This window comes from Streptomyces wedmorensis, from assembly GCF_000716445.1.
Lineage (GTDB): Bacteria > Actinomycetota > Actinomycetes > Streptomycetales > Streptomycetaceae > Streptomyces > Streptomyces wedmorensis.
The window spans coordinates 1-55339 of the sequence record NZ_JNWK01000037.1 but is presented as its reverse complement, the minus strand read 5'-3'; the positions used below and the strand labels follow the sequence as shown (position 1 = coordinate 55339).

The window sequence follows — 55339 nt, the reverse complement described above, 5'->3', positions numbered from 1 at the left end:
GTCGGGGTCGGTGGCGTCGAACCCCTCGGGGAGCCCTTCGGGGAGATGGGGGCAGGGCATCGGCAACACTCTCCATATCTGATGGGCCATCAGAAGTTGCTGGGAAAGTTAGTAACGAGTTCTACAAGTAGCAAGGGTCGGGGCGGGAACTGTTGCGTCCCGGACCCTTGCGTACCGGCGGTAGCAGTCATAAGACTGCACTCAGAACTAGAACGCGTACTAGTTCCCCCGTGACGCCGACCGACCGGGGTGCCGGGACACCCCGTCCGGTCGAGGAGAGGACGAGCTCATGGCCGCGGAACCCGTCATCGTCGAAGCCGTACGCACCCCCATCGGCAAGCGCGGAGGCGCGCTCGCCAACCTGCACCCCGCCTACCTCCTGGGAGAGACCTACCGCGAACTCCTCGGCCGCACCGGCATCCACGCCGACTGCGTCGAGCAGATCGTCGGCGGTACGGTCACCCACGCCGGCGAGCAGTCCATGAACCCGGCGCGCACCGCCTGGCTCACCATGGGCCTGCCCTACGAGACGGCCGCCACCACCGTCGACTGCCAGTGCGGCTCCTCCCAGCAGGCGAGCCACATGGTCGCCAACATGGTCGCGGCCGGCGTCATCGACATCGGGATCAGCTGCGGCGTCGAGGCCATGTCCCGCGTCCCGCTCGGCTCCGGCTCCAAGCACGGCCCCGGCAAACCGTTCCCCGACGAGTGGAACGTCGACCTGCCCAACCAGTTCGAGGCCGCCGAACGCATCGCCCGCCGCCGCGGCCTCACCCGCGAACGCGTCGACTCGCTCGGCCTGCTCTCCCAGGAACGCGCCGCGACCGCCTGGTCCGAGGAGCGCTTCAAGCGCGAGACCTTCGCCGTCCAGGTCCCCACCACCGAGGCGGAACAGGCCGCCGGACAGGGCATGTGGCGGCTCGTCGACCGGGACGAGGGCCTCCGCGACACCACCATGGAGGGCCTCGGCCGACTCAAGCCGGTCATGCCCGCCGCGATCCACACCGCGGGCAACTCCTCGCAGATCTCCGACGGCGCCTCCGCGATCATGTGGGCCTCCAAGCGGATGGCCCGCGCCCTCAAACTCCGCCCCCGCGCCCGGATCGTCGCCCAGGCCCTCGTCGGAGCCGACCCGCACTACCACCTCGACGGGCCGGTCGACGCGACCCGTGCCGTCCTCGGCAAGGCCGGGATGAGCCTCAAGGACATCGACCTCGTCGAGATCAACGAGGCCTTCGCGTCCGTGGTGTTGAGCTGGGCGCAGGTCTTCGACCAGGACCTGGAGAAGGTCAACGTCAACGGCGGCGCCATCGCACTCGGCCACCCCGTCGGCGCCACCGGCGCCCGGCTCATCGCCACCGCCCTGCACGAACTGGAGCGCTCCGACAAGGAGTTCGCGCTCATCACGATGTGCGCGGGCGGGGCGCTCGCCACCGGGACGATCATCCAGCGGCTCTGACCCGTCCGCCGCCGGGCGTCCGCCCGGCGAGCGTCATCCGGTGGCCTTGACCGTCTGCTCCACGAGTGCGGAGAGGTAAGCGGCGGCCGAGGGCGACTCGTGGGCGAGCGCGGCGGCCTGGCCGGCCCAGAGGTTCACGTACTCGGGCCGGCCCTGTTCGGCGGCGGCCCGGCGGATCGGCTGCATCAGCGCGTTCTGCACGGGGTACGGGGGCACGTGCTCCTCGTGGGCCGCCATGTCCCGGACGAAGCCGTTCGGGATGCCCCGCGCCGTACGCCCCGAGAACAGCCGGGTCAGCACGGTCGTACGGGACCGAGGGGTGCCGAGGGCCCGGCGGTGGACGTCGCTCGCCCCCGACTCGCGCGCGGCGAGGAAGCCGGTGCCGATCTGGACGGCGTCCGCGCCCAGCGCGAGCGCGGCGGCGACCCCGCGCCCGTCGGCGATCCCGCCCGCCGCGACCACCGGGACGGACACCGCGTCCGCCACCTGCGGGACGAGCGAGAAGGTGCCGACCAGGGACTCCCGTACCGGCCGCAGGAAGGCGCCCCGGTGACCGCCCGCGTCGCTGCCGGAGGCGACGACCGCGTCCACCCCCGCCTGTTCCAGGGCCACCGCCTCGTCGACCGTGGTCGCCGTGCCGACCACCACGATCCCGCGCCGCCGGGCCTCCGTGACCAGGCGGCGCGGCGGCGGGCCCATGACCAGGCTGATCACGGGCGGGGCCGCGGCGAGCACGGCGTCGAGCTGCTCGTCGAAGTCCGGCCGGGCCCGTACGTCCCCCGCTTCCGGGGCCCGTACGCCCAGCTCCTCGTAGTACGGCCGCAGGCGCTCGACGTGCTCGGCGAGCGCGGCCGCCGGCAGCCCGCGCCCCTCGCCTTCCTGCGGCACCCAGAGGTTCACGGCGAACGGGCGGCCGGTGGCCGCGCGGAGCCGGGCCACCAGCGCGGTGATCTCCTCGGGGGTGTGGATGTGCGCCCCGTACGAGCCGAGGCCGCCGCCCTCGGACACCGTCGCGGCGAGCTCGACGGAGGACAGGCCGCCGCCGAAGGGGCCCTGGACGATCGGCAGCGGGACCCCGACGAGCTCACCGAAGCGGCCGGGCGGGAGGGTGGGGTGCGCGGACACGGGCAGCCTCCGAAGTGGGTCGCGGCGGGACCGTTCGGTGGGGTCCGCCGCCGATGTCAGGAACCCTAGACGAAGCTAGACGACCGGTCTACTAAATGTAGCGCGCGAAAAACGCCGCAGGCCCCGCCCCTCCGAGCGGAGGGCGGGGCCTTGCGGATGCGCTGTGCGGCGGCAGGGACTCTTAGTACCAGCCGTTGGCCTGCCAGAACGCCCAGGCGGCGTTCGGGGAGCCGTAGCGCTCGTTCATGTAGTTCAGGCCCCACTTGATCTGGGTGGCCGGGTTGGTCTTCCAGTCGGAACCGGCCGAGGCCATCTTCGAGGCCGGCAGGGCCTGGACCAGACCGTAGGCGCCGCTGGACGAGTTGGTCGCGGTGTGGTTCCAGTGCGACTCGTGCTCGACGATCTTGCTGAAGGACGCGTACTGCGAGGCGGGGACGATCTCACGAGCGAGGTCCTGCGGGCTGGCGGCCGAAGCCGAGCCCGTCGTGCCGAGCACCGCACCCGACGCGCCCAGCAGCACGGCTGCGGTGGCGGCGAAGGTCTTCTTGCGGGCAACGACGCGAGTGGTGAGCGAGCGGATCAACGTATCTGCCTAACGTCGGGAACAAGGGCTGCGCCAGGCGATTTCGGCAAGCCGGAACCAGAGCCCGGGAGACCCGGGAACTGGAGGGAACCGGCCGTCCGAGGCGTTGCGGTGAGCACCGGCTGCCTGGCGACGTCCACCAGACAAGCAGGGCCGCCGGGGCCGGGGCAAGGGCCCCATGTACGAGGCAGGTTCGGACCCGGGCGCATGGTCCCCGGGGTGGGTGTGGGGCGTTTGCGCAGGTCGTGGCCCGGTGTGGGGCGGTTTGTATGGGTACCACCGGTCTACTATTCCGGCTCGTACGTGACGTAGGTCCTGTGGGGCGCCTCACCCGCGGCAGGCCCTCACGGGCCCTCGAATGTGACCTGGGCCTCGAAGTTCGCCCGCCGCGTGGCCCGCCGCAGCGCCCGGAGCAGCGTGCCGCCGACGGTGACGGTCAGGACGACGGTGAGGGCGGCGCGGCCCAGGTCCCAGCCGAGAGAGGTGGCCAGCACGTACGCGAGGAACCGGACCAGGTTCTCGTGCAGCGGGGCACCCGGCTGGAAGGACACCCCGGAGCTCAGGCCCTGGAGCAGGACCCAGCCCTGCAGGTTCATGACCGTGCCGTACGCGAACGCCGCCACGAAGCCGTACGCGGAGAGCATCAGCAGCTCGCCCCGGCCCCGAAGACCCCGCGCGCCCGGCAGCAGGCCCGCCCCCATCGTGAACCAGCCCATCGACAGCATCTGGAACGGCATCCACGGCCCCACCCCGCCCGTGAGCAGGGCCGACGCGAACATCGTCACCGCCCCCAGGACGAAACCGAACCCCGGGCCCAGGACCCGGCCGCTCAGCACCATCAGGAAGAACATCGGCTCCAGACCGGCCGTCCCCGCCCCCAGCGGGCGCAGCGCGGCCCCCACGGCGGCGAGCACGCCCAGCATCGCCACCGCCTTCGCGTCCATCCCGCAGTCGGCGATCGTCGCGACCACCACCGCGACCAGCAGCGGCAGCAGCGCCGCGAACAGCCACGGCGCGTCCCCGGCGTGTGACGTGACCGCCGAGCCGGCGTCCGCGAACAGCGGCCAGCAGAACGCGATGACCCCGACCACGGACACCAGGACGAGCGCCGTCACCGAACGCGGCCCGAGCCGCACCGGGCGCGAGCCCGCCGCCCGCACGTCCGCGGGCCGGCTTTCCACGGGCCCCGTGCTCACAGCGCCGCCTCCACCTGTTCGACCGTGAGCCAGTGCTGCGGGGCCAGGATCTTCGCCACCTGCGGGGAGAAAGCGGGTGAGGACACGACCACCTCGGCCGTCGGGCCGTCCGCCACCACCTCCCCGTCCGCGATGATCACCACCCGGTGCGCCAGCTCCGCCGCCAGCTCCACGTCGTGCGTGGCCAGCACGATCGCGTGCCCGTCCGCCGCCAGCGTCCGCAGGTGCGCGACCAGCCGCGCCTTCGCCGCGTAGTCCAGACCCCGGGTCGGCTCGTCGAGCAGGAGGAGGGGAGGCCGGCCGGTCAGCACCACGGCGAGCGCGAGGGCGAGGCGCTGCCCCTCGGAGAGGTCACGGGGATGGGTGTCGTCCGCGACCCCCGGCAGCAGTTCCTCCACCAGGGCCCGGCAGGTGCCGGGCTCGGCGTTCGCGTCCCCGTCCGCCGCCGCGCACTCGGCCGCGACCGTGTCCGCGTACAGCAGGTCCCGCGGTTCCTGCGGGACAAGGCCGACCTGCCGGATCAGCTCACGGGGATCCGTGGTGTGCGGGGTCCTGCCCGCGACACGGACGGTGCCGGTGGTCGGGGCGATCATCCCCACGAGGGAAGAGAGCAGGGTGGATTTGCCCGCGCCGTTGCGGCCCATGAGCGCGACGGTCTCGCCCTGCGCGACATGGAGGTCGATGCGGCGGAGGGCCTCCACGCGGCCGCGACGGACACCGAGGCCTTCGGCGAGTACCAGGGGGCCGGTGGGGGTGAGGCCGGTGGGGGTGGGTTCGGTGGCTCGGGTGCGGCGCCGCCGGAACAGGGAGAATCCCCCGCCCCACCCCTTCCCGGATCCGGGGACGCCGCCCGCGGACCCCGGCGTCTCGAACGCCGGCGGGGCCGGGTTGCGCCGAGCGTCCGCCACGAGGAGCGGACGAGGCCCGTCCGGAAGCCCCGCGGGGCTGCGCCCCGCCAGTCGCTCCCTCAGCTCGCCCGACCTCCGGCGCGCGTCCCGCACCGTCAGGGGCAGGGGGGCCCATCCCGCCAGGCGGCCGAGTGCCACCACCGGCGGATGCACCGGTGAGAAGGCCATGATGTCGGCGGGCGGGCCCATGACGCCGTCCGGGAGGAGGAGGACCTGGTCCGCGTACTGGACGACCCGTTCCAGGCGGTGTTCCGCGAGGAGGACCGTCGTGCCCAGGTCGTGGACGAGGCGCTGGAGGACGGCGAGGACGTCCTCCGCGGCTGACGGGTCGAGCGCGGAGGTGGGCTCGTCGAGGACGAGGACCTTGGGATGCGGGGTGAGGACGGAGCCGATGGCGACGCGCTGGCGCTGGCCGCCGGAGAGGGTCGCGAGCGGGCGGTCGCGGAGTTCGGCGAGACCGAGGAGGTCGAGGGTCTCCTCGACGCGGCGGCGCATGACGGCCGGGGGAAGCCCGAGCGACTCCATGCCGTAGGCGAGCTCGTCCTCGACGGTGTCGGTGACGAAGTGGGCGGACGGGTCCTGCCCGACCGTGCCGACGAGGTCGGCGAGCTCGCGCGGCGGGTGCGTGCGGGTGTCGCGGCCGTCGACGGTGACCCGGCCGGTGAGGATGCCGCCGGTGAAGTGGGGGACGAGGCCCGAGACGGCGCCGAGCAGGGTGGACTTGCCGACGCCGGAGGGGCCGACGAGGAGGACGAGTTCGCCTTCGGGGACGGTGAGGTCCACGTCACGGAGGGTGGGTTCGGCGGCGTCCTCGTACGTCACGGAGACCTTGTCGAAACGGATCACGTGCTCTCCTTGGGGACGGGCGCGACGAAGGCCGGGAGGAGGCCGACGAGGATCGACGCGGCCGGCCAGAGCGGCAGCTCGGGCGCTTCCAGGGGGACGACGCCGGGGTGCAGGGCGTCGGGCGCGTACGAGTTCGCCCAGATCATGAGGACGGCGACGGCCACGCCGGAACCGGAGACCAGCCAGGCGCGGGCGCCCCAGCGGTCGGGCCGGTAACGGGTGCGGAGGGTGCGGCGACCGCCGAGACGGAGGCCGGCCAGGGCGGCGAGGAGTCCGGCGCCGAGGAGCGGCAGCCCGTATCCGGCGCCTTCCGCGGCGAGGAGCCCGTACGAGCCGGCGCAGACGCCGAGCAGGCCGCCGAGGGTGAGGACGTTCGTGGTGCGGCGGACGGAGGCGGGGACGCGGGCCGTCCGGCCGTAGCCGCGGGCGTCCATGGAGGCCGCGACGGCGATCGACCGCTCCAGGGCGCCTTCGAGGACGGGCAGTCCGATCCGGAGGACGGCCCGCACCCCGCCCGTGGTGCGGCCGCGGAGACGACGGGCGGTGCGCAGCCGGGCGACGTCGGCGACCATGTTCGGCGCGAAGGTCATCGCCACGACGACGGCGACCCCGGCCTCGTACAGCGCCCCCGGCAGCGACTTGAGCAGGCGCGCCGGGCTGGCCAGGGCGTTCGCGGCACCCACGCAGATCAGCAGGGTCGCCAGCTTGGCGCCGTCGTACAACGCGAACACCAGCTGCTCGGCCGTCACCCGGCCGCCGATCCGGACGCCCTGCGCCCAGTCGGGCAGCGGCACCTCGGGCAGCGTGAACAGCATGTGCGTGCCGGGGATGGGGGAGCCGAGCAGCAGCGAGAAGACCACCCGCAAGGCGACGACGAACAGGCCGAGCTTCACGAACGCGCCGTACGAGCGGGCCCAGGGCGCGTCCGTGCGGCGGGCCGCGACGACGTATCCGGCGACCCCGACGAGCAGGCCGAGGAGGAGCGGGTTGGTGGTGCGGGAAGCGGCCACGGCCAGGCCGAGTGCCCACACCCACCAGGCTCCGGCGTGCAGGGCGTTCGCCCGGCTCGCCTCGGGCGCCGCGAACCGGGCACGCGGGGAGAGCCGGGACGTGTCAGTGGAGCGGGCCGTGGAAGTCGACCGGGCCGTGGCCGTGGACCCGGCCGTCGCCGTGGAGCGGGCCGTGCGAGTCGACCGGGCCGAGGGGGTCGAGCGGCTGCGGGCGGGGCTCATCCGCGACGGCGGGCCTTCCAGATCGCGGCGCCGCCGAGGGCCAGGACGGCCGCCCCGCCGGCCAGCACGCCGAAGGACGGACCGCCGCCGTGCCCGGGGGCCGCCGCGGGTGCCGGGCCGGTGGGGGCGGCGGACGCCGGAGCCCGCTCGTCGACCTGCTCGCCGCAGCCCCGTGCCGGATAGCCGGCGATCCCGCACAGCATGGCCGCGCTGTCGTACCGCAGCGGCTTCGCCACCGCGGCCAGCGCCTCCGCGCCCGTCGCGTCGTCGCGGACCTCCGCGCAGCCGACCTTGATCGGCTTCGCCGGCGGGGTCTCGCCGGGCGGGGCGTCCAGCGGTCCGCCGAAGTCGACGACGACCGCGATCCGCTTGCTGCCGTCCTTCTTCTCCACACCCCCGCAGATCCCCGCGAAGTCGGCGGCTGCGGACGGCTGCGACGTGTCGCTCGTGCCCTGGCTGAGCGCGAAGCGGAAGCCGATCGCGTCGCCGTCGGCGGGCCGGGCGGTCGCGGGGCCCTGGGTGGCGTACGCCCAGGGCTTCCCGCCGGAGCTCTCCCAGAACGACCAGTAGCGGTACCCGGCGGCCTGCGCCGGGGCGGCCGCGACGGCGGTGAGGGTCAGCAGCGCCCCGGCCGCGGCGCCCGCGACCCGGACACCCGTGGTGCGGGTGCCCGTTCTGGCGGTGGCGGTCACTTCTTGCGGCCGCTCACGAGGAAGCCGATGCCGACGCCGACGACCATGCCGATGCCGATGATCCACCAGATGTCGAAGCCGGAGTCCTCGTCGTCGCTGGTGGAGGACGCGGAGGTGTCCGGGGTCTTGGGCGCGGGGCCCGTGGCGTTGAGCTGCTCGACCAGGTCCGCCGTGCCGAACTCGCGCGGGTCGGTGTCCGTGGCACGGGCGGCCAGGATCAGCTGCGCGTACGCGGCGGGTCCGCTCTGCTTCGCCCAGGCGGCGGAGTTCTTCTCCAGCCACTCGAGGGCGGGCTTCGCCTCCTTGGCGGCGCCGGCCGCGGCGAGGGCCACGACCGCGTCGGCCGTGTTGCCGACGTCCGGCTTCTCGGACGTGTCGGTGGCGCCCGGCATCGGCGGGGTGGTCAGGTGGCCGGTCTTGGCGAGGGCCTTCGCGAGGTAGGAGGCGCCGTTGAGGGCGGCCCGCTCGGCGGTCGGCTTCGTCAGGTCGGTGCAGGCCGGCGGCTGCTCGGGGGAGGCCTTGGTGGCGGTGACGCCCTTGCCGAGCCCGGCGAGGGTGGCCGCGGCGGTGGCGTCGGCGTTCGCGAGGAGCTTGCCCGCCTTGTCCGGCTGGTACGCGAACGCGCCGGCGCCGTCCTTGTCGGAGCACGGCAGGGCGAAGGAGAGCAGCGCGTCGTACGGGGTGCGGCCGTCGGCGGAGGCGTACGAGCCGGGCTTCACACCGGTCGCGGCGAGCGCGCCGACCACGATCGAGGTGGAGTTGGCGTCGCTGGCGCCGCCGACGCCGTAACCCCAGCCGCCGTCCTTGTTCTGCACGGTCCGCAGCCAGTCGGTGCCGGCCTTCACGGCCTGGTCGACCTTCTCGGGCGCGGCGGCCTGGCGGCGCACGGCGCCGAGGGCCTGGACGGCGACGGCGGTGGCGTTGGTGTCCCGCATCGTCTTCGCGTCGCAGGGCGTCGCGGCGGCCGCGCGGTAGGAGGCGAACGAGCCGTCCGCGCACTGCTGGCCGAGCAGCCAGTCCACGGCCTGGTCGGCGGGCTGGTAGCCGGTGGCGCGCTGGGCGAGGAAGGCGAGCGACTGGCGCCAGACGCCGTCGTACGTCGGGTCCGTCGTGCCGTACAGGCCCGCCGGGAGGGTGCCCGTCGAGGGGGTCGGGGAGGGCGCGGCGGCGGCCGGGAGGGCTGCGGCGGTGCCGAGTACGACTGCGGCGGCGGCGAACGCGGCGGCGCCGCGGCGGACGGTGTTCATGGGGCCCTCTCCTGCGGCCGGGCACCGGCACGCCTCGGGGGCACCAGGCTCCGGCTCCGTATTCCTCGACGGTGCCGGCGGTCACGTCCCGGGCGGGGCATTCCGACTCGCCGTCCCCGTAGGGGCGGCTCACGGTTGCGGGTCAGTGCCGGTTTCGCACCGGTCTTCCCCCCGTACGGGCATGATGACGACCCGCTCACTCTACCGGCCCGTACGCCGCAGGGCCGGGGGTGCGAGGCGCCTCACACCCCCGGTGACCGGCTACACCGCGATGTACGTCACCGGTTCCGTGCCGGGCACCGCTTCCGCCCGGCCGAGCTTCACCAGGCGGCGGAGATGGGCCTCGGCCTCGCTGACGGCGATGTTGCGGGAGCCGTACGGGATCCGGTCCCAGGGGCGGTTCCACTCCATCCGTTCGGCGAGCTGCCAGGGGGTGAGCGGAGCGGCGAGGAGGCCGAGGAGGCCGGTGAGGCGTTCCTCGTGGTGGTCGAGGAGTTCGCGGACCCGGCCGGCGGCGTCCGCGAAGGCGTACTGGTGGGCGGGGAGGACCTCGGCGACGCCGAGCCGGCCGATCCGTTCGAGGGAGTTGAGGTAGTCGCCGAGAGGGTCCGTCGCGGTGGCGTCGTCGGGATCCTCGTAGAGGCCGATGTGCGGCGAGATCCCGGGCAGCAGGTGGTCACCGGAGAACAGCCGGCCGTGGCCGGGCAACCCGGCCGGGTGCTCCTCCTCCAGGTGGAGGCAGACGTGCCCCGGGGTGTGGCCGGGCGTCCAGACGGCGCGCAGCCGCCGGCCTGCCAGGTCGAGGAGCTCGCCGGGGACGATCTCGCGGTCGGGGAGGGCCGAGCGCAGGCCGGGCAGGGTCCGCATGCGGCCGGCGGCGCGGGCGGCCCGCAGCGGGGCGATGTGGTCCTCGGGCGCGCCGACCGCGGCCAGTTTGCGGGCGAGGTAGTCGAACCAGGTGCCCGGTTCGGCCTCGCGGGTCCGGCGGACGACCGCCGTGTCGGCGGCGTGCATGGCGATCCACGCCCCCGACTCCTCCCGGACCCGACCGGAGAGTCCGTGGTGGTCGGGGTGGTGGTGGGTGATGACCACCCCGTGGATCTCCCGGACGTCGAGGCCCAGCGCACCCAGGCCGCCGGTGAGTTCGGCCCAGGAGGCGGGGTCGTCCCACCCGGTGTCGACGAGCACCGCACCGCGGTCGGTGTCGAGGACGTGGACCAGCGTGTGGCCCAGCGGGTTGTCCGGGATGGGCACCCGCAGCGACCAGACGCCTCCGCCGTGCTCGGTCACCTGGGTCATGAGCGTCCTCGTCTCTGTGTACCGGTACGACCATTGCCCACCATAACTAGAACTGGTATCAGTTCTGAAGCATCGTCAGGAACTCAGGGGCAATTCCATCTCCTCGGGAGGCAGCGGTCATGACCGAGCTTGTGGAGCACGGAAGGCTGTTCATCGGCGGGGAGTTGACCGAACCGCTCGGCAGTGGCGTGATCGAGGTGATCTCGCCGCACACCGAGGAGGTCATCGGACGGGTCCCGCACGCCTGCGAGGCCGACGTCGACCGGGCCGTCGCGGCAGCGCGCCGGGCGTTCGACGAGGGGCCGTGGCCGCGGATGACGGTCGAGGAGCGGATCGCCGTCGTCACCCGCATCAAGGACGCGATCGCCGTGCGGTACGAGGAGATCGGCCGCGTCATCAGCGCGCAGAACGGCTCCCCGTACTCCTGGTCCGTCCTCGCCCAGGCGCTCGGCGCGATGATGGTCTGGGACGCGGCGATCACCGTCGCCCGGGACTTCCCGTACGAGGAGCGGCGGAGTGGCGTCCTCGGGCCGCTGCTCGTCCGGCGGGAGCCGGTCGGCGTCGTCGCGGCCGTCATCCCGTGGAACGTGCCGCAGTTCACCGCCGCCGCCAAGCTGGGGCCCGCGCTGCTCGCCGGCTGCACGGTGGTCCTCAAGCCGTCGCCGGAGGCGCCGCTCGACTCCTACCTCCTGGCGGAGATCGCCACCGAGGCCGGACTGCCCGAGGGCGTCCTCAGCATCCTGCCCGCCGACCGCGAGGTCAGCGAGTACCTCGTCGGTCACCCCGGTGTCGACAAGGTCTCCTTCACCGGCTCGGTCGCCGCCGGCCGGAGGGTCATGGAGGTCGCCTCGCGCAACCTCACCCGCGTCACCCTCGAACTCGGCGGGAAGTCCGCCGCGGTGATCCTGCCCGACGCGGACACGGCGACCGCCGTCGCCGGGATCGTCCCGGCCGCCTGGATGAACAACGGGCAGGCGTGCGTGGCCCAGACCCGCATCCTCGCCCCGCGCTCGCGGTACGAGGAGATCTCGGAGGCGTTCGCCGCCGCGGCCGGCGCGCTCGTCGTCGGCGATCCGCTCGACCCGGCCACCCAGGTCGGTCCGCTCGTCGCCGAGCGCCAGCGGCAGCGCTCCCTCGACTACATCGCCATCGGCCAGCAGGAGGGAGCCAAGATCCTCGCGGGCGGCGGCCGTCCGGCCGGCCTCGAACGCGGCTGGTACGTCGAGCCGACCCTCTTCGGCGGCGTCGACAACTCCATGCGGATCGCCCGCGAGGAGATCTTCGGTCCGGTCATCTGCCTCCTGCCGTACGAGGACGAGGCCGAGGCCCTCCGCATCGCCGACGACTCCGAGTTCGGGCTCAGCGGCAGCGTCTGGACCGGTGACGTGGAGCGCGGCATCGACTTCGCCCGCCGGGTCCGCACCGGCACCTTCAACGTCAACACCTTCAGCCTCGACATGCTCGGCCCCTTCGGCGGCTACAAGAACTCCGGCCTGGGCCGGGAGTTCGGCCCCGAGGGCTTCGGCGAGTACCTGGAGCACAAGATGATCCACCTGCCCGCCGGCTACGGGGACGCGTGATGGGCGACCGCTGGCGCGTCGAGGTCGACCGGAGCGTCTGCATCGGCTCCGGCATGTGCGTCAACCACGCCCCGGACGGCTTCCGCCTCGACACCGCCCGCCAGTCCCACCCGCGGGAGCCGGAAGCGGACGCGGGCGAACGCCTCCTCGCGGCCGCCGAGGGCTGCCCGGTCGAAGCCATCCTGATCACCCTCGCGGACGGCGGCGAACCGGTCTATCCCCCGGAGGAGTAGCCGCTCCGGCCCGTGGCACACTGCTCCCTCGATCACGGGGCGTCCAGCCCCGTGACCTGGGAGGGGACGAGCTGTGTACGGGAAGAGGGGGGCCGCCGTCGCGGTCCTGGCCATGGTCGTGGCCGTCGGCGCCACGGGCTGCGACGGGAACGCGAGCGGGACGGGAGCGGCGGGCCCGGCGCCCGTCGCACCCCGTACGGAGGGGGCGGGCCAGGCGCCCGTCGCCCCCCGCCCGGCGGGGACCGGCCCGCTCACCAAGGCCGCGGTGCAGGCGGACATCGACACTTCGGTCGCGGACGCGGGCAGCCCGCCGGCCGACCCGGACTGGGCCGGCATGGCGGACCGCGGCCCCGGCAAGGGCTGCATGGTCACCTACAAGGGCTACGGCACGGAGGACGCCCCCGTGGGCGTCCCCCAGTACGAGGCGCTGGTGCGCGAGTTGAAGGAGCGGGGCTGGGAGCAGTACGGGGAGCGGATGGAGCGCAGGGCCGAGGATCCGGCCCAGACGGTCATCGACGTCCAGACGGTCCTGGATCAGCGCGGCTGGAGAGTGACGACCGAGTACCGGGCCGGAAACGACCACGGCGATGTCAAGGCGATGGCCTACGACGTCGCCTGCGCGAAGAAGACCGGCTTCATCAAGAACCCGATGGGCTGATCATGCGTACGAGAAACATGGCGGCGGTCGCGGGTGTGCTGGCGGCGGTGCTGCTCGGTGCCGGGTGCGGGATCGTCGGGGGAGGGACGGGCGCGGACTCCGGGGCGTTCGACCGGGAGGCCGCGCAGGCCGAGATCCGCACGGCCGTGGCCGGAGCGGGGCTGCCGAAGTCCGAGCTGCCGGAGCCCGGGACGGCGACCGCCACGGCGACGCCCGCGGACGAACGGGAGCGGATCGCGCAGCGGGCCGCCGCCTGCACGGCGGCCTGGCAGTACATCGGGCCCTTGGTGGACGGGGTGCGGGGGAAGTTCGACCGGACGGTCGCCGCACTCGTACAGGAGGGCTGGACGGCCGGGAACCGGCAGGTGGAGAAGCTCGACGACAAGGGTGGGACCACCGCCAGTGTCACGCTCAAGAAGAGCGGCTGGACGCTGATGGCCCGTCATCACGCCCCCAGGACGGTGGTGATGGACATGGTCTCCTTCCAGGCGACGGAGGACGCGTGCATGGGTCGGTTCACCGAACGGGAGAGGGGCCTGCTGGCCGGGGAGGACGGGGGAGCGGAGGGCTGACGGCGGTCCGCTTCATGCCGCGCCGTCGTTCCCACGTGCAAAACTGTGCCCCTGTGAACGGGGGCAAGAGGCCTTCGTGCGTGCGTATTCGGGAGTGTTGTGCGCAAGGCGAAGTGGGCGGCCGCGGCCGCCGGTGTGGTGCTGCTGGTCGCGGGGTGCGGGAGCGAGGGCGGCTCGGACAAGGGCGGTTCGGCGTCCGGTGGTTCGTCCTCGGCCGGTTCGTCCGCGACGGGCGGCTCGGGTGGTTCGGGCGGCGAGAAGCTGGACGGGGCCGCGGTCACGAAGGAGCTGACGGACGCGGCGACGGGGGCCGGCTTCACGCAGGACGCCTCGGGCGAGCAGATTCCGGCCGAGGCCAAGGACTGCATGGTCAGCTGGACGGCCGACGCCGAGAAGGCGGCGGACCCGGCGAAGTCGTACACGGACACGGTCGCGACCCTGACCAAGGGCGGCTGGAGCGAGGAGCGCAGCTCCGGCGCGGGCGGCTCGGTCATCAAGTCGCTGAAGAAGAGCAGCTGGCAGCTCCAGGCCAGCAACCACTCGGCGGGCCCGCTGAAGCTGGTGATGTTCGTGGCCGTCGACAGCAGCCCGGAGTGCGCGGCGGTCATCGCCGCGAACAACGCCAAGCCCCAGGGCTGACCCGGCGCCGCCCGCCTCCCCGGTGGACGGACCGCCGGGGGTGCGGGCGGGAGCGCTCAGGCCGCGCCCGGCCGGGGGGCCGTGAGGTCGATCAGCCGGCAGACGGTCTCGATGTCGATCTTCACCTGTGCGATCGAGGCCCGCCCGGACAGCCAGGTGATCAGCGCGGAGTGCCAGGTGTGCTCGATCACCCGGACCGCGGAGAGCTGCGAGGGGGTGGGGTTCTCCGCACCCATCGCGTCCAGGATGATCGCGGTCGTCAGCCGCGAGACCGTGTCGACCTCGGGGCTCACGCTGCGGTCGGCGAAGGTCAGCGCCCGCACCATCGCGTCGGCCAGCTGCGGTTCCCGCTGGAGGGCGCGGAAGGCCCGCATCAGGGTCTCCGCGACCCGTTCGGCCGGATCCGCGCCGGCCGGCGGCCGCTTCCGCAGGGTGGTGTGCATGTGCTGGAGCTGGTCCTGCATGGTCGCGACCAGCAGGTGGATCTTGGAGGGGAAGTAGCGGTACAGCGTCCCCAGGGCCACCCCGGCGGCCTCGGCGACCTCCCGCATCTGCACGGCGTCGAAGCCGCCCCGCGCCGCGAGCTGGGCGCTGGCGTTCAGGATGCGGCGCCGCCGCGCCTCCTGGCGCTCCGTGAGGGGCGGCGACGCGGGTCTGTGGTCCGCTCTGTTCTCTGCGGTCATGAGGTCCCGTTCCGTGCGGTGGGGAGCGACAGTAGCGGTGCCGCCGCCGTGGCGCGAATCACCTGTTCCGGCTCTCGCGGCGGAGCTACCTGCCGGTAGATTCTGCCTCCTCGAAGGATCAAGAAGACCGGCCGGGCGACGGGCGAGAAGATCCCGAACGATCAAGTCTGTAACTTGTTCTAGATTAGCGCGAGCGGTTACGCTCCGGCGAAACGCACGCTCGAAGGGGGTCGCGCATGACCGCTGAGGCCATAGAGGCAAGCCCCCGACAGGGCGTCACCGTCGCCGGTGACGCACCGTTGCGGATCGCTCTCCTCACGTACAAGGGGAACCCCTTCTGCGGGGGCCAGGGCGTCTACGTCCGGCACCTCTCCCGCGAACTCGCCCGCCTCGGCCACACCGTCGAGGTCATCGGCTCCCAGCCCTACCCCACGCTCGACGAGGGCGTCCCGCTCACCGAGATCGCCAGCCTCGACCTCTACCGCTCGCCGGACCCCTTCCGGACCCCGAAGCGCGAGGAGTACCGGGACTGGATCGACGGCCTCGAGGTCGCCACCATGTGGACCGGCGGCTTCCCCGAACCGCTCACCTTCTCCCTGCGGGCCCGCCGCATGCTCGCCGCCCGCCGCGGCGACTTCGACGTCGTCCACGACAACCAGACCCTCGGTTACGGCCTCCTCGGCGGCCCCCGGGCCCTGGGCGCGCCGCTCGTCGCCACGATCCACCACCCCATCACCGTCGACCGGCAGCTCGAACTCGACGCCGCCGCCGACTGGAAGCGCCGCGCCTCCGTCCGCCGCTGGTACGCCTTCACCCGCATGCAGAAGCGCGTCGCCCGCCGCATGGAGTCCGTGCTCACCGTCTCCGGCACCTCCCGCCAGGAGATCGTCGAGCACCTCGGCGTCCGCGAGGACCGCATCGAGGTCGTCCACATCGGCGCCGACACCACCCTCTGGTCACCCGACCCGGCCGTCGCCGAGGTCCCCGGCCGGATCGTCACCACCTCCAGCGCCGACGTCCCCCTCAAGGGCCTGATCCACCTGATCGAGGCGCTCGCCAAGCTCCGCACCGAGAACCCCGACGCCCACCTCGTCGTCGTCGGCAAGCGCGCCGAGGACGGCCCCGTCGCCGCGGCCATCGAGCGGTACGGGCTGGAGGGCGCCGTCGAGTTCGTCAAGGGCATCAGCGACGCCGAGCTCGTCGACCTGGTGCGCTCCGCCCAGGTGTCCTGCGTGCCCTCGCTGTACGAGGGCTTCTCGCTGCCCGCCGCCGAGGCCATGGCCACGGGGACGCCGCTGGTGGCCACCACCGGCGGGGCCATCCCCGAGGTCGCCGGGCCCGACGGCGAGACGTGCCTGGCGGTGCCGCCGGGCGACGCCGGGGCGCTGGCCGCGGCGCTCGGGCGGGTGCTCGGTGACCGTGAGCTGCGGGCGCGGCTCGGTGCCGCCGGTCGTGCTCGGGTGCTGTCCCGCTTCACCTGGGCGCGTGCGGCCCAGGGGACGGCCGAGCTGTACCGCGAGGCAGTCGCCCGTCAGGGAACCGGAGTCCGCCGGTGATCTCCCGCCGTCGTCGCCGGGTGCGGCCCGGTGATGGGGCTGCGCCCACCCGTTCCGTCCTGCGGAACGCCTGCCCACAGCCCGGCGGCGCCTGCCCAGCAACACCCTCCAACCCCGAAAGCAGGATCTCGTGCTGACCGTCGATTTCACCCGATTCCCGCTCGCCGCCGGCGACCGTGTGCTCGATCTGGGCTGCGGTGCGGGTCGGCACGCGTTCGAGTGCTACCGGCGCGGGGCGCAGGTGGTGGCGCTCGACCAGAACGGCGAGGAGATCCGCGAGGTCGCGAAGTGGTTCGCGGCGATGAAGGAGGCGGGGGAGGCGCCCGCCGGGGCGACGGCGACCGCCATGGAGGGCGACGCGCTCAACCTGCCGTTCCCCGACGAGTCCTTCGACGTCGTCATCATCTCCGAGGTCATGGAGCACATCCCGGACGACAAGGGCGTGCTCGCCGAGATGGTCCGCGTCCTCAAGCCCGGCGGCCGGATCGCGATCACCGTGCCGCGCTACGGCCCGGAGAAGGTCTGCTGGGCGCTCTCCGACGCCTACCACGAGGTCGAGGGCGGCCACATCCGCATCTACAAGGCGGACGAGCTCCTCGGCAAGATCCGGCAGGCAGGCCTGCGGCCGTACGGCACCCACCACGCGCACGCGCTGCACTCGCCGTACTGGTGGCTGAAGTGCGCCTTCGGCGTCGACAACGACAAGGCGCTGCCGGTCCGCGCGTACCACAAGCTGCTGGTCTGGGACATCATGAAGAAGCCCGCCCTGACCCGGGTCGCCGAGCAGCTGCTCAACCCGGTGGTCGGCAAGAGCTTCGTGGCGTACGCGACCAAGCCCCACCTCCCCAAGGCCGACGCGAAGTGACCCCTCCCGAGCGGATCGCGGAGCACCTCGTCCTGCCGGGGGTGCTCACCGCGGAGCAGGCCGCCGAGACCGTCGCGGGGATACTCGCCGGGCAGCGCGAGGACGGCGCCATCCCGTGGTTCCGGGGCCACCACCTCGACCCGTGGGACCACACCGAGGCCGCCATGGCCCTGGACACGGCCGGCGAGCACGAGGCCGCCGCCCGCGCCTACGAGTGGCTCGCCAGGCACCAGAACGCCGACGGCTCCTGGTACGCGGCCTACCACGACGGCGAGGCGGACCGGGTCACCGACCGGAACAGGGAGTCGAACTTCGTCGCGTACATCGCGGTCGGCGTCTGGCACCACTACCTGTCCACCGGCGACGACGCCTTCCTCGACCGGATGTGGCCCTCCGTCTACGCGGCCGTCGAGTTCGTCCTCGGACTCCAGCAGCCCGGCGGCCAGATCGGCTGGAAGCGCGAGCCCGACGGCACGCCGGTGAACGACGCGCTCCTCACCGGTAGTTCGTCGATCCACCAGGCCCTCCGCTGCGCCCTCGCCATCGCCGAGGTCCGCGAGGAGGCGCAGCCCGACTGGGAGCTGGCGGCGGGGGCGCTCGGCCACGCGATCCGCCGGCACCCCGAGCGTTTCCTCGACAAGTCCCGCTACTCGATGGACTGGTACTACCCCGTCCTCGGCGGCGCGGTCACCGGACCCGAGGCGCAGGCCCGCATCGACGCCGACTGGGACACGTTCGTCGTGCCCGGCCTCGGGGTGCGGTGCGTCGTCCCGAACCCGTGGGTCACGGGCGGCGAGTCCTGCGAGCTGGCGCTCACCCTGTGGGCGATGGGCGAGTCCGACCGGGCCCTCGAGATCCTCCAGGACATCCGGCACCTGCGCGCCGAGAACGGCATGTACTGGACGGGGTACGTCTTCGAGGGCGCCGAGGAGGCCGACAAGGCCGTCTGGCCCGAGGAACAGACCACCTGGACCGCCGGTTCCCTGCTGCTCGCGGTCGCCGCCCTCGGCGGCGAGGAGGCCACGGTCGCCGTCTTCGGCGGCGAACGCCTCCCGACGGGCCTCGAACCGGACTGCTGCCCCTGACGGATCCCTGGGCCGTTGCCCCGTTCGGCGTCACCCGGGTGGCCGGTCGGCGGGGGCGGGGTGAGGCTGGCGCCACAGTCCCCAGGGAGGTTCCGTCGTGTCCGTCGTGCCCAGAACCGTCTCGCGTGGCGTCGTGGCGCTGTTCCTGTCCTGCACCCTGCTCCTGACGACCGCCGCGTGCAACGGCGACGACGAGGCCCAGGGGGCGGGCGCCGCCGTGACCCCGACGAGTACGAGCACCTTCGAGCAGCAGAAGCTGGCGAAGACCCGTTTCGTGGCCAACGCGGGCCTGGCGGCGGGCGCCGCGTACCAGTGGATCGTGAAGCCGTACCGCGCGGGCAAGTTCCAGAAGGGCGCCGACGGCCGCACCCTCGCGCTGGTGAAGGCGGGCCTCGCGGGCGCGTTCACGTACAACCGGCTCAAGGCGGCGGTGAACAACGCCAAGGGCGACCCGCTGCTCTCGAAGGCGGTCGCGCCGCTCTCGGCGGGGATCGAGTCGCTGAAGGAGCTCGGGACCAAGCTCCGCAAGGGCGAGGCGGGCGCCGCGGACGTCGGCGCCTTCGAGAGCGTCATCAACAGCGTCAAGGACGCCGGCAAGAGCGCCGGCGCCGAGGTCGTCGACAAGGTGCCCAGCGCCTCCCAACTGGGCGGGTAGGGGCCGTCCCCCAGGCGTTCAGGCGTTGAGCTCCGCGAGGGCGCGGAGCGTGGCGGGGTCCGGTGACGTGACGAGGAGGTCCGTCACCGGGCCCCGCCGCCACGAGTCGAGCCGTTCGGCGATCCGGGCGCGCGGGCCGACGAGGGAGATCTCGTCCGCGAAGGCGTCCGGCACGGCGAGCACGGCCTCCTCGCGCCGCCCCGCCGCGAAGAGCTCCTGGACGCGCCGGGCCTCCTTCTCGTACCCCATCCGCCCCATCAGGTCGGCGTGGAAGTTGCGGGCCGCGTGCCCCATGCCGCCGATGTAGAAGCCGAGCATCGCCTTCACGGGCAGCAGGCCGGCCGCCACGTCGTCGCAGAGGTGGGCCCGGACCATGGGTGCCACCAGGAAGCCCTCCGGCGGGCGTTCGGGGAGCGCGTACACCTCGGCCCAGCGGTCGGGCGTCCAGTAGAGGGGCAGCCAGCCGTCCGCGATGGCGAGGGTCTGCGCGACGTTCTTGGGGCCCTCTGCGCCGAGCAGGACGGGGACGTCGGCCCGCAGCGGGTGGGTGATCGGCTTGAGCGCCTTGCCGAGGCCGGTGCCGTCCTCGCCCGCGTACGGGTGGGAGTGGTGCCGCCCGTCGAGCCGGACGGGCCCTTCCCGGCGCAGGACCTGCCGGACCACGTCCACGTACTCGCGGGTCGCGGTCAGCGGGGAGCGGGGGAAGGGGCGGCCGTACCAGCCCTCGACGACCTGCGGCCCGGACAGGCCGAGCCCGAGGAGGAGGCGCCCGCCCGACAGGTGGTCCAGGGTGAGCGCGTGCATCGCGGTGGTCGTCGGGGCGCGCGCGGCCATCTGCGCGACGGCCGTGCCCAGCCTGATCCGGCTGGTGTGGGCGGCGATCCAGGTCAGGGCCGTGAAGGCGTCGGAGCCCCAGGCCTCCGCCGTCCACACGGAGTCGTAGCCCAGTCGCTCGGCCTCGCGGGCGAGGTCGAGGTGGGCGGGCGAGGGGCCGCGGCCCCAGTAGCCGAGGGCGAGTCCGAGTCGCATGCCCCGCAACCTTTCTGACGAACCGTCAGGTAGTGCGGGCACTGTACGGCAACGGCCCCCCGCCCGGAAGGGATTCCGGGCGAGGGGCCGTCTGCGAGGGTCCGCGCGGGAACTAGCCGCGCTGGATGCCCGTGGTGTCCTGGAGGACGCCGCGGCGACCGTCCTGCGTCTGGGCCACCAGGGCCGGACCGCGCTGCTCGACCGCCAGGTACCAGGTACCGGGCGCCAGTTCGGCGATCGGCGCCTGCGAGCCGTCCTCCGCGTACAGCGGACGGGCGACCGGCACGGCGAACCAGAACGGCGCGAAGTCGGCGGCGGGCCCCGCCGGCTGCGGGGCCTGGGCCTGCGGCTCCGGCTGCTGCGGGGCCTGCGGCTGCGGAGCGGCGGCCTGCGCGCCGAACGGCTGGCCCGCACCCTGCGACGGGTCCTGCGGCCCGCCGTACTGCGGGTGCTGCGCGCCCGGGTAGCCGTAGCCGCCGGGAACGCCCGGCTGACCCGGCTGGCCCTGCTGCATGCCGTACGGGTGCGGGGTCTGCGGGCTCGGCGCGCCGACCAGCGGGGCCTTCAGCGCGGGAACCAGCGGACCGGCCACCGCGGCACCGGCCGCGATCAGGGCGGCGATCAGGCCGAGGATCAGGCCCGCGCCCGCGTTCGTCGCCTCGAAGACCCACATCAGCAGGGTCCACGCGGAGGCGACGGTGAACGCGGCACCGACCTGGTTCAGCTCCAGGCCGACGACCTTGCGCTGCTGCGGCAGGCCGTGGGAGAGGACCACCAGGGCGACGCCGGCGATGCCGAGGAGGAACGAGCCCCAGCCGAGGGGCGACACCTCCCAGGAGTTCGGGGTGTCGATCTGGTCGCAGATGGAGGCCGGGCCGTCGCAGCTGGCGTAGCCGAGGAACGAGGCGATGAACAGCACCACCGCTGCACCGATCAGCACGCCATCGCCTCGGGTGAGGGAGCGGATATTCACGTAAGAGTCCTTCGTCGTTCGTCGGTCGTCGCGTCGGGGGTGGCACTCGGGGTCCCATGGCACGGGGGCGGCCCCATCGTACGGAGCGAATCTATCGCCCGCCGGTTCTACCCCTCGAGGTAGGTCGCGATGCCGTCCGCGATCCCCTGTGCCGCCTTCTGCCGCCACGCCGATGACGTGAGCAGCCGCGCATCCTTCGGATCACGCATATTGCCGCATTCGACGAAGACCTTGGGCACGGTTGACAGATTGAGGCCGCCGAGATCGTCGCGCACGTCCAACCCCGTACCGCCGGCGAGGTAATTGGCAGGGGACGTTCCGGTCGCGCGGGCGAACCGGTCCGCGATCCGCTCGCCCAGCGCCCGGGACGGCCCGACGATCGCGGCGGTGTCCGCCGATCCGCCGCGCACCCGTGCGGGCAGGATCACATGGAAGCCGCGGTGGCCGACCGCCGAACCGTCCGCGTGGACGGAGACCACGGCGTCGGCGCGGGCCGCGTTGCCGATGCGGGCCCGCTCGTCGATGCACGGGCCCCACGGCCGGTCGGCGTCGTGGGTGAGGACCACCTTCGCGCCGCGCGCCGTGAGGAGGTCCCGCAACCGGTGCGAGACGTCGAGCGTGAACGACGCCTCCGTGTACCCCGCGTCCGTGGAGGTGCCGGTGGTGTCGCACTCCTTGCGGGTCGTCCCGATGTCCACCTTCTGGTTGATTTCCGTGGAATGACGGAAATTGCCGGAGTTGTGACCCGGATCGATGACGACGGTCCGGCCGGCGAGGGATCCGTCCCCCCCGGCGGCCGGGAGGGGCGACCGGGTCGGCGTCGGGTCGGCGGAGGCGAGCGGGGGACGGGACTCGGCGCCCTGTGCCTGCCGGGTCTCCTGAGCCCGCTGGGTCTCCTGGGCCTTTCCGGAGGACGGCGAGGCCTGCGAGGCCCCGCATCCGGCGAGTACGGCGCAGCAGCCCGTGGCGGCGAGGGCGAGGGCGAGAGCACGGCGGGCGGTGTTCCGGTGGTCGTACGGCACCCAGCGACTCTAGGCCCTGGGCGGCGCGAATTCCCGCAGGGCGAAGGTCGCAGGTTTGTCACCGCTTCCCGGAACGGCGGACGCGTGTGCGCGGACGGTGAAGGGTAGGTGAGAAGAGCGGCGGTGGGGTGTCACCGCGCATGGACCACGAGGGGGAACCGTGGTGGGGGAAGAGCCGAACGACGCACGTCCCGAACCGTCCGACCGCATCCCGGACGACAGAACCTTAGATCCGACAGATCCGACAGACCCGCCGTACCCGGTAGCCCCGGCAGACCCGCGGACTCCGGCACCTGCCGCGCCGCCTGCGCCCGAGGGCCCGCCACGAGCCGCCGAGCCGCCGTGGACCGCTCCGAACCCGACGAAGCCCACGACCCCGGCACCGACCTCGGCCGCTCCCGCGACCCCGGCCGCCCCCGCACCCGCGGCACCGGCCACGGTTCCGGCCGCTCCCGGGACGCCCACGCTCGCGTTCGGCGCGCCGTCCGGCGGTGGGGGCGAGGTCCCGCCCGGCCACGGCGAGGGGGCCGGGCCCGCGTCCGCACCCGGCTGGTCGGGCGGTGGGGTCGCGGCGCCGCCGCCCGGGGCGCCGCCCGGGTACGGGCCGCCGCCGGGGTACGGGCCGCCCGGATACGGTCCGCCGCCCGGGTACGGGCCGCAGCCGCCCGCGCAGCCGCGCGGGGAGGCGAACGCGGCGCAGGCGGCGATGATCGGCCTGCTCAACCTCTCCTGCCTCGGGCTCGGTTACGTGCTGCTCCGCAACTGGGTCGGTGCCGCGCTCTGCTGGCTGGCGACGGCCGCGCTACTGGTGTTCGCGCTTCCGGCCGACGTCGACGGCGTGCCCGTGGGCGTGCTCGTCGGCTACGGCGTGTTCCTGCTCGCCGCCGCCGCGGACGGAGCACGGCGCGGACTGCGGGCCACGCTCCGGGTCGGGGCGTCGTTCCGGCGCCTCGCGCTGCCGCTCGCCCTCGTGCTCCTGGCCGTGCCCGCGGGCGGTTCGCTCGCGTACGGCGCGGCGCGGGACGAGGCGAAGGAGCAGGCGCTGCTCGAACTGCTCGCGGAGGCGGACGCCCTCGTGAAGTCCGCCGACGGGCTCGCCTTCGACAAGGCCGAGCCGACCTTGCGCACGGCACTCACCGCGTACGAGGACCTCGGCACGCGGCACGCGGGGTCGCGGGCCGGAAAGCTGGTTCCCGAGCGGCTCGACGCCTACTACGCGACCGTCTCCGCCCCGTACGGGAAGAAGCAGTACTGCGAGGCCGTTCCGCCGCTGAAGTACCTGCGGGAGCTGCCCGGCACCGTCGACAAGCAGCTCCTCGGCTCCCGGCCCGCCAAGACGGACGATCCGCTCGCCGAGTCCCTCTACGAGTGCGGGACCGCCGCGCTCGGCGTGCGGACGGCCGACCCGACGGCCAGCGAGAGCCTCAACGAACTCCTGAAGACGTTCCCGAAGTCGAGCCACGCGACCCGCGTCGAGCCGGCCGTCCGCGCGGCGATCAAGACCAGGACGACCGCGCTGACCGGGGGCTCCGCGCCCTGCGACACCACCGAGGAGCTGCGCGCGCTCCGCTCCTCCCTGGACAACATGTCGGACCCGTCCCTCCAGGGCGCCGCGAAGGAGGCGGCCGACGCGGTCCAGACGGGCGAGTTCACCTGCGGGACCGACCAGTTCAAGAAGAAGGACTACACCGGAGCCGTCACGACCATGACCGAGTACGCCAAGGCGTACCCGAGCAGCCCGCGGGCGGCGCACGCCCGCTCGATCGCCATCGCCGCCGAGATCGCCGACGAGGAGCCGGCGGCCGGCCGGAGCCTGCCCCCGGCGGACGTCCCCGAGGGCACCCGGATGGTCATGGTGGTCAGCAACGACGGCCCCGGAGAGGTCGAGCTGCTCTACACCGGCCCGATGACCGGCAAGGTCACCCTCAAGGCGTGCGGGACCTGCACCAAGTACCCGGGGCCGATCTTCTCGAACGGCAAGAAGATCAAGGCCTGCACCGGGCCGTCCTCGAAGTACCCGAAGGCGACCCTGCTGCTGCCCGCCGGCGACTACCACTTCCTCCAGAAGCGGGCGTCCACCGGGAGCTCGACCGCCGGCGACACCAAGTCCAGCAAGGCGAAGATCGAACCCGGCTACAGCTACACCAACTGCCTCTACGTGACCTCCGGGTACTGACCCGGCGCGACCGGACGAGGCGCGACCGGACGAGGCCGATCGGACGCGGCCCGATCGGACGAGGTACGACCGAAGGACGGTGGCGGCCGGCCGTCAGCCCGCGGGGGCGGCCGGCCGCTGGACCCATGGGGCGGCCGGCCGCCGGACCCACGGAGTGATCGGCCCTCAGCCCACGCGGCGGAGCACCCGCAGCGAGTCGGTGACCGAGACCTCCTCGAAGTCGCCCGACTCCAGGGCGCGGAGGTAGATCCGGTACGGGGCCTGGCCGCCGTCCTCCGGGTTCGGGAAGACGTCGTGGATGACGAGCAGGCCCCCGGGGGCGACCTTGGGGGCCCAGCCCTCGTAGTCGTTCGTGGCGTGCTCGTCGGTGTGCCCGCCGTCGATGAACACCAGGCCGAGCTGCCCGCCCCACACCTTCGCGACCTGCGGCGAACGACCGACCACCGCCACGACGTGCTCCTCCAGGCCCGCCTTGTGCAGGGTCCGGCGGAAGGTGGGCAGCGTGTCCATGCGCCCCACCTCGGAGTCGACGACGGTCTCGTCGTGGTACTCCCAGCCGGGCTGCTGCTCCTCGCTGCCCCGGTGGTGGTCCACGGTCACCGCGACCGTCCCCGCCTGCCGCGCCACGTCGGCCAGCAGGATCGTCGACCGGCCGCAGTACGTCCCGACCTCCAGGAGCGGCAGGCCGAGCTTCGCGGCGCCGGTGGCGGCGTCGTACAGCGCGAGCCCCTCCACCACGGGCATGAAGCCCTTCGCCGCCTCGAAGGCGGCAAGGATCTCGGGGGTGGGCTCGGCGGCCATGGGCGGGTCCTCCTACTGGCGGGTACGCGGGTACGCGCGCCCATCGTGCCCTACGCGCCGCCCTCGAACCACACCCGTCCTCCCCCTCTCGGTCACGCCCCCGCCAGGACCGCCCGCAGCTTCCGGACCTCTGCCTTCCACTCCTCGCCGTCCGACTCCTCCCAGAGTTCGAGCAGCTCGGAGGGCTCGGTGAGGATCCGGTCCAGCGCCGCCACGGCCTCCGGGCGCAGGTCGCCCGGGAGGGGCGGCAGGGGGTCCTTCGGGCCGTACGAGGTCGTGACCGGCTCGCCGCCCGGGCACTGGGCCGCGAGCAGCGCCGCCGAGGCGATCGCCTCGTCCGCCAGGTCCGCGTCCAGGTACTCGTCGCCGGTCTCGATCACCTCGCGGAAGGCCGTGCGCAGCACCTCCGCCTTCTTCTCCACCGGTGCCTCGTCCACCCGGTACGAGAAGTCGGCGGCGGTGTCGTTGTCGAAGGGGCCGATGTCCCAGGTGCCCATGGCGTGCTCGCTCTCACTGTGTCTGCCCGGCTGTACGGACAGCGTGTCAGGCACCACTGACAACGGGTCGGGCTCAGTCGTCGACGCCCAGGTCGGTGCGCATCGACTTCTTCATCGCCCCCAGGTAGGGCCAGACCTCCTGGTGGAGCCGTGCCTCCATGGCCGCGAGCTCCTCCGCGTGCGCGGAGGGGTCCGTCTCGTACACCCTGATCTCGCTGTACGCGCTGTTCAGACGTCTCTTGACCGCGCTGGAGGCTCGCGACACCGAGTCCGGGACGATCATCTGGGCCTCCGCGTAGATGTCCCGGTAGGACAGTCGGCCCGTCTCCAGCTGCTCCAGGGACACGGCGGCGTCCGCGCCCCGGCGGAGTGCGTGGAGATGGTTGTTCATCGCCGTCAGGTACTGGCGGGTGGCGGTGTTCAGCGCGATGTAGCAGGCGCGCCGACGCTCCAGGCTCTCGCGCTGCGCCTGTCGGGCGTGCTCCACCCTGAGCAGTTCCTCGGCGTGACCGCGTTCCTCGCGCCGCTGCTCGGCGGCGGCCTGGAGCTCCATGCGCTTGGTGCGGTCCGCGCGGTTCTGTGTCAGCAGCGCGGCTCCCAGCGTTCCCGCCACGCCCACCACGGCTATCAGTAATGCGGTCCAACTCGCGCCCATCTCGCCCCCTGTGTGCGGCTGCTCGGTCTCCGCGGGGATGCTGTCACAGTGCCGGGGTCAGGGGCGCGGCCCTTCCAGGTTCTCGATCATGCGCTCCAGGACGCGGACGGCGGTGCGGTACTCGTCCGTCGTGATGCCGTCGACGGACCGGGTGCGGAACGCGGCGACGTGCGACGCGACCTCGGCCAGGCGGCGGCTGCCGTCGGGGGTGAGGGCGAGCCGGCCCGGGGCGGGGCGGGTGGCCCAGCCGTCCGCGAGGACGGTGTCGACGGCGGCGGTCAGGGTGGGGGTGTCCGCGTTGGCGGAGAGGACCGAGAGGACCTCGGTGTCCGTGGTCCCGTCGCCTTCGGTCCCGTCGCCTTCTCCGACGAGGTTGAGGACCTGCCAGGCGACGCGGGTGAGGCCGAACTCCGCGAGCGTGCCGTCCATGACGCGGGTGAGGGCCTCGTCGGTGCGGTTGAGCAGGTAGCCGATGGGCTTGGCCTTGGGGTCCATGCGGGATCCTCCGGTGGGTGTCGGTGGTGCCGGTGGTGCCAGTGGTGTCAGTGGTGAGCGGCCTCGGGCCTGGGTCCTGGCGTGAGTATGGCCGTCCAGTCCTGGGCGTGGGCCCAGTCGGGGAAGCTGTGCCAGCCGACCTCGGGGAAGTCGCGGTGGAGTGCGGCGACGTCGACGTCGAGGCCGGACGTGGTGAAGTACGCGAACATCGCGGCCAGGTCGGTGGACCGGGTGCGGACGTAGGCGAGAGGGACCTCCTCGTAGGAGACCGGGCGCCCGAGGGCGGCGGCGAGGATGCCGGTCATGTCGCCGGGGGTGCGCTCGTCGGCGGCGATGTCGACGCGCAGGCCCGCGAAGTCCTCGCGGCGCTGGAGGGCGAGGGCGGCGAAGGCGCCGATGTCCCGGGAGGAGATGAGGGCGAGCGGCCGGCCGGCCGGCATCGGCCAGGCGAAGGTGCCCCCGCGCAGGCCGTCGGCGGTCCAGCCGCCGGCGTAGTTGTCCATGAACGCGGCGGGGCCGATCACCGTCCAGGGCGTGCCGGAGGCGCGGAGGTGCCGTTCGATCGTCCGCTTGCTCTCGTAGTGCGGGACGCCGGTGTCGCGGTCGGCGTGGGCGACGGAGGTGAGGACGACATGGCCGAGACGGGCGCCCGCCGCCGCGTCGACGAGGGCCGTGCCCTGCCGGACCTCGACCTCGCCGCCCGCCTCGATGGCGGTGACGGCGAAGAGGGAGTCGGCGCCCGCGAGGGCGGTGTCGAGCGAGGAGCGGTCGTCGAAGTCCGCGAACCGCACCTCGGCGCCGAGGGCGCGCAGGGTGCCGGCGGCGGGGGAGTCGGGGTGGCGGGTGAGGGCGCGCACCCGGTGGCCGGCGGCGAGCAGGCTGCGGGCGGTGGCTCCGCCCTGGGCTCCGGTGGCCCCGGTGACGGCGACGGTGAGCATGGGATTCCCCCTTCAATAGTGGCTGCGCAGCACATTCTCTGTGCCACGCAGAAGACTCTACCGCGATTTCCCCTGCGTCATGCAGGCTTTTCCCATCTCGTTTCTGACCTTCCGTCAGAATGGAACGTGTTCTAGTCTGCGCCGCATGGGCATCGCCATCACGCACGAACAGCGGGAGCTCGCCCGATCCGTCCGGGGCTGGCTCACCCGCGCCGTACCACCCGAAGAGGTCCGCAAGCACCTGGACGTCCCCGACACCGCCACCGGCCGGCCCGCCTACTGGGACGCCGCCGCCGGACAGGGGCTCCTCGGGCTGCACCTGCCCGAGGAGTCCGGAGGCGGAGGCGGCGGCCTCGGGGACCTCGTCGTCGTCGTGGAGGAAGCGGCGCGGGCCCTGCTGCCCGGCCCGTACCTGCCCTCCGTGCTCGCCGCCGAGATCCTGCACAGGGCCGGGCGCCCGGAGCAGGCCGGGGAGATCGCCCGCGGGGAGCGGATCGCGGCCGTCGCGCTCGGCGGGACCGGAACCCTGACCGCCGTACGGACCGCGAGCGGACACCTCCTCGACGGCACCGCGCCGCCCGTCCTCGGCGGCGCCCAGGCGGACCTGGTGATCCTGCGGGCGACCACCGCGGACGGCGGCGTCTGGCTCGCCGTCGACACCGACGGCCTCGCCGTCCGCCCGCAGGAGAGCGCCGACCCGACCCGGCCCACCGCCGAGGTCACCGCCCGCGCCACCCATGTCCCCGCCGCCCGCGAACTCGTCCTCGACGAGGGACCCGAGACCCTCGCCGGTCTCGTACGGGACCTCGCGGCCGTCCTGTTCGCCGCCGACGCCTGCGGCACCGCCGCCCGCGCCGTCGAGACCGCCGCCGAACACGCCCGCACCCGCGAGCAGTTCGGGCAGCCCATCGGGCGGTTCCAGGGCGTCAAGCACCTCTGCGCCGACATGCTCGTGCGGCTCGAACAGGCCCGCGCGCTCACCTGGGACGCCGCCCGCGCCGCCGCCGGACACGACGAGGGGCGCTCGCTCACCGCCTCGCTCGCCGCGGCCACCGCCCTCGACGCGGCGTACGGCTGCGCCAAGGACTGCATCCAGATCCTCGGCGGCACCGGCTTCACCTGGGAGCACGACGCCCACCTCCTGCTCCGGCGGGCAGTCGTCGCCCGCCAGCTCCTCGGCACGGGGGACCACCACCGGCTCGCCGCCCTGCGCCACGCGGCCGACGGCGTCCGGCGGGGCCTGCGACTCGACCTGCCGCCGGAAGCCGACGCGTACCGGACGGCGGCCCGCGCGGCCCTCGCACCCGCCGCCGGACTCGACCCGGCCGCCGCCCGGCGCACCCTCGCGCCCACCGGCTACGCGGCTCCGCACCTCCCGGAGCCGTACGGACTGGGGGCGGGGCCCCTCCAGCAGCTCGCGGTCCAGCGGGAGCTGGACGAGGCGGGGATCACCGTCTCCGGGCTCGGGATCGCCACCTGGGTCGTACCGTCGCTCCTCGCCCACGGCACCCCCGCGCAGCAGGCCGAGCACCTCGGACCGACCCTCCGCGGCGAGCGCCTCTGGTGCCAGCTGTTCTCCGAGCCCGGCGCCGGCTCGGACCTCGCCTCCCTCCGTACCCGCGCCGAGCGCACGGAGGACGGGCGCTGGCGGATCAACGGGCAGAAGGTGTGGACGAGCGCGGCCCAATGGGCCCACCACGGCATCCTGCTCGCCCGCACCGACCCCGCCGCCCCCAAGCACCAGGGGCTCACCTACTTCCTCGTCGACATGCGGAACACCCCCGGGATCGACGTCCGGCCGCTGAAGGAGATCACCGGGGAGTCCCTCTTCAACGAGGTCTGGTTCGACGACGCGGTCCTCCCGGCCGACGCCGTCGTCGGCGAGGTGAACGACGGCTGGCGGGTCGCCCGCAACACCCTGGGCAACGAACGCGTCCACATGGCCGACCAGGTCGCCTTCGACACCGGCCTCGAAGCGCTCATCGAACGGGCCGCGGGGGAGGACGACTCCGTACGCGTACGGGTCGGAGGCCTCCTCGCCGAAGCGCACGCGCTCGCGTGCATCGGCCTGCGCACCACCCTGCTCCAGGTGTCCGGCCTCGAACCGGGCGCCGGCGCCAGCGTCCGCAAACTCGTCCAGACCCTCCACCAGCAGAAGCTCGCCGAACTCACCCTCGAACTCCTCGGCCCCGAAGGCGCCGTGCGCGAGGGCCCCGGCGAACGGGCCGTCCACGGCCTGCTGATGTCCCGCTGCCTCACCATCGCGGGCGGCACCACACAAGTACAGCTCAATGTCGTCGCCGAGCGCCTGCTCGGCCTGCCGAGAGACTGAACGAGGGGGAGAGACAGATGACCAAGGCGTACGTGGTCGGTGTCGGCATGACCAAGTTCGAGAAGCCCGAAACCCGGGACTGGCAGTACTGGGACATGGCCCGGGAAGCCGGCACGGCGGCCCTCGTCGACGCCGGCATCCCCTACGCGCGCGTGGAACAGGCCGCCGTCGGCTACTGCTTCCAGGCCTCCACCGCCGGACAGCGCGCCGTCTACGAACTCGGCCTCACCGGCATCCCCGTCTACAACCTCAACAACAACTGCGCGACCGGCTCCACCGCCCTCATGACCGCCCGCCAGTTCGTCGAGGGCGGCATCGCCGACTGCGTCCTCGCCCTCGGCTTCGAGAAGATGACCAGGGGCGCCCTCGGCGGCGGGTCCGGCGCGGGAGACTTCGCGACCTCCCCCGTCGCCCGGCACTACGGCGTCATGGCCGCCGCCCACGGCTTCGAGACGTCCCCGCCCACCGCCCAGATCTTCGGCAACGCCGCCCGCGAGCACATGGAGCGGTACGGGACGACCGAGGTGCAGCTCGCGGCCGTCGGCGCCAAGAACCACCAGCACTCGGCGAACAACCCGAACGCCCAGTTCCAGGACGTCTACACCGTCGACGAGATCCTCGCCGCGAAGACCGTCCACCGCCCCCTCACCAAACTCCAGTGCTCGCCCACCTCCGACGGCGCCGCCGCCGTCGTCGTCGTCTCCGAACGCTTCGTCGACGAACACGGGCTGCGGGGGCGCGCGGTGGAGATCGCCGGCCAGGCGATGACCACCGACACCGACGACTCCTTCGCCTCGGGCTCCTGCATCGACGCCGTCGGCCGCCCCATGTCCCGGGCCGCCGCCCGTCAGGCGTACGAACGCTCCGGGCTCGGCATCGAGGACGTCGACGTCGTCGAACTCCACGACTGCTTCTCCATCAACGAGCTCCTCACCTACGAGGCGCTCGGCATGTGCGAGGAAGGCGCCTCCGGCAAGCTCGTCGAGTCCGGCGCCACCACGTACGGCGGCCGCTGGGTCGTGAACCCCTCCGGCGGCCTCATCTCCAAAGGCCACCCGCTCGGCGCGACCGGGCTCGCCCAGACCGCCGAACTCGTCTGGCAGCTGCGGGGTGAGGCGGGGGGCCGGCAGGTGGCCGGTGCGCGCGTCGGACTCGCCCACAACATCGGTCTCGGCGGCGCCGCCCTGGTCACCCTCCTACGCAAGGCCTGACCCCCCCCCGCCTTCCGGGCCCCGCCCCTCCCGCTGCGGGCTGCCCCGCCCGCCCGCGTTGTGGGCATTCGTTCCGCTGGGGCGGTGCCCGCCCGCAACCCCCGGTCCCGCCCGTTGTGGGCATTCGTTCCGCTGGGGCGGAACGGGTGGGCACAACGGACGGCGCCCTTTGCCGGGCCCAGGCTTCCGAGTCTGAACCCGCACCGGGAGTGCGACGCCGTACCGGTGCGGGTCAGGGCGCAGGGCGCAGGGGGCGGAGGCGCCGCCGAGGGCGCCGTCCCGTGTGCCCACCCGTCCCGCCCCAGCGGGACGATCGCCCACACGGCGGCGGGCGGAGGCCGCACGGTGGCGGTGCGGAGGGTGGTACGGGGTTCACAGCCAGCCCTGTCGGCGGGCTGCGCGGACGGCTTCCATGCGGTTGCGGGTGCCGGTTTTGCCGATGGCGGAGGAGAGGTAGTTGCGGACGGTGGACTCGGAGAGGTGGAGGCCGGCGGCGATGTCGGCGATCGTCGCGCCGTCCACGGAGGCGGCGAGGGCGTCGCGTTCGCGTGCTGTGAGGGGGTTGGGGCCGGCGCTGAGGGCCGCGGCGGCGAGTGCGGGGTCGATGACGGTCTCGCCGCGCAGTGCTTTGCGTACTGCTTCGGCGAGTTCTTCGACCGGCCCGTCTTTGACCAGGAAGCCGACCGCGCCGGCTTCCATGGCCCGGCGCAGGTAGCCGGGCCGGCCGAAGGTCGTGAGGATGAGGACGCGGCAGTCGGGCGTCTCGTCGCGCAGGTCCGCGGCGGCGTCGAGGCCGGAGCGGCCGGGCAGCTCGATGTCGAGGAGGGCCACGTCGGGGCGGGAGAGCAGCGCCGCGTCGACGATCTCGTCGCCCCGCCCGACCTGGGCGACGACCTCGATGTCGGGCTCCATGCCGAGCAGCAGCGCCAGTGCGCCGCGCATCATGCCCTGGTCCTCGGCCAGCAGGACTCTGATCATTCGGTCGGCTCCCCCTCGTACGGGCCGGGGGCCTCCACGGGGAGTTCCGCGGTGACCCGGAACCCGCCCCGGGGGGCCGGTCCCGAGTCAAGGGTGCCGCCTGCGGCCGCGACCCGCTCGCGCAGGCCGCGGAGGCCGCTGCCCGGGGCGGTGCCGGAGGGACCGCGGCCGTCGTCGGTGACGGTGAGGCGGACGCGTTCGGTGGTGCCGGTGACGTCGATCTCGCAGCGGGTGGCGCCGCTGTGGCGGACCGCGTTGGTCGCGGACTCCCGTACGACCCAGCTGAGGAGGGCTTCGGCGGAGGGTTCCAGGAGGGGGCCCGAGCGGCGTACCACCGGCTCGATGCCGGCCGAGGAGAGGGCGTCGCGGGCGCGGTCGAGTTCGGTGGCGAGGCTGCCCTCGCGGTAGCCGGTGACGGCCTCCCTGATCTCGGTGAGGGCCTGGCGGCCCACCGACTCGATGTCGCGGACCTGGTCGAGGGCGGCGTCGAGGTCGTGCGGGGCGATCCGGCGTACGACCTCCGTCTTGACCACGATCACCGAGAGGGTGTGGCCGAGCAGGTCGTGCAGGTCGCGGGAGAAGCGCAGCCGCTCCTTCTCGACGGCGGTCCTGGCCAGTTCCTCCCGGGTCGCCCGCAGCTGCCGGACCGTCTCGTCGAGGGCGAGGATCGTCGCGGTGACCATCACCGAGATGAAGGTGCCGTACACGATGCCGAAGGAGTCCCAGCCGTCCCGCCAGAACGTCACCAGGCCGGCGGCCACGACCAGCGGCAGGGCGATCGTCGTGAGGAGGCGTCCCCGGCGTACGACGGCTCCGACGGCGAGGCCCAGGAGGGGGAAGAACAGCAGCCACTCCCGGCCGTAGCCGATGGCGAGGGCGAAGGTGAGTGCGCCGAGGGCGGCCAGGAGGACCCAGGTCAGCGGGGCTTCCCTGGTGCGCGCGTCGAAGGCGCGGAAGACGACCGCGATGTACAGCGTGTTGAAGGCGAGCAGTCCGAGGCCGCCGATCCACGGGTTCGGCGCCTCGCCGCCGATGAGGTGGGAGAGTGCGCCGAGCCCCATCAGGAGCCAGGGCAGGAGGCTCAGGCCGGTCGGCCCGCGGTCCGACCGTGCTCGTGCCCGCTCCCGTACGCCCGCGCTCCGCCGGAGCCACCCGTTCCCCATGGCCACTTTCCTACACCGCCCTCGCCGAACGCCGGTACGAGACGGCCGCGTACGCACCGAACAGCGCCGCCCACCCGGCGATGACCGCCAGGGCCGTCGCGGCGGGGGCCGTCCCGTCGGTCACCGCCACGCCCAGTTCGGCGAAGCGGTGGGTGGGGGTGGCCTCGGAGAGAGCGCGGAGCCAGTCGGGGAAGAGGGCGACGGGGAACCACAGGCCGCCGACGACCGCGAGCCCGAGGTTGCAGGCGACGTTGACGACGCCGGTGGTCTGGGCGGTGAGCCGGTAGCCGTTGCCGATGCCGAGCAGGGTGAAGGGGAGGGAGCCCAGCCAGAGGGTGAGGGCGACCGCGGGCCACTGCCAGGCGTCCATCCGTACGCCGTTGGCGAGGCCGCCCGCGAGGAGGACGCCCGCGATGGCGGGGAGGACGACGACCGTTCCGGTCAGGGCGCGGCCCGTCACGACCTGGCGGGGCGTCATGGGGGTGATCCGCAGCTGTCGCAGCCAGCCGGTGGACTTGTCCTCGGCGACGCCGGTGCCGACGGAGAGGGCGGCGCCGAGCGCGCCGTAGGCCGCCATGCCGACCATGGCCGCCGTCCGGTACGCGCTGTCGTCGGCGCCGAGGTTGGTGAAGAGGAGGTACATCATCACGGGGACGCCGACGGTCGAGATCGCGAATCCGGGGTCGCGCAGGGTGCGGCGCACTTCGAGGCGTACGTAGGCGGTGATCATCGCGCGGTCTCCAGGGTCCTGGCGGTGGCGTGCGGCGGACGGGTGAGGGCGAGGAAGGCGTCGTTCAGGGAGACCGGGGCGACCTCCAGGGCGCGGACGGCGTCCCGTCGTGCCAGGGCGCGGACGGTGGCGTCGGAGTCCCCGGTCCGCAGCCGTGCGCGGTCGCCGCGGACCTCGAAGGACGTGACGCCGGGCAGCAGGCCGAGCCAGTCGGTGGGGCCGCCGGCCAGGTCGAAGGAGACGAGGGAGCCGCCGGCGGCCCGCTTGAGCTCCTCGCCGGTGCCGTCGGCGAGGACGCGGCCGGAGTCGAGGACGACGATCCGGTCGGCGTAGGCGTCGGCCTCCTCCAGATAGTGGGTGGAGAACAGGACGGTGTTGCCGCGGCGCGCGTAGCCGCGCATGGAGTCCCAGAACTCCTGCCGGGCCTCGACGTCGAGGGCGGCCGTCGGCTCGTCCAGGACGATCAGTTCCGGGTTCCCGGCGAGGGCGACGGCGAAGCGGACCCGCTGGGTCTGGCCGCCGGAGAGCCGGTCGACGCGCCGGCCGGCGAGGCCGGTCAGTCCGGCGAGCGCCAGGGCCTCGTCGACGGGCATGGGCGACGGGTAGGTCCGGGCGACGAAGCCGACGAGTTCGCGGACGGTGACCCGGGAGACGGGCCGGGCCTCCTGGAGCATCGCGCCGACGCGTCCGGCGGCCACCGCGCGGTCCGGGGCCGCGCCGAAGACGGCGACGCGGCCGCTGTCGGGCTCGTCGAGGCCGAGGAGGAGGCCGATGGCGGTGGACTTGCCGGCGCCGTTCCGGCCGAGCAGGGCCACGGTCTCGCCCTGCCGGACGGTGAGGTCGAGGCCGTCGACGGCGCGGACGGCTCCGTACGTCTTGGTCGCGGCCGTGAAGGCGACCGCCGGGTCTTGCGGGCTGTCTGTCGTCATGGGTACGACGCTACGAACCGGGGGCGGTGGCCCGGCAGGCGTGGATGTACGGACCCGGCCGTGACAAATGTCCCGGGTCCGGGACCGCCACCCTTTCTGACGTATCGTCAGGAGCCTTGCGCCGGGAGGGTTCCCAACTCCTTCCGGCTGGGCTATACATGGGGTCCACCGACCTAGAACGCGTTCTAGAACGGCCGCGTTCGGGGAGGTCCCGCACGGCCTCGGTGCGACCGACGGTGCGGACGGTCGCGCCGAGGTCTTTCACCGCCACGAGGAGCAGCAGCCCGATGCCCATCGACCCCGCCAAGGCCGTCGCCGCCGAACCCCGCAGCGCCGAGATCTCCTGGGACCACAAGGACGTCCAGCTCTACCACCTCGGCCTCGGAGCCGGTGCGCACCAGGGCAAGCCCGACCCCGCCACGGACCCCGACGAGCTCCGCTACACCCTGGAGTCCCGGCTCCACGTCCTGCCCAGCTTCGCCACCGTCGCGGGCGCCGGCATGGGGGTGGTCGGCGGGCTCTCCGCCCCCGGCATCGACATCGACCTCGCCGCCGTCCTGCACGGCGGCCAGTCGATCACCCTCCACCGGCCCGTCCCCACCGGCGGCCGGGCCGTCTCCACCTCCCGCGTCGCCGCCGTCTACGACAAGGGCAAGGCCGCCGTCCTGGTGCTGCGCACCGAGGCCGCCGACGACGACGGACCGCTCTGGACCAGCGACGCCCAGATCTTCGTCCGCGGCGAGGGCGGCTGGGGCGGCGACCGCGGGCCCTCCGAACGCCTCCCGGTCCCGGACCGGGAGCCCGACGCCACCGCCGAACGGCCGATCCGCGAGGAGCAGGCCCTGCTCTACCGGCTGTCCGGCGACTGGAACCCGCTCCACGCCGACCCGGAGTTCGCCAAGCTCGCCGGCTTCGACCGGCCGATCCTGCACGGCCTCTGCTCGTACGGCATGACCCTCAAGGCCGTCGTCGACACGCTGCTCGACGGGGACGTCACCCGCGTCCGCGCCTACCGCACCCGCTTCGCCGGCGTCGTCTTCCCCGGCGAGACCCTCCGCATCCGGATGTGGGCCGGCGAGGGCAGGGTCCAGGTGACGGTCACCGCCGTGGAGCGCGACGACGCCCCCGTACTCGCCGACACCGTCGTCGAGCACTCCTGACCCGTCTGATTGGAGCCGCACCATGCGCGCAGCCGTACTGCACGAGATCGGCCAGGACAAACTCGAAGTCCTCGACGACGTCGAGGCGGTGGGCTTCGGCCCCGGCAAGGTGCGGATCCGCGTCCGGGCCACCGGCCTCTGCCACTCCGACGTCTCCGCCATGAGCGGCGTCCTGCCGCAGCCCGCGCCCTTCATCCCCGGCCACGAGGGCGCGGGCGAGATCCTCGACGTCGGCGACGGCGTCACCGGACTCGCCCAGGGCCAGCGGGTCCTGCTCTGCTGGCTGCCCGCCTGCGGCAGCTGTCCCGCCTGCAGGCGCGGCCAGACCCAGCTCTGCCTGGCCGGCTTCATGAACGCCGGCGTGCCCAACTTCAAGCGCCCCGGCGGCGACGTGTTCGGCTTCGCCGGCACCGGCACCTTCACCGAGGAGGTCGTCGTCGACGCGGGCTGTGCCGTCCCGATCCCCGACGACGTGCCCTTCGACATCGCCGCCCTCATCGGCTGCGGCGTCACCACCGGCCTCGGCGCGGCCATCAACACCGCCAAGGTGGAGGCCGGTTCGTCGGTCGCCGTCATCGGCTGCGGCGGCGTCGGCATCTCCGCCATCCAGGGCGCCAAGCTCCAGGGCGCCGCCCAGATCGTCGCCGTCGACCCCGTCGAGTCCCGGCGCGAGGCCGCGCTCCGCTTCGGCGCCACCGAGGCGGTCGCCCCGGACGCGCTCGCCGACGCCAAGCAGCGGATCACCGGCGGCGAGGGCTTCGACTACGTCTTCGAGGTCGTCGGCCGGTCCGCGACCGCCCGTACCGCCTACGACACGACCCGGCGCGGCGGCACCCTCTGCGTCGTCGGCGCGGGCGCCCTCGACGACAACCTCCAGCTGAACATGTTCGAGCTGTTCTTCGACGAGAAGCGGATCCTGCCCTCCATGTACGGCGGCGGGGACGTGCTCCGCTCGTACGAACGGGCCATCGCGCTCTGGCGGGCGGGCCGCATCGACCTGGAGTCGCTCATCACCCACCGCGTGCCGCTGGCGGGCATCAACGAGGCCCTGGAGCAGATGCGGACCGGCGTGGCCCTCCGTACCTGCATCGAGATCTGAGAGGACCCCGCGAGATGTCACTCCCCCTGGAAGGACTGAGCGCCATCGTCACCGGCGCCGGCCGGGGCCTCGGCCGCGCCGAGGCCCTGGAGCTGGCCCGGCTCGGCGCCGCCGTCGTCGTCAACGACTACGGGCAGCCCGGCCGCGACGGCTCGGGCGCGGCCTCCGCCGCGCCCGCCGAGGAGGTCGCCGAGGAGATCCGCGCGGCGGGCGGGCGGGCGGTCGCCCACCTCGGCGACGTCTCCGACTTCGAGACGGCGCGGTCCCTGGTCGACCTGGCGGTGTCCGAGTTCGGCAAGCTGGACGTCCTCGTCAACAACGCGGGCATCCTGCGCGACCGGATGGTCTTCTCGATGACCGAGGACGAGTGGGACTCGGTCGTACGGGTCCACCTCAAGGGCCACTTCAACACCACGCACTTCGCCGCGGTGCACTGGCGGGGCCGTTCCAAGGCGGGGGAGACCGGCGTCTACGGCCGGATCGTCAACACCTCGTCCGAGGCCTTCCTCGCCGGCTCGGCCGGCCAGCCCAACTACGCGGCGGCCAAGGGCGGCATCGTCGGCCTCACCACCTCGACGGCCCTCGCGCTCGCCCGCTACGGGGTGACCGCGAACGCCATCTGCCCGCGGGCCAGGACCCGGATGACGGAGGACGTGTTCGCGGGCTTCGGGGAGCCGGGGGAGGGGGAGCTCGACCCGCTGTCCCCCGAGCACGTGGCGCCGATCGTCGGCTATCTGGCCTCCCCCGCGGCGGCCGGGGTCAACGGCCAGTTGCTCGTCGTGCACGGCGGGATGGTCGCGGTCGTGGACCGGCCGCGGGTCTCCGCCAAGTTCGACACCGCCAAGGAGGCGTTCACGTACGAGGAGCTGGACTCCGTCCTCACCCCGCACTACGCCTCCCGCCCGGCGGGCGAGACCTTCGCGGCGGCGGAGGTGCTGGGGCTGAGGAAGGGCTGAGCCACGGGGTGGGGAAGCGCGGCGCGGTGGGGAAGGCGAAGGGCCCCGGGATCACGGCGAATTCGAGGGGCCCTTCGCCTGTCCCTCGCTACCGCGCGCGAGCGTCGCCCTCGCGGCGGTGCCGGCCGTGCGGCGAGGACGTGGAGTCCTCCGCCGGCGACGCCTCGCCGCGGTGCTTCCCGGAGCCGTGCGACTCCGTACCCTCCGTGTTTGCTTCCGACATGATCGAACTCACCCCGTACGTGTCTTCCGTGCTGTGCGGCCAGTGAGTCTAACCAGTGGGTTTACGGTCCGTCAGGGGTGCCTGCTGCAAAGGCACCGGACGGCAGACCCGGGGCTCCTCGACGGCGACGACCGGATCGGGACCGGGCTCCGGCGGGGGTTCGAGACCGGCGAGACCGCACGGCGCCCCGGCCGTCGCGTACGGCAGCCGCAGCAGGCCGCCGGGCGTCCAGAGGCCCGAGCCGGCCAGCCAGCCGGCGGGGGCGGCCAGTTGGCCCATCCGGCGGGACGAGGGCTGCCAGGTGCCCACCCAGCTCCCGGCCGCCGCGTCGATCCGCAGGGCCACCGCGCAGCTCTCCGGCATCAGCACCTGACCCGGCTGCACCGCGAACGGCGTCACCGCCGCGTCGTCGAGCCGCAGGCAGTCGGGGAACCGCACGGGCAGCAGGCTGCCGAGTACGCCCCAGCCGAGCCGGTCGTGTCCCGGGGACGGCGCGTCGGAGCGGATCAGGAGCAGTCCGCTGTCCGGGTCCGCGAGGAGCAGCCGGTCGTCGCTCTCCTCGGTGATCTGGAGCAGCGGCGTCACCTCCCCGCCGCGCTCCAGGTCGACGGCGACGGCCTTCACCGGGCCGCCGTCGAGCCGCCGGTCGAGCGCGAGCATCCGGCCCGCGCGGTCGAGCCACACCCCGCCCGTGCAGCGGCCCTTGACCTCGGCGACCTGCTCCGGGCCGAAGGCGCCGCCGGCCACCAGCCACAGCGTGGTCGTGTCGGGGCCGACGCACATCGCGTACGCGCGGATGCCGTCGGGCGCGGGCGGCAGGAGCCGCAGGCGCTCGGAGCCGGGCGCCTCCACGGCGCCGAGCTGGAGCTCGCCGGTGGCGGGGCCGGTGGGGTAGAGCAGCGAGAACGTGTTGCGCCGTCCGTCCACCCGGCGGGCGACGAGGACCCGGCCGTCCGCGAGGGGCAGCAGCTGGGTGCCCGGCTCCTCCGGCTGGGCGAGGGGGAGCGGCACGGCGTACGGCTCCGGGCCGTCGAGGGTCCACCGCTCCGCGTACAGGGCGTTCCCGGTGCCCGCGAGCCTGGCCGCGTACGCGCCGTTCGCCGTGATCGTGAACCCCGTCGGCCGGCGGGCGTCCCCGTCGCGGTCCGCGTCGCGGTCGTCGTCCTCGGCCGCCGTCTCGATGGCACAGACTGTCATCGACTCGTCACCTCCGGCCACGAAGCTAGTTTTCGCACTTCCAGCCGAACAACACGAGCCGGGTCACTTCACACATAAGGGTGGTCGTGCGGCGGTTCGGCTGAGGGTGAGGGGGCGGTTGTGCTGGAGTGACCCGTGATGAGTAAGGTAAGGCGAACCTAAGCGGAGGCTGAGCCTCCGCCAGGACGACCCGTACAGGAGCCTTCTCATGTCCCTCCGCCGCCGCGGCACCGCCGCCGCCGTCGCCCTCGCCGCCGCGCTCTCGCTCGCGGCCTGCGGAGGGGGCGACGGGTCCGCCGACTCCGCCGAGAAGCAGGACACGGCGAAGAAGAAGGACGTCGCCACCGGTGGCAAGGACTTCGGCGACGCCGCCGCCAAGACCGCGGCCATGGGCACCGAGGCGCAGCCCGGGCAGTTCCCGCGCACCCTCACCCACGCCCTCGGCAGGACCGAACTCAAGGCCGCCCCCAAGCGGGTCGTCGTCCTCGACGTCGGCGAACTCGACAACGTCGTCTCCCTCGGCGTCCAGCCCGTCGGCTACGCCCCCTCCGAGGGCGACGACGGCATCCCCGGCTACCTGAAGAAGGACGCCGGCACCCCGAAGTCCGTCGGCACCATCAACAACCTCAACCTGGAGGCCATCGCCAACCTCCAGCCCGACCTCATCCTCGGCAGCCAGCTCCGCGCCGCCGACAAGTACGACGAGCTGTCGAAGATCGCGCCGACCGTGTTCTCCATCCGCCCGGGCTTCACCTGGAAGGAGAACTACCTCCTCAACGCCGCCGCGCTCGACAGGACCGCCGAGGCGAAGGAGAAGCTCGCCGCCTACGAGACCAAGGCGAAGCGGCTCGGCACGGACATCGGCCCGGACAAGCCGACCGTCTCCATGGTCCGCTACCTCCCCGGCAAGATCCGCCTCTACGCCAAGGCCTCCTTCATCGGCACCATCCTGGAGGACGTCGGCCTGCCCCGGCCCGAGAACCAGCGGATCGACGAGCTGGCCGCCGAGATCAGCCCCGAGAAGATCGACGAGGCCGACGCCGACTGGATCTTCACGGGCGTGTACGGCGACGCCAAGGCGACCAAGAAGGACACCGCCCAGGCCAACCCGCTCTGGAAGGGCCTCAAGGCCGTCAAGGCCGGCCAGGCCAAGGACGTCCCGGACGAGACCTGGTACCTCGGCCTCGGCGTGACCGCCGCGAACAGCGTCCTCGACGACCTGCGCGAGGACCTCGTCAAGTAGGCCCGGACGAGGTTGTCCACAGGCCGGGACTCCGGCCAGAGCAAGGGGGCACGGAGGGCAGGTAGCCTTTGCTTCGTGCCCCGTCTGTCTGAAGTCATCGCCGAGCTCGACGCCCTCTGGCCACCAGAGCGAGCCGAGTCGTGGGACGCCGTCGGCACCGTCTGCGGCGACCCCGACGCCGAGGTCACCCGGGTGCTCTTCGCCGTCGACCCCGTCCAGGACATCGCCGACGAGGCGATCGCCCTCGGCGCCGACCTGATCGTCACCCACCACCCGCTCTACCTGCGCGGGACGACGACGGTCGCGGCCGGGCACTTCAAGGGCCGCGTCGTACACACCCTCATCAAGCACGACATCGCCCTCCACGTCGCGCACACCAACGCCGACACCGCCGACCCGGGCGTCTCCGACGCCCTCGCCGGCGCGCTCGACCTCCGGGTCACCGGACCCCTCGTGCCCGAGAACAACCTCGGCCGGATCTGCGAGCTCGACCGCCCCGAGACCCTCGCCGAGTTCGCCGCCCGCGCCGCCAAGCGGCTGCCCGCCACCGCGCAGGGCATCCGGGTCGCCGGCGACCCCGACATGATCCTGCGCCGGGTCGCCGTCAGCGGCGGCTCCGGCGACAGCCTCTTCGGCGCCGTGCGGGCCGCGGGCGTGGACGCCTTCCTCACCGCGGACCTGCGCCACCACCCCGTCTCCGAGGCCACCCAGCAGACACCGCTGGGCCTGGTCGACGCCGCCCACTGGGCGACCGAATGGCCCTGGTGCGAGCAGGCCGCCGCCCAGCTCGACGAGATTTCCGACCGCCACGGCTGGGGCCTCCGCGTCCACGTCTCGAAGACGGTCACCGACCCCTGGTCCTCCCACCACACCTCTCCTGGAGCCCCCAACTGAACGCCGCGCCCGCCGACCAGATCCGACTCCTCGACGTCCAGGCCCTGGACGTCCGCCTCCAGCAGCTCGCCCACAAGCGCCGCTCGCTGCCCGAGCACGCCGAGATCGAGTCGCTGACCAAGGACCTCACCCAGCTGCGTGACCTGCTCGTCGCCGCGCAGACCCAGGAGAGCGACTGCGGCCGCGAGCAGACCAAGGCCGAGCAGGACGTCGACCAGGTCCGCCAGCGTGCCGCCCGCGACCAGCAGCGGCTCGACTCCGGCGCCGTGTCCTCCCCGAAGGACCTGGAGAACCTCCAGCGCGAGATCGTCTCCCTCGCCAAGCGCCAGGGCGACCTCGAGGAGATCGTCCTGGAGGTCATGGAGCGCCGCGAGTCCCTCCAGGAGCGCGTCGCCGAGCTGACCGAGCGGGTCTCCTCCGTGCAGGCGAAGAGCGACGACGCCACCGGCCGCCGCGACGCCGCCCAGGCCGAACTGGACGCCGAGGCCGCCACGGTCACCAAGGAGCGCGAGCTCGTCGCGGGCTCCGTCCCGGCCGACCTGCTGAAGCTGTACGAGAAGCTGCGCGAGCAGCAGGGCGGCGTCGGCGCGGCCCGGCTGTACCAGCGCAAGTGCGAGGGCTGCCACATCGAGCTCAACATCACCGAGCTCAACGAGGTCCGCGCCGCCGCCAAGGACACGGTCGTCCGCTGCGAGAACTGCCGCCGCATCCTCGTCCGCACCTCGGAGTCCGGTCTGTAATGACGTCTTCGCGTGAGCTGATCGTCGAGGCGGACGGAGGCTCCCGGGGCAACCCGGGGCCCGCCGGGTACGGTGCCGTGGTCCTGGACCCGGCCACCGGCGAGACGCTCGCGGAGGCGGCCGAGTACATCGGCGTGGCGACGAACAACGTCGCCGAGTACAAGGGCCTGGTCGCGGGCCTGAAGGCGGCCCGGGAGCTCTTCCCGGACGCCACCGTCCACGTCCGCATGGACTCCAAGCTGGTCGTGGAGCAGATGTCCGGCCGCTGGAAGATCAAGCATCCGGACATGAAGCCGCTCGCGGCCGAGGCCGGCCGCGTCTTCCCGGCGGGCCGCGTCCGCTACGAGTGGATCCCCCGCGAGCGCAACAAGCACGCCGACCGCCTCGCCAACGAGGCCATGGACGCGGCCAAGCTCGGCCGCCGCTGGGAACCCTCCGGCTCGACGGCCGCCCTCGACGCCTCCGCCGCCCGCAACGCCGCGGCCCCGCCGCCGTCGGGTCCTCCCGGCGACGCGGCGGCAGGCGCGGCCCGCGCGCGCTCGGCGCTGGCCGCCGCCGGTACGGGTACGGGCCGGGACCTCGCCCCGGACGGTACGGGCACGGGCTCGGGTGCCTGGCCGGGCGGCGCGTCCCGCCCGTCGGTCCCGCACGCCGGCCCGGACGACGGCCTGTTCGCCGCCGAGGACGCCCTGACGGCGGTCCCGGGCGGCGCGGAGGCCTCGGGCGACTTCGAGGCCGAGGCGGGCGTCCTGGCCCAGACGGGCTCCGCGGCGCACGCCGGGTCCGCGCAGTCGGCCGCCGCGGACGTCACGCCCACCGCCACCGCGCGGTCGCAGGGCTGGGCGGGACCCGACATGGGGGCACCGGCGACGTTCGTACTGCTGCGGCACGGCGAGACGGCGCTCACGCCCGAGAAGCGGTTCTCGGGGAGCGGGGGAAGCGATCCGGAGCTTTCGGCGGCCGGGCTGCGGCAGGCGGAGGCCGTCGCCGCGGCGCTGGCCGCCCGCGGCACGATCCAGGAGATCGTCAGCTCGCCGCTCACCCGTTGCCGTCAGACGGCGGCCGCCGTCGCCGACCGGCTCGGGCTCGACGTGCGGATCGAACAGGGGCTGCGCGAGACCGACTTCGGCGCCTGGGAGGGCCTGACGTTCGGTGAGGTCCGGGAGAAGTACCCGGCGGACCTCGACGCCTGGCTGGCCTCGGCGAAGGCCGCGCCGACCGGCGGCGGCGAGAGCTTCGCGACCGTCGCCCGGCGCGTCGCCGCGACCCGCGACCGACTGGCCGCCGCGTACGCCGGCCGGACCGTCCTCCTGGTCACCCACGTCACCCCGATCAAGACCCTGGTCCGCCTGGCCCTCGGCGCCCCGCCGGAGTCCCTGTTCCGGATGGAACTGTCGGCCGCCTCGATCTCCGCCGTGGCCTACTACGCCGACGGCAACGCGTCCGTACGGCTCCTCAACGACACCTCGCACCTGCGGGGCTGACAGCGGGCCCCGCGGCCCGCGCGCCCCGGACGATGCCGGACCCGCGCCGGACGATCCGGGGCCGCCCACGGGCCGGTCCGGGCAGGCGTCGGACGATCGGCGGCCCGAGCCCGGCAAAGGGGTGGCGCGGGGCCCGTGACCCGTACCACCATCCCGTCATGACCTGGCACTTCACCGAGGACGCCGCAGCGTTCCGCACCGCCGCCGCGCGGCACCTGGCCGCCGAGCCCGCGCGCAACACCGCCGTGCTGACCTTGATGGACCGGGCGGACCGGCTCGGCTGGTGGACGGAGCCGGACGGCCGCGTCACGGGCGTGCTCGCGTTCTCCCCGTCCTCGGGACTCGACCTCGGAGCGACGACGGAGGAGGCGGCCCGCGCCCTCGCCTCCCCGGCCGACACGCCCGACGCGCCCGTCTTCCCGGGCGGCGGTGAGCCGGTCGCGCTGCGCGGTGAGACGGCGGCGGTCGAGGCGTACGCGGAGGCGTGCGGACGTTCCTGGACGGTGACCGGACGGATGCGGCTCTTCCGGCTCGGCGAGCTGACCCCGCCGGACCCGGCGCCGGCCGGCAGGGGCCGGGTCGCCGGCGAGGCGGACGTTCCGCTCGTGGCCGCCTGGACGAGGGAGTTCGCGGTGGCCATCGGCGACGAGCCCGCCGAGGACTACACCGGATTCGTCACCGAGCGGATCACCGAAGGGCGGCTGCACCTCTGGGAGGGCCCCGACGGCCGCCCGGTATCGATGGCCGCCGTCTCCCGCACGATCGAGGGCCAGGCCCGTGTCCACCTCGTCTACACCCCGCCGGCCGAGCGCGGCAACGGGTACGCGGCGGGCGCCACCGAGGCGGTCAGCCGGGCCGCCGTCGACGCCGGGACCGGCCAGGTCCTGCTCTTCACGGATCTCGCCAACCCGACCAGCAACGCCCTCTACCGGCGCCTCGGCTACCGTCCGGTGACCGACCACGTGGGCGTGGAGCTCGCCGCCGTCACCCGCTGACGGGCACCCCGAGGCCGCGGCCCAGTCGCGCCGCCCCGCGTGCGAGGGACTCGACCCGGGCCCAGTCGCGGGCCGCGAGGGCGTCGGGCGGCAGCATCCACGTACCGCCGACGCAGCCGACGTTCGGGAGGGACAGGTAGGCGGGGGCCGAGGCGAGGGAGACGCCGCCGGTGGGGCAGAAGCGGGCCTGGGGGAGGGGACCCGCGAGGGACTTCAGGTACGGGACGCCGCCCGCCGCCTCGGCGGGGAAGAACTTCATGTCCCGCACCCCCCGTTCGAGGAGGGCCACGACCTCCGAGGCGGTCGAGACGCCCGGCAGGAACGGGACGCCCGCGTCGCGCATCGCGTCGAGCAGTCGCTCCGTCCACCCCGGGCTCACCAGGAACCGCGCCCCGGCGCCGACGGCGTCCGCGACCCCGGCCGCCGAGACGACCGTGCCGGCGCCGACGACCGCCTCCGGCACCTCCGCCGCGATCGCCCGCACGGCGTCGAGCGCCGCCGGGGTGCGCAGAGTGACCTCGACGAGCGGCAGCCCGCCGGCCACCAGGGCCCGCGCCAGGGGCACGGCGTCGGCGGCGTCCTCGATCACCACCACGGGGACCACGGGGACGTCAGGGGCTGCCGGGGCAAGGCCGAACACGCTCGTCATGGGCCTCATCCTGCCCAGGACGGACACCCCCCGCAACGACCGTTGCACCCTGCGCAACGCCCGTCGGTGCTGCCCGTTCAGCGCGCCGCACGTCCGTGCGACGGCGTCGGCGCGCCCCGCGTCAGTGGATCTCGTCCACCAGGACGTCGAGCGCCCCGGTCTTTCCGCCGTCCTCCACCACGTACCCCAGGTCGCGCAGCGCCTCCGTCAGCTCCGCCGGCGACGCGGGCTCGGCCGCCGCCTCCAGGAGGCTCCGCACGATGCGGCCCTTCGTCGCCTTGTTGAAGTGGCTGACGACCTTGCGGGTGGGTGCGTGCAGCACGCGCACGGTCGCGGTCCGCGCGGCGACCTCGCCCTTCGGCTTCCACGCCGACGCGTACGCGGACGAGCGCAGGTCGAGCACGAGACCGTCGCCGGCCGCCTCCGGCAGCACGGACGCCATCGCACCCCGCCAGTGCGCGCCGAGCGCGCCGAGGCCCGGCAGCTTGACCCCCATCGAGCAGCGGTACGACGGGATCCGGTCCGTCACCTTCACCGCGCCCCACAGACCGGAGAAGACGAGCAGGGAGCGCCCCGCCCGCTTCCGGGCCGCCGCGTCCAGGGTCGCCAGGCCCAGCGCGTCGTACAGGACGCCGGTGTAGATCTCCCCGGCCGGGCGAGCGCCCGCCGTCCGCAGCTCCACGTTCTTGGCGACCTCGCCGCGCAGCCCCTCGCTCAGGCCGAGCACCCCGCGCGCCTTCTCCTCGTCGGCGGCGCACAGCTCGACCAGCTCGTCCAGGACCGCCGCCCGCGCCTCCGCGAGCCCCGGCAGGGCCAGCGACTCCGGCTTGAGCGGCGCCCCGCGCCCCGAGGAGGCCTTGCCTTCGGAGGGCGGCAACAGCACGAGCACGGTGGTTCTCCTTCGTCCGTCGGGGTGGGGGTGCGGCCCCGGCCGTCCAGCCTACGAGGTGCCGCACCCCGTCCCTCGCCATAGGCTCGGGCCATGCCCCGCCGCCACATCCACGTGACCGGCGCAGCCGAGGCTCCGCTGCGGGCCGCCCTGCGCGCACTGCGTACCGAGCTCGCGATCCCCGAGGCCTTCCCGCCCGCCGTCCTCGCCGAGGCCGAGGCCGCCGCGAAGAACCCCCGCCTCCCGGCCTACGACGCCACCGACATCCCGTTCTTCACGATCGACCCGCCGACCTCGACCGACCTCGACCAGGCCATGCACCTGGCCCGCAGGGCCGACGGGGGGTACCGCGTCCACTACGCCATCGCCGACGTCGCGGCCTTCGTGGCCCCCGGCTCCGCGCTCGACGCCGAGGCCCACCGCCGGGTCCTCACCCTGTACTTCCCCGACGGCAAGGTCCCCCTCCACCCGGCCGTGCTCTCCGAGGGCGCCGCCAGCCTCCTGCCCGGCGAACCCCGCCCGGCCCTGCTCTGGCGCATCGACCTCGACGCCCAGGGCCGCCGGGTCGCCACCGACGTCCGCCGGGCCCTCGTACGCAGTCGCGCCAAGCTCGACTACGCGGGTGTCCAGCGGCGGATCGACGACGGCACGGCCGAGGAGCCGGTGGCCCTCCTCCGGGACATCGGGCGGCTCCGCGAGGCACTCGAAAGCGAACGCGGCGGGATCTCCCTCAACGTCCCCGAGCAGGAGATCGTCGAGACCGGCCGCACCTACTCCCTCGCCTACCGGGCCCCGCTCCCCGCCGACGCCTGGAACGCCCAGATCTCCCTGCTCACCGGCATGGCCGCCGCCGACCTGATGACGGCGGCCGGCACCGGCATCCTCCGCACCCTGCCCACCGCCCCCGACGGCGCCGTCGCCCGCCTCCGCCGCTCCGCGCAGGCCCTCGGCGTCGACTGGCCGCACCACGTGTCGTACGCGGACGTCGTCCGCTCCGCCGACCCCGCCGACCCGCGCCAGGCCGTCTTCCTCCAGGAGTGCACCACCCTCCTGCGCGGCGCCGGGTACACCGTCTTCACCGACGGCCACGTCCCCACCCCGGCCGTGCACGCCGCCGTCGCCGACGAGTACACCCACTGCACCGCGCCGCTGCGCCGGCTCGTCGACCGGTACGCGGGCGAACTGTGCGTGGCGGCGGTGGCGGGCAACGAGCCGCCCGAGTGGGTGCGTTCCGCCCTGCCCGGCCTCCCCGACGAGATGGCCGCCGGTTCGCGCCGCGCCAACACCGTCGAACGCGAGAGCGTGGACATCGTCGAGGCGGCGCTCCTGCGGGACCGGATCGGCGAGATCTTCGACGCGTACGTGATCGACGTCAAGGAGCGCGAACCCGCCGTCGGCACCGTCCACCTGGAGGACCCGGCGGTCGTCGCCCGGATCGCGGGCGGGGAGTCCCGCCTGCCGCTGGGCGAGTGGCTGCGGGTCAGGCTCGCGGAGGCTGACCCGGGGTCGGCGAAGGTGCTGTTCGCGCCCGAGTGAGCGCCCGGACGAGGGCGCGCGGGTCGTCGGCGTGCAGCCGGATCAGGTGGACGGGGCGGGGTGCGCCGAGCAGCCGGGGCGCGTCGACCGGCTCGGTCAGCTCGATCGTGACGGAGGTCTGCGAGCCGACGGCGAGGTTCAGCACGCCCTCGGCCTTCTCGTGCGTGAAGAGAGACTCGTGGCGGACTGCCGCGATCCGGCCGACCGGGACGCGCACGTCGACGTGCGCGGCCTGCCGCACCCGCAGGACGTCCCCGGTGAGCGTGTGCGGCCGGGTCACGGACGCGGCGTGCAGCCCCAGGACGAACAGCACGGTGTAGACGTCCAGGACGAGGACGACCGCGTGCACGAGCGGCCAGTCCGCGAGCAGGTACGACATCCCGACCGTCTCGACCAGGCACACGAACGCGAAGCCGTACATCAGGGCCGCCTGGTCCCGCGCGTGCGGGAAGACCCCGTCCGCGCCGTGCACCCCGTGCGGCCGGCGCGCGACCCACCGCCCGAGGCCCGCCGTCAGCCGCAGCTCGTGCCCCGCCAGCCGCAGCACCGGTTCGGGCACCAGCTCCGCCACGGCCGCCCGGCGGGACAGCCCGCGCCGCCGCAGCCCCCGGTAGGCGAGGGCCTCGGCGAGCAGGAGCACGACGGCGAGCACCTCCGCCACGGCCCACACGGCCCCGGGTATCCGGACCCCGCCGACCAGCAGGACGGCGAGGACGACCTCGGCGGGCAGGGCGACGTACGCGACGAGCCGGAGCAGACGGACGGGGCGGGCGCGGCCGGAGGACGTGCGCGGGAGGTCCCTCATCGGTTCCCCTCCCCGCGCTCCCCGGCCAGGCGGATCGCCCGGCGCACCGCCGCCGACTGGGCCGGGGCGAGGTCCGCGAAGAAGCTGTCGGCGAGGCCGCCGGAGCCCTCCGGAGGCAGCTCCACCGCGATCCCGTCCGGCAGGACGGCGGCCAGGGCGCGGGCCGCCCCGTCCACCCGGGGATCGTCCGGTGCCGCGTCGGCCAGCGCGTCGAGGAGCGCGTAGAGCTCGCGTGCGCTGCCCGCGGCCCCGTGCATCAGCTCCATCAGCCGGGCCCGCTCCTCCTCGGGCACGACGACGTCGAGCAGCGCCAGGATCTCCCGGTCCTTCGCCGCCATCGGCGACTCGGGCAGTTCGCCCAGGCCCGCGAGCAGGGCCGCCAGTTCGGGGGACACGGGTCCTTCGGCGGGCAGCCGTCCGGCCCGCGCCTCCGTGAGCAGTGTGGTCAGGTGTTCCCGCCGCGCCCGGATCACCGCCTCCTGCCGGGCCAGGTCCTCCGCCAGCTCCTCGAGGACCTCCACGAGCCCCCGCCCCTCGTCGTCGGCCAGCACGTCCCGTACCTCGTCGAGGCCGAGGCCCAGCTCGGTCAGCCGCCGGATCCGCGCGAGGAGCACGGCGTCCCGGACCCCGTACTCCCGGTACCCGTTGGGCCGCCGCGGGGGCTCGGGCAGCAGCCCGGACTGGTGGTAGTGCCGCACGGCCCTGGGGGTGACCCCCACGAGCGCGGCGATCTCGCCGATACGCATGCGGCCCAGTAGAAACCCTGACGCTGCGACAAGGTCAAGCGCGCGGCCCCCGGCGGGTAGCATGGTCAGCACGGCAGACGAGCCGGGCGGACGGCCGCGTGGAGATCCTCGGATCTTCCCGAGGAACGTCCGGGCTCCACAGAGCAGGGTGGTGGCTAACGGCCACCCGGGGTGACCCGCGGGACAGTGCCACAGAAAACAGACCGCCGGGGACCTCGGTCCTCGGTAAGGGTGAAACGGTGGTGTAAGAGACCACCAGCGCCTGAGGTGACTCAGGCGGCTAGGTAAACCCCACTCGGAGCAAGGTCAAGAGGGGACACTCCGGTGTCCCTGCGCGGATGTTCGAGGGCTGCTCGCCCGAGTCCGCGGGTAGACCGCAGGAGGCCGGCGGCAACGCCGGTCCTAGATGGATGGCCGTCGCCCCGACGACCGCGAGGTCCCGGGGCACAGAACCCGGCGTACAGCCCGACTCGTCTGTCGGTAAGCCAGGGAAGGGCCCCTAGCCAGGTGTTTTGCCTGGTCAGGGGCCCTTTCTGGTTCAAGCAGGATGCCTAGTCGTGCTTACTCTTCGTGACTATTTCCGGGTGTTTCTCGGTGCTGGGTGGCGATTATGTGGCGGCCGAGGCGGTCTCCAGCACGGCAAGGCGGGGTCTATGCGAGGGCGTCCTCGACAGTCTCGAAGATGTCGCTGTCCGTCTCCTTCTGCCAGTCCGGCAGGTCCGGCCAGTCGGCGACGTATGCGGGCTTCGGGTCACCGAAGTGCCGGTACATCTGAGCCGTCCAGCACGTTGCGACGAAGCGGCCCTTCTGCTCGCGGGAGAGCCGCTTCGCGTGCCCCTCGGATACATCGACGAACTGTGCAACCTGCGCCCACACGGTCGCGGCGGCGTCGCGCTCCCAGTCCGGCGTCTCCCCCCATGGGGTGACGTAGCTCGGCTTCGGCTCGCCGGGGAAGTGCTTCCGCACGCCCGCGATCCACGCCTCGCGGAACCGTCGCCCGTTCTCCTCCGTCACGCTGTCCCCTCTCGTCAGGCGGCCAACTCGGCAAGCTTGGCTTCCAGCTCGGCCGCACGCGCGTCGGTTGCGACCGGCCGCAGCTCGACCCGCAGCGTTCGCAGCTTACGGGCCACGTATCCAGAGCCCGAACGTCTGGCGAGATCCAGCGCCTCGTGGGCGTACGTCATCACCTCGTCGAGATCCCTTCGCTTGGCGCCCAGGATGGCGAGGTCGGCCAGGACGGCACCCCTTCGTCGGTAGGACTGGCCCCGGCCTAGCTCGGCTTGGCGCAGGGCTCGTTGCAGGGCTGTCTCGGCGAGGTCCAGCCTGCCCAGTTCGACATATCGGGCGCCGCGCTCCTCGGCCAGGCGGGAAGCGTTAAACCGCAGCCATCCACCGTTTACGGAATCCGCGGCGAGGTGGAGAACCTCCTCAGCCTCGTCCATGGCGCGCTCGCAGGCGTCGAAGTTCTTCATGCCGGCGTACGCCTGGGCCTGTACGGCTGCGACCCAGTGGCGTGTGGCCAGGCGCCCGTCACCCCGCTTGGCGACACGCTCAGCGGCAATGAGGACGCCTATGGCGTCTTCGTACTGCCGCTCGTACAGGGAGACGTACGCGTGCCTGGTGAGCGCACACGCCCACAAGTCGTACTGCTTCGCTTCGCGGCTGGCGGAGGCCGCCAAGGTGTACGAGGCCGCCGCGTCGGTGTAGCGGTTCTCGTCGAAGGCGAGTTCGCCCGCGAGCTGGAAAAGGTCACCGGCCGCCGAGCACAAGCCGATGGTGTCGCGGCCGTCCTTCAGTTCGTCGGTCAGGGCGGTGATCTGGTCTCGCACGATAGGGAAGACGCTGCGCTTGGACCGCGTGAGCCGGTAGACGCTCCACAGGTGGTCGTTCATGGCGCGGGAGTCGGCGGTCTCGTCGAGGATCTCGTGTGCCGGCAGCGCAGGGAAGGCCCCCGCGATGGCGAGTACGCGCAGGAAGTCGCGCCGGATCATGTCGTCACCACTGTCACTGGTCAGGTTGTCGAGGTGCCCCTCGGCCTCCTGCGTGACAGCTTGTGGCGATAGCAGGGCGCCCAAGCCCGCCATGTCGAGTCCTAACAGCTTGGCGAGCTTTGGCCGCAAGGGCGGCTGCGGTTCTGTTTCCCCGCGCTCCCAGCGGCCAACCGTCGTGCGGTCGACGCCCGCTGCGGCGGCGAAGGTCTCCTGACTGTAACCGCAGTCCTTCCGGCGCTTCTTGAGACCGCCCACGGGTCTCCTTCCTTCGCTGCCTGCCTCCGTCTGCCTGGTGCAACGACGTGCATCACGGATGTGTCATCACTGCGTCAATCCTGCCGTGGCGTGGCTGCTCGTGTAGGCGAAAACTGGAGGCCGGGGGTCGGTGATGAAGGACGGTTAGGAGAGACGTGATGCCGACTGTGAGGCAGCTCATGATCGACAGCACCGGCAAGGCCGGTGAGTACCAGGGTGAGGAAGGTGGTTGCTGGCTTCTCCGCCCCCTCGGTGGCGGGAAGGAGTGGGAAGTGCCGATGGGCGCCGCCCGCCGCGCCACCGCTGAAGAGGAGAGACGGCTTCGACCGAGCCTGGACACGGACGAGCCCGAGTACGACTTCGAGAAGACCGTCCAGTGACAAGGACTTTCGCCATGGCGGACTGGAAGATCACCCCCGACCGGGAGCCCGGCTCCGAGCCGGTCACCCACGCCATGCAGTGCGCGCGCCCGGAGTGCCTGGAGAAGTCGGACGCCTCCGGTGGCTGGGAGGCCCCGCTGTCGTGGGCTCTGACGCACTCCGGCCGGAACCCCTCCCACACGTCCTACCGCGAGATCATCACGCGGATGTACCGGACCGAGATGGTGCCGTGAGCCGCGTCTTAGGCGTCATCGGCCGGTACGCCGGTCCGCTATTCATCATCATGATCAGTGCCTCGTGTGGCCTGGTCTTCGGCGTCGCCCTGGCGACTGCCCACTAGAGCTGGCCCGTCCTGAGCTGACAACCCCGCATGGAGGGCTCCCCCGCACTCTTTGGATCGCTCAGGGCGGGCCTACCGATCTCCGCCCCAGCCGCCGGCACACGCACGGCCACCGTTGGGGGCGGTCGCTCCATCCCTTGAACGGCCCACGGGCCAACCTCGCCCGAGGTCGGCCTCGAAACCCATGAGGAGCACTGATGAGCACTGCCGTAGACCTGACCACCGTCCGCCCGTGGGGCATCGGCCGACTCGCGCCCTACCCCACCACCATCCCCCGCCCGCACGCGTCGGTCTCCGTCGACCCCAGCACACAACTCGGCGTCTTCCTCGACCACCACGGCCGCGTCGTCGAGATGGGCAAGCACGGCACCAGCTCCGGCACCGAGACCTCGACCTCCACCAGCTCCGACGGCCAGGCGGGCAACGACCAGGGCAGTGACCAGGACAGCAACCAGGACTGATGAAGGTGACCGAGAAGAGGCCGGTGCTCGTGGCCACCGAGGCGGATGACATCACCGCCGACATGGTGATCACGGAACTCAACCGGCTCGATGTGCCGGTAGTCCGATTCAACCCGGCTGACATCGGGACGGACCTGACGGTCTCGGCTCGGTTCGGCACGTGCCCGGCCCCTATGGTCGGGCACGTGCGCACTCCGTCGAGAACCGCTGACCTCGCCGACGTGCGCGCGGTCTACTGGCGCCGCCCCACCTGGCCTACCTTTTCGGACCTGAGCCAGGATGACGCCCAGTTCGCCATAGCCCAGGTCCGGTACGGACTGGGTGGCTCCCTGTACGCAATGGAGGGCCCCGTCTGGGTGAATCACCCCCTCCGCGTAGCGGCTGCCGACTACAAGCCCGCCCAACTAGCTCTGGCCCAGCGCCTCGGCCTCACGGTGCCGCCCACTCTCGTGACCAACGACCCTGCCGAAGCATGCGAGTTCACCTCCTCGCACGACCGCGTGATCTACAAAACGCTGCGCTGGACGCCCTATCAGCGGGACGGCGTCCCGGTCACCGGATGGGCCGACCTGGTCACTGCCGAGGACATCAACGAGAGCCTGCGGGTGGCCCCCCCCATCTGTTCCAAGCCGTCGTCGACAAGGTGGCCGACCTTCGCGTCCTGATCGTCGGTCGGCAGGTGTTCGCCGTACGGATCACCTCCGGCCTGCTGGACTGGCGCAAGGACTACTCGGCCCTGTCCTACGACGTGATAGACCTGCCCAGGACGGTCGAAAAGGCGCTTCTGACCTACCTGGATCACTACGGGTTGCGGTCCGGCAGCTTCGATCTCGCCGAGGACCAGAAGGGCGACCTGTGGTGGCTGGAGCTGAACCCCAATGGTCAGTGGGGATGGCTGGAGCCGCATACCGGTTTGCAGATGGCCGCCACGTTCGCGGCCCTACTGGCAGGAGAGATCGCATGACCGACACCGCGCACGAAAGGCGAAGTCTCGCCGGTCAGCTCGTACAGGCCGGTGCCCTCAAGACGCCGGCATGGCGGGCGGCCGTCGAGTCGGTCCCGCGCGAGCTGTTCCTGAACCCCGGGGTCTTCCTGCCCGAGGGTGGGCTGTGGCGACCCATGACGGCCGTTGACACCGACTCGGCAGAGTGGACCCGGACCGCCTACTCCCTGGACACGTTGACCACCCAGCTCGACGGACACCTCACCGCCGACCAGGTGAGCGAACCCGTGGTGGGACTGCCCACCTCGTCTTCGACGATGCCGGCGCTCGTGGTCAGCATGATCGAGAGCCTGGACGTGGAGGACGGTCACCAGGTCCTGGAGATCGGCACCGGTACCGGGTACTCCACGGCCCTGATGTGCCACCGCCTCGGTGAGGACAACGTGACCACCGTCGAGGTGGACCCGGAGGTCGCCACACGCGCGGATGCAGCCCTGGAGACGGTGGGTTACTCCACGTGGACCGTGACCGGAGACGGCCTCCTCGGGCATCCTCAGCGGGCGCCGTACGACCGGGTCATCGCTACCTGTCTGGTCAAGCGCATTCCCTACGCGTGGATTCGGCAGACCAAGCCGGGCGGGATCATCCTGGCCACGATCGGCTCGTGGGCGAACGGCTCCGGCCTGGCGAAGGTGACCGTGAACGAGGACGGCACGGCGGAGGGCCGGATCATCGGGAAGGCCAGCTTCATGCAGGCCCGATCGCAGGCCGTCGTGCCGGTGGCCGGTGACCTCTCGGCGCGTGTGGCCTACGCCGACAGCGAGCGTCAGACGAAGGTGTCGCCGCTCATGCTGGACGAGTGGATGCCCGCCTTCCTCACTCAGCTCGCTGCCCCGGGCGCTCAGCTCGTCCGCGCCGCGACGAGCGAGGGCGCCCAGCTCTTCTACCTCTTCGACCCGGAGCGCGAGTCGTTCGCCGAGTTCACCGCCGATGGGGCGGGGTGGCGGGTTCGTCAGGGCGGCCCCGTGGCCCTGTGGGACAACGTCGAGGAAGCCCTCACGGCCTGGCAAGGGGCAGGTAGCCCGGACATCACTTCCGTGCGACTTCACGTCACCGACCGGTGTCACACGTACTGGATCGGAGGTCAGCAGATCACGACCCGTACGTCATCGCACTGGATCGGGGACGGGTCGGCGCTCCGGTGGCAGCACCGGCTAGGACTTGTCCGGTCGATCATGTGACTACTCCGTGCCCGAGTCGTTGCTGTGGGCATGGGGCGGGGTGATCTGACGGATGCCGAGTGGGAACGGC

The 55339-nt window shown here is 73.3% G+C and carries 55 protein-coding genes, 1 other RNA gene and 1 pseudogene (1 of these 57 cut by a window edge); 28 read left to right on the top strand and 29 right to left on the bottom strand.

The genetic code is table 11. The annotated features are described in order from the left end of the window. Positions 1-60 carry the start of a cytochrome P450 gene (locus OO54_RS26675; RefSeq protein ID WP_033207289.1) on the bottom strand. 1206 nt of this gene lie to the left of the window's left edge, so only the first 60 of its 1266 coding nucleotides appear in the window; its start codon is at positions 58-60; its stop codon lies off the left edge, out of view. 229 nt (positions 61-289) lie between these two features. Between OO54_RS26675 and OO54_RS26670 the strand changes: the two genes are divergently transcribed. After that, complete coding sequence (locus OO54_RS26670; RefSeq protein WP_017239065.1) at positions 290-1459, top strand: steroid 3-ketoacyl-CoA thiolase; 1170 nt, start codon at positions 290-292, stop codon at positions 1457-1459. Between the two features lie 33 nt (positions 1460-1492). Here the strand turns inward: OO54_RS26670 and OO54_RS26665 are convergent, their stop codons facing one another. The 8 genes from OO54_RS26665 to OO54_RS26630 all read right to left on the bottom strand — a co-directional run bounded on the left by OO54_RS26665 (position 1493) and on the right by OO54_RS26630 (position 10587). Next, positions 1493-2584, bottom strand: a complete 1092-nt coding sequence (locus OO54_RS26665) for an NAD(P)H-dependent flavin oxidoreductase (RefSeq protein WP_051787199.1) — start codon at positions 2582-2584, stop codon at positions 1493-1495. Between the two features lie 181 nt (positions 2585-2765). After that, positions 2766-3167, bottom strand: a complete 402-nt coding sequence (locus tag OO54_RS26660; RefSeq protein WP_033207287.1) for an aggregation-promoting factor C-terminal-like domain-containing protein — start codon at positions 3165-3167, stop codon at positions 2766-2768. A 344-nt stretch (positions 3168-3511) separates the two neighbouring features. Then, positions 3512-4363: an ECF transporter S component gene (locus OO54_RS26655; RefSeq protein ID WP_234439481.1), complete on the bottom strand. Its 852-nt coding sequence runs from the start codon at positions 4361-4363 to the stop codon at positions 3512-3514. Then, on the bottom strand, positions 4360-6117 hold the full coding sequence (locus tag OO54_RS26650) for an ABC transporter ATP-binding protein (RefSeq protein WP_033207286.1): 1758 nt from the start codon (positions 6115-6117) through the stop codon (positions 4360-4362). Before OO54_RS26650 ends, OO54_RS26655 begins: the two co-directional genes overlap by 4 nt. Further along, entirely contained in the window at positions 6114-7349 is a 1236-nt protein-coding gene (locus OO54_RS26645; protein ID WP_033207285.1) for an energy-coupling factor transporter transmembrane component T family protein, read from the bottom strand. The genes OO54_RS26650 and OO54_RS26645 overlap by 4 nt, the downstream gene beginning before the upstream one ends. Next, a complete protein-coding gene (locus OO54_RS26640; protein ID WP_051787198.1) occupies positions 7346-8041 on the bottom strand; it encodes an SCO2322 family protein in 696 nt (231 codons plus the stop codon). Before OO54_RS26640 ends, OO54_RS26645 begins: the two co-directional genes overlap by 4 nt. Beyond that, positions 8038-9288: an SCO2321 family membrane protein gene (locus OO54_RS26635; RefSeq protein WP_033207284.1), complete on the bottom strand. Its 1251-nt coding sequence runs from the start codon at positions 9286-9288 to the stop codon at positions 8038-8040. The genes OO54_RS26640 and OO54_RS26635 overlap by 4 nt, the downstream gene beginning before the upstream one ends. Before the next feature lie 261 nt (positions 9289-9549). After that, on the bottom strand, positions 9550-10587 hold the full coding sequence (locus OO54_RS26630) for a Strvi_7410 family MBL fold metallo-hydrolase (RefSeq protein ID WP_033207283.1): 1038 nt from the start codon (positions 10585-10587) through the stop codon (positions 9550-9552). 119 nt (positions 10588-10706) lie between these two features. On the opposite strand from OO54_RS26630, the gene OO54_RS26625 reads away from it, so the two are divergent. The 5 genes from OO54_RS26625 to OO54_RS26605 all read left to right on the top strand — a co-directional run bounded on the left by OO54_RS26625 (position 10707) and on the right by OO54_RS26605 (position 14269). Then, entirely contained in the window at positions 10707-12167 is a 1461-nt protein-coding gene (locus tag OO54_RS26625) for an aldehyde dehydrogenase (protein WP_033207281.1), read from the top strand. Next, positions 12167-12400 carry a ferredoxin gene (locus OO54_RS26620; protein WP_026058179.1) on the top strand — a complete coding sequence of 78 codons (234 nt, stop codon included), beginning with the start codon at positions 12167-12169 and terminating at the stop codon, positions 12398-12400. Before OO54_RS26625 ends, OO54_RS26620 begins: the two co-directional genes overlap by 1 nt. Before the next feature lie 73 nt (positions 12401-12473). Further along, complete coding sequence (locus tag OO54_RS26615) at positions 12474-13058, top strand: hypothetical protein (RefSeq protein WP_051787197.1); 585 nt, start codon at positions 12474-12476, stop codon at positions 13056-13058. Positions 13059-13060: 2 nt separating this feature from the next. Continuing rightward, positions 13061-13630 carry a hypothetical protein gene (locus tag OO54_RS26610; RefSeq protein WP_157856512.1) on the top strand — a complete coding sequence of 190 codons (570 nt, stop codon included), beginning with the start codon at positions 13061-13063 and terminating at the stop codon, positions 13628-13630. Between the two features lie 99 nt (positions 13631-13729). Beyond that, positions 13730-14269, top strand: a complete 540-nt coding sequence (locus OO54_RS26605; protein WP_017239048.1) for a hypothetical protein — start codon at positions 13730-13732, stop codon at positions 14267-14269. Positions 14270-14325: 56 nt separating this feature from the next. Here the strand turns inward: OO54_RS26605 and OO54_RS26600 are convergent, their stop codons facing one another. Further along, on the bottom strand, positions 14326-14952 hold the full coding sequence (locus tag OO54_RS26600; RefSeq protein ID WP_033207278.1) for a TetR family transcriptional regulator: 627 nt from the start codon (positions 14950-14952) through the stop codon (positions 14326-14328). Between the two features lie 236 nt (positions 14953-15188). On the opposite strand from OO54_RS26600, the gene OO54_RS26595 reads away from it, so the two are divergent. The 4 genes from OO54_RS26595 to OO54_RS26580 all read left to right on the top strand — a co-directional run bounded on the left by OO54_RS26595 (position 15189) and on the right by OO54_RS26580 (position 19113). Continuing rightward, complete coding sequence (locus OO54_RS26595) at positions 15189-16508, top strand: glycosyltransferase family 4 protein (protein WP_033207277.1); 1320 nt, start codon at positions 15189-15191, stop codon at positions 16506-16508. A gap of 130 nt (positions 16509-16638) precedes the next feature. Next, on the top strand, positions 16639-17373 hold the full coding sequence (locus tag OO54_RS26590; protein ID WP_033207276.1) for a class I SAM-dependent methyltransferase: 735 nt from the start codon (positions 16639-16641) through the stop codon (positions 17371-17373). Next, a complete protein-coding gene (locus OO54_RS26585) occupies positions 17370-18458 on the top strand; it encodes a prenyltransferase/squalene oxidase repeat-containing protein (protein WP_017239044.1) in 1089 nt (362 codons plus the stop codon). Before OO54_RS26590 ends, OO54_RS26585 begins: the two co-directional genes overlap by 4 nt. Before the next feature lie 106 nt (positions 18459-18564). Continuing rightward, positions 18565-19113 carry a hypothetical protein gene (locus OO54_RS26580; RefSeq protein WP_033207310.1) on the top strand — a complete coding sequence of 183 codons (549 nt, stop codon included), beginning with the start codon at positions 18565-18567 and terminating at the stop codon, positions 19111-19113. Between the two features lie 18 nt (positions 19114-19131). On the opposite strand, the gene OO54_RS26575 is transcribed toward OO54_RS26580, so the two are convergent. The 3 genes from OO54_RS26575 to OO54_RS26565 all read right to left on the bottom strand — a co-directional run bounded on the left by OO54_RS26575 (position 19132) and on the right by OO54_RS26565 (position 22137). Next, positions 19132-20142 carry an LLM class F420-dependent oxidoreductase gene (locus tag OO54_RS26575; RefSeq protein WP_017239042.1) on the bottom strand — a complete coding sequence of 337 codons (1011 nt, stop codon included), beginning with the start codon at positions 20140-20142 and terminating at the stop codon, positions 19132-19134. Between the two features lie 112 nt (positions 20143-20254). Next, positions 20255-21115, bottom strand: a complete 861-nt coding sequence (locus tag OO54_RS26570) for a DUF5336 domain-containing protein (protein ID WP_078905351.1) — start codon at positions 21113-21115, stop codon at positions 20255-20257. 107 nt (positions 21116-21222) lie between these two features. Continuing rightward, positions 21223-22137, bottom strand: coding sequence for an N-acetylmuramoyl-L-alanine amidase (locus tag OO54_RS26565; protein WP_033207274.1), 915 nt, complete (start codon positions 22135-22137; stop codon positions 21223-21225). Positions 22138-22843: 706 nt separating this feature from the next. Here OO54_RS26565 and OO54_RS41705 point away from each other — a divergent pair. Continuing rightward, the gene (locus tag OO54_RS41705; protein WP_063738329.1) at positions 22844-24313 is read left to right on the top strand and encodes a tol-pal system YbgF family protein; all 1470 of its coding nucleotides are present in this window, start codon (positions 22844-22846) and stop codon (positions 24311-24313) included. Positions 24314-24478: 165 nt separating this feature from the next. On the opposite strand, the gene OO54_RS26555 is transcribed toward OO54_RS41705, so the two are convergent. The 5 genes from OO54_RS26555 to OO54_RS26535 all read right to left on the bottom strand — a co-directional run bounded on the left by OO54_RS26555 (position 24479) and on the right by OO54_RS26535 (position 27699). Then, positions 24479-25114, bottom strand: a complete 636-nt coding sequence (locus tag OO54_RS26555) for a class I SAM-dependent methyltransferase (protein WP_033207273.1) — start codon at positions 25112-25114, stop codon at positions 24479-24481. A 92-nt stretch (positions 25115-25206) separates the two neighbouring features. Further along, a complete protein-coding gene (locus OO54_RS26550) occupies positions 25207-25611 on the bottom strand; it encodes a DUF4259 domain-containing protein (RefSeq protein ID WP_017239037.1) in 405 nt (134 codons plus the stop codon). Between the two features lie 73 nt (positions 25612-25684). Then, complete coding sequence (locus OO54_RS26545) at positions 25685-26266, bottom strand: hypothetical protein (protein WP_033207272.1); 582 nt, start codon at positions 26264-26266, stop codon at positions 25685-25687. A 57-nt stretch (positions 26267-26323) separates the two neighbouring features. Continuing rightward, positions 26324-26761, bottom strand: a complete 438-nt coding sequence (locus OO54_RS26540) for a MarR family winged helix-turn-helix transcriptional regulator (protein ID WP_033207271.1) — start codon at positions 26759-26761, stop codon at positions 26324-26326. 47 nt (positions 26762-26808) lie between these two features. Further along, the gene (locus tag OO54_RS26535; protein WP_033207270.1) at positions 26809-27699 is read right to left on the bottom strand and encodes an NmrA/HSCARG family protein; all 891 of its coding nucleotides are present in this window, start codon (positions 27697-27699) and stop codon (positions 26809-26811) included. Between the two features lie 145 nt (positions 27700-27844). Here OO54_RS26535 and OO54_RS26530 point away from each other — a divergent pair, with 145 nt between their 5' ends. Then, the gene (locus OO54_RS26530; RefSeq protein ID WP_033207269.1) at positions 27845-30031 is read left to right on the top strand and encodes an acyl-CoA dehydrogenase family protein; all 2187 of its coding nucleotides are present in this window, start codon (positions 27845-27847) and stop codon (positions 30029-30031) included. A 17-nt stretch (positions 30032-30048) separates the two neighbouring features. Further along, on the top strand, positions 30049-31242 hold the full coding sequence (locus OO54_RS26525) for a lipid-transfer protein (protein ID WP_033207268.1): 1194 nt from the start codon (positions 30049-30051) through the stop codon (positions 31240-31242). 372 nt (positions 31243-31614) lie between these two features. On the opposite strand, the gene OO54_RS26520 is transcribed toward OO54_RS26525, so the two are convergent. The 4 genes from OO54_RS26520 to OO54_RS26505 are packed head-to-tail and all read right to left on the bottom strand — an operon-like array spanning position 31615 to position 35042. Further along, complete coding sequence (locus tag OO54_RS26520; RefSeq protein WP_033207267.1) at positions 31615-32220, bottom strand: response regulator transcription factor; 606 nt, start codon at positions 32218-32220, stop codon at positions 31615-31617. Beyond that, positions 32217-33383, bottom strand: coding sequence for a sensor histidine kinase (locus OO54_RS26515; protein ID WP_051787196.1), 1167 nt, complete (start codon positions 33381-33383; stop codon positions 32217-32219). The genes OO54_RS26520 and OO54_RS26515 overlap by 4 nt, the downstream gene beginning before the upstream one ends. Before the next feature lie 10 nt (positions 33384-33393). Continuing rightward, a complete protein-coding gene (locus OO54_RS26510) occupies positions 33394-34113 on the bottom strand; it encodes an ABC transporter permease (RefSeq protein WP_033207265.1) in 720 nt (239 codons plus the stop codon). Next, positions 34110-35042 carry an ABC transporter ATP-binding protein gene (locus OO54_RS26505; protein ID WP_033207263.1) on the bottom strand — a complete coding sequence of 311 codons (933 nt, stop codon included), beginning with the start codon at positions 35040-35042 and terminating at the stop codon, positions 34110-34112. The genes OO54_RS26510 and OO54_RS26505 overlap by 4 nt, the downstream gene beginning before the upstream one ends. A 287-nt stretch (positions 35043-35329) precedes the next feature. On the opposite strand from OO54_RS26505, the gene OO54_RS26500 reads away from it, so the two are divergent. The 3 genes from OO54_RS26500 to OO54_RS26490 are packed head-to-tail and all read left to right on the top strand — an operon-like array spanning position 35330 to position 38257. After that, the gene (locus tag OO54_RS26500; protein WP_033207261.1) at positions 35330-36202 is read left to right on the top strand and encodes a MaoC/PaaZ C-terminal domain-containing protein; all 873 of its coding nucleotides are present in this window, start codon (positions 35330-35332) and stop codon (positions 36200-36202) included. Between the two features lie 22 nt (positions 36203-36224). Then, complete coding sequence (locus OO54_RS26495; RefSeq protein ID WP_033207259.1) at positions 36225-37301, top strand: Zn-dependent alcohol dehydrogenase; 1077 nt, start codon at positions 36225-36227, stop codon at positions 37299-37301. Between the two features lie 14 nt (positions 37302-37315). After that, positions 37316-38257, top strand: coding sequence for a 3-oxoacyl-ACP reductase (locus OO54_RS26490; RefSeq protein ID WP_033207257.1), 942 nt, complete (start codon positions 37316-37318; stop codon positions 38255-38257). Between the two features lie 271 nt (positions 38258-38528). Here OO54_RS26490 and OO54_RS26485 read toward each other — a convergent pair whose 3' ends face one another. Then, entirely contained in the window at positions 38529-39677 is a 1149-nt protein-coding gene (locus tag OO54_RS26485; RefSeq protein ID WP_200146719.1) for a hypothetical protein, read from the bottom strand. Between the two features lie 208 nt (positions 39678-39885). On the opposite strand from OO54_RS26485, the gene OO54_RS26480 reads away from it, so the two are divergent. The 5 genes from OO54_RS26480 (at position 39886) to OO54_RS26460 (ending at position 45033) form a co-directional block, all read left to right on the top strand. After that, entirely contained in the window at positions 39886-40920 is a 1035-nt protein-coding gene (locus OO54_RS26480; RefSeq protein ID WP_033207254.1) for an ABC transporter substrate-binding protein, read from the top strand. Positions 40921-40995: 75 nt separating this feature from the next. Continuing rightward, positions 40996-41814, top strand: coding sequence for a Nif3-like dinuclear metal center hexameric protein (locus OO54_RS26475; protein WP_033207252.1), 819 nt, complete (start codon positions 40996-40998; stop codon positions 41812-41814). After that, positions 41811-42554, top strand: a complete 744-nt coding sequence (locus OO54_RS26470; RefSeq protein WP_200146720.1) for a zinc ribbon domain-containing protein — start codon at positions 41811-41813, stop codon at positions 42552-42554. Before OO54_RS26475 ends, OO54_RS26470 begins: the two co-directional genes overlap by 4 nt. Beyond that, positions 42554-44038 carry a bifunctional RNase H/acid phosphatase gene (locus OO54_RS26465; protein ID WP_033207250.1) on the top strand — a complete coding sequence of 495 codons (1485 nt, stop codon included), beginning with the start codon at positions 42554-42556 and terminating at the stop codon, positions 44036-44038. The genes OO54_RS26470 and OO54_RS26465 overlap by 1 nt, the downstream gene beginning before the upstream one ends. A gap of 158 nt (positions 44039-44196) precedes the next feature. Then, a complete protein-coding gene (locus OO54_RS26460) occupies positions 44197-45033 on the top strand; it encodes a GNAT family N-acetyltransferase (protein ID WP_033207248.1) in 837 nt (278 codons plus the stop codon). On the opposite strand, the gene eda is transcribed toward OO54_RS26460, so the two are convergent. After that, positions 45023-45682 carry a bifunctional 4-hydroxy-2-oxoglutarate aldolase/2-dehydro-3-deoxy-phosphogluconate aldolase gene (gene eda, locus OO54_RS26455; RefSeq protein ID WP_033207246.1) on the bottom strand — a complete coding sequence of 220 codons (660 nt, stop codon included), beginning with the start codon at positions 45680-45682 and terminating at the stop codon, positions 45023-45025. The genes OO54_RS26460 and eda overlap by 11 nt on opposite strands. A 121-nt stretch (positions 45683-45803) precedes the next feature. Next, positions 45804-46571, bottom strand: coding sequence for a peroxide stress protein YaaA (yaaA, locus tag OO54_RS26450; RefSeq protein WP_033207244.1), 768 nt, complete (start codon positions 46569-46571; stop codon positions 45804-45806). A gap of 93 nt (positions 46572-46664) precedes the next feature. Between yaaA and OO54_RS26445 the strand changes: the two genes are divergently transcribed. Continuing rightward, entirely contained in the window at positions 46665-48107 is a 1443-nt protein-coding gene (locus tag OO54_RS26445) for an RNB domain-containing ribonuclease (RefSeq protein ID WP_033207242.1), read from the top strand. On the opposite strand, the gene OO54_RS26440 is transcribed toward OO54_RS26445, so the two are convergent. Together OO54_RS26440 and OO54_RS26435 are read right to left on the bottom strand one after the other, a co-directional pair. Then, positions 48052-48912, bottom strand: a complete 861-nt coding sequence (locus OO54_RS26440; RefSeq protein WP_033207240.1) for a hypothetical protein — start codon at positions 48910-48912, stop codon at positions 48052-48054. The genes OO54_RS26445 and OO54_RS26440 overlap by 56 nt on opposite strands. Next, positions 48909-49658: a MerR family transcriptional regulator gene (locus tag OO54_RS26435; RefSeq protein ID WP_033207238.1), complete on the bottom strand. Its 750-nt coding sequence runs from the start codon at positions 49656-49658 to the stop codon at positions 48909-48911. The genes OO54_RS26440 and OO54_RS26435 overlap by 4 nt, the downstream gene beginning before the upstream one ends. Before the next feature lie 78 nt (positions 49659-49736). Between OO54_RS26435 and rnpB the strand changes: the two genes are divergently transcribed. Beyond that, positions 49737-50135, top strand: an RNA gene (gene rnpB, locus OO54_RS42535) — RNase P RNA component class A. A gap of 174 nt (positions 50136-50309) precedes the next feature. On the opposite strand, the gene OO54_RS26430 is transcribed toward rnpB, so the two are convergent. Further along, positions 50310-50672 carry a hypothetical protein gene (locus OO54_RS26430; RefSeq protein ID WP_033207237.1) on the bottom strand — a complete coding sequence of 121 codons (363 nt, stop codon included), beginning with the start codon at positions 50670-50672 and terminating at the stop codon, positions 50310-50312. A gap of 14 nt (positions 50673-50686) precedes the next feature. Beyond that, on the bottom strand, positions 50687-51904 hold the full coding sequence (locus OO54_RS26425; RefSeq protein ID WP_033207235.1) for a helix-turn-helix transcriptional regulator: 1218 nt from the start codon (positions 51902-51904) through the stop codon (positions 50687-50689). A 158-nt stretch (positions 51905-52062) separates the two neighbouring features. Between OO54_RS26425 and OO54_RS26420 the strand changes: the two genes are divergently transcribed. From OO54_RS26420 to tgmC, 5 genes and pseudogenes are all read left to right on the top strand, one after another. Next, positions 52063-52284 (top strand): hypothetical protein, encoded by a 222-nt coding sequence (locus tag OO54_RS26420; protein ID WP_033207233.1) that lies wholly within the window; start codon positions 52063-52065, stop codon positions 52282-52284. Then, on the top strand, positions 52281-52517 hold the full coding sequence (locus OO54_RS26415) for a DUF7848 domain-containing protein (protein WP_455569895.1): 237 nt from the start codon (positions 52281-52283) through the stop codon (positions 52515-52517). Before OO54_RS26420 ends, OO54_RS26415 begins: the two co-directional genes overlap by 4 nt. 304 nt (positions 52518-52821) lie before the next feature. Beyond that, positions 52822-53085, top strand: a complete 264-nt coding sequence (tgmA, locus tag OO54_RS26410; RefSeq protein WP_033207229.1) for a putative ATP-grasp-modified RiPP — start codon at positions 52822-52824, stop codon at positions 53083-53085. A 5-nt stretch (positions 53086-53090) separates the two neighbouring features. After that, positions 53091-54049, top strand: a pseudogene (gene tgmB, locus OO54_RS41700) (ATP-grasp ribosomal peptide maturase). Beyond that, positions 54046-55269, top strand: a complete 1224-nt coding sequence (gene tgmC / locus OO54_RS26400) for an ATP-grasp peptide maturase system methyltransferase (RefSeq protein WP_033207227.1) — start codon at positions 54046-54048, stop codon at positions 55267-55269. Before tgmB ends, tgmC begins: the two are co-directional and overlap by 4 nt. The last annotated feature ends 70 nt before the right edge of the window (positions 55270-55339 follow it).

Bases quoted from the DNA above. Each gene is read 5' to 3' on its own strand.
- eda (WP_033207246.1), bottom strand. From the start codon at position 45,682: ATGACGAGCGTGTTCGGCCTTGCCCCGGCAGCCCCTGACGTCCCCGTG.
- OO54_RS26625 (WP_033207281.1), top strand. From the start codon at position 10,707: ATGACCGAGCTTGTGGAGCACGGAAGGCTGTTCATCGGCGGGGAGTTG.
- tgmA (WP_033207229.1), top strand. From the start codon at position 52,822: ATGAGCACTGCCGTAGACCTGACCACCGTCCGCCCGTGGGGCATCGGC.
- OO54_RS26540 (WP_033207271.1), bottom strand. From the start codon at position 26,761: ATGGACCCCAAGGCCAAGCCCATCGGCTACCTGCTCAACCGCACCGAC.
- OO54_RS26500 (WP_033207261.1), top strand. From the start codon at position 35,330: ATGCCCATCGACCCCGCCAAGGCCGTCGCCGCCGAACCCCGCAGCGCC.
- OO54_RS26465 (WP_033207250.1), top strand. From the start codon at position 42,554: ATGACGTCTTCGCGTGAGCTGATCGTCGAGGCGGACGGAGGCTCCCGG.
- OO54_RS26600 (WP_033207278.1), bottom strand. From the start codon at position 14,952: ATGACCGCAGAGAACAGAGCGGACCACAGACCCGCGTCGCCGCCCCTC.
- OO54_RS26445 (WP_033207242.1), top strand. From the start codon at position 46,665: ATGCCCCGCCGCCACATCCACGTGACCGGCGCAGCCGAGGCTCCGCTG.
- OO54_RS26620 (WP_026058179.1), top strand. From the start codon at position 12,167: ATGGGCGACCGCTGGCGCGTCGAGGTCGACCGGAGCGTCTGCATCGGC.
- OO54_RS26555 (WP_033207273.1), bottom strand. From the start codon at position 25,114: ATGGCCGCCGAGCCCACCCCCGAGATCCTTGCCGCCTTCGAGGCGGCG.
- OO54_RS26575 (WP_017239042.1), bottom strand. From the start codon at position 20,142: ATGCGACTCGGACTCGCCCTCGGCTACTGGGGCCGCGGCCCCTCGCCC.
- OO54_RS26505 (WP_033207263.1), bottom strand. From the start codon at position 35,042: ATGACGACAGACAGCCCGCAAGACCCGGCGGTCGCCTTCACGGCCGCG.
- OO54_RS26595 (WP_033207277.1), top strand. From the start codon at position 15,189: ATGACCGCTGAGGCCATAGAGGCAAGCCCCCGACAGGGCGTCACCGTC.
- OO54_RS26535 (WP_033207270.1), bottom strand. From the start codon at position 27,699: ATGCTCACCGTCGCCGTCACCGGGGCCACCGGAGCCCAGGGCGGAGCC.
- OO54_RS26610 (WP_157856512.1), top strand. From the start codon at position 13,061: ATGCGTACGAGAAACATGGCGGCGGTCGCGGGTGTGCTGGCGGCGGTG.
- OO54_RS26435 (WP_033207238.1), bottom strand. From the start codon at position 49,658: ATGCGTATCGGCGAGATCGCCGCGCTCGTGGGGGTCACCCCCAGGGCC.
- OO54_RS26550 (WP_017239037.1), bottom strand. From the start codon at position 25,611: ATGGGCACCTGGGACATCGGCCCCTTCGACAACGACACCGCCGCCGAC.
- OO54_RS26635 (WP_033207284.1), bottom strand. From the start codon at position 9,288: ATGAACACCGTCCGCCGCGGCGCCGCCGCGTTCGCCGCCGCCGCAGTC.
- OO54_RS26485 (WP_200146719.1), bottom strand. From the start codon at position 39,677: ATGACAGTCTGTGCCATCGAGACGGCGGCCGAGGACGACGACCGCGAC.
- OO54_RS26645 (WP_033207285.1), bottom strand. From the start codon at position 7,349: ATGAGCCCCGCCCGCAGCCGCTCGACCCCCTCGGCCCGGTCGACTCGC.
- tgmC (WP_033207227.1), top strand. From the start codon at position 54,046: ATGACCGACACCGCGCACGAAAGGCGAAGTCTCGCCGGTCAGCTCGTA.
- OO54_RS26670 (WP_017239065.1), top strand. From the start codon at position 290: ATGGCCGCGGAACCCGTCATCGTCGAAGCCGTACGCACCCCCATCGGC.
- OO54_RS26495 (WP_033207259.1), top strand. From the start codon at position 36,225: ATGCGCGCAGCCGTACTGCACGAGATCGGCCAGGACAAACTCGAAGTC.
- OO54_RS26490 (WP_033207257.1), top strand. From the start codon at position 37,316: ATGTCACTCCCCCTGGAAGGACTGAGCGCCATCGTCACCGGCGCCGGC.
- OO54_RS26515 (WP_051787196.1), bottom strand. From the start codon at position 33,383: ATGGGGAACGGGTGGCTCCGGCGGAGCGCGGGCGTACGGGAGCGGGCA.
- OO54_RS26480 (WP_033207254.1), top strand. From the start codon at position 39,886: ATGTCCCTCCGCCGCCGCGGCACCGCCGCCGCCGTCGCCCTCGCCGCC.
- OO54_RS26520 (WP_033207267.1), bottom strand. From the start codon at position 32,220: ATGATCAGAGTCCTGCTGGCCGAGGACCAGGGCATGATGCGCGGCGCA.
- OO54_RS26510 (WP_033207265.1), bottom strand. From the start codon at position 34,113: ATGATCACCGCCTACGTACGCCTCGAAGTGCGCCGCACCCTGCGCGAC.
- OO54_RS26545 (WP_033207272.1), bottom strand. From the start codon at position 26,266: ATGGGCGCGAGTTGGACCGCATTACTGATAGCCGTGGTGGGCGTGGCG.
- OO54_RS26530 (WP_033207269.1), top strand. From the start codon at position 27,845: ATGGGCATCGCCATCACGCACGAACAGCGGGAGCTCGCCCGATCCGTC.
- OO54_RS26420 (WP_033207233.1), top strand. From the start codon at position 52,063: ATGCCGACTGTGAGGCAGCTCATGATCGACAGCACCGGCAAGGCCGGT.
- OO54_RS26440 (WP_033207240.1), bottom strand. From the start codon at position 48,912: ATGAGGGACCTCCCGCGCACGTCCTCCGGCCGCGCCCGCCCCGTCCGT.
- OO54_RS26630 (WP_033207283.1), bottom strand. From the start codon at position 10,587: ATGACCCAGGTGACCGAGCACGGCGGAGGCGTCTGGTCGCTGCGGGTG.
- OO54_RS26525 (WP_033207268.1), top strand. From the start codon at position 30,049: ATGACCAAGGCGTACGTGGTCGGTGTCGGCATGACCAAGTTCGAGAAG.
- OO54_RS41705 (WP_063738329.1), top strand. From the start codon at position 22,844: ATGATCGGCCTGCTCAACCTCTCCTGCCTCGGGCTCGGTTACGTGCTG.
- OO54_RS26460 (WP_033207248.1), top strand. From the start codon at position 44,197: ATGACCTGGCACTTCACCGAGGACGCCGCAGCGTTCCGCACCGCCGCC.